Consider the following 41,120-nt stretch of genomic DNA (forward strand, 5'->3'; position numbering starts at 1 on the left):
ATTGTACTATATAGTACGTTTTTGTTAATCGAAATTAACGTTGGCACGCTTGGTTTTGTTTAGTTTTCAAAGATCATTTGTCAGTCGTTCTCTCAGAGGCGACTTTATTAATATAACATGTATCTAATAAATAAGTCAACATGTTTTTTAAAAAAATTTATCAACCCAGAAGTAATTCAATACCTCTCAGATGACCTTCACTACTATATCAACTATATAACCTATAGTCAACACTAAATTTTATTCAAAATAAAAAAAGGGAAGCAAATGCTCCCTTATTATTAGACTAAGAATATAAAATATAGAATAAAGATAACAAACAATCCGTACATAACAGGATGTATATCCTTCGCTTTACCTTTCATAATCATAGTAATCGGATAAAAGATAAAGCCAATTGCGATTCCTGTTGCTATACTGTATGCCAATGGCATTGTAATAATTGTTAAGAAAGCTGGTACAGCAATTTCAAATCGACCCCAATCAATCTTTCCTAGGGACGATACCATTAATGCTCCAACAATGATTAATGCTGGTGCAGTTACCGCAGATGTAATAACTCCTAATAGTGGAGAGAAGAATAAAGCTAGTAAAAAGAAAGCCGCTGTTACTACTGATGCAAAGCCTGATCGAGCACCTGCAGCCACCCCTGCAGAAGATTCAACATATGATGTTGTTGTAGATGTACCTAAAACAGAACCTACAACTGTTGCTGCTGAATCAGCAAATAAAGCTTTTCCCGCTCTAGGTAATTTATTATCTTTCATTAGACCAGCTTGGTTAGCTACTCCAACTAAGGTTCCCGCAGTATCAAAGAAATCTACAAATAGGAACGTTAAGATAACAACAAGCATTTGCACTGTAAAGATCTGATCAAGATTCATAAATGCCTGTCCAAAAGTTGGTGCTAAACTAGGTATTGCTCCAACAACCTTGTCTGGTACAGCAATTTGTTGTGTAAGCATTCCTATAATAGCTGTAATAAGCATACCGTAAAAGATTCCGCCTTTTACTCCACGAACCATTAAAATCACTGTTACGAAAATACCGAAAATCGCAAGTAAGGTTTGAGGATTAGTAAGATCACCTAAACCAACTAGAGTAGCATCATTGTTCACGATAATCCCTGCATTTTGAAAACCAACAAACGTTATAAATAAACCGATCCCAGCACTTACAGCAAACTTTAATTCTGCCGGAATCGAATTAATGATTCTTTCACGTAGTCCCGATAAAGTAAGAAGAATAAAAATCAACCCTGACACTAAAACACCTGATAATGCTGTTTGCCAAGGGACACCCATTGTCAGTACAACTGTAAAAGAGAAAAATGCATTTAATCCCATACCAGGCGCTAAAGCAATTGGATACTTAGCTATAAGCCCCATTAACAATGACCCCACTGCTGCCGCTATTGCAGTAGCTGTAAAAATCGCTCCTGTATCCATTCTCATTTCAGCAGGCAAATCCGGGATAGAAGTCATTGCAAGAGTATTAGGGTTTACAAATAAAATATAAGCCATTGATAAGAACGTTGTTAATCCACCAATAAATTCACGTCGATAATTTGTACCTAATTCATCAAACTGAAAAAACTTTTTCATAAATAGGTATTCCTCCTCAGTATTAGTTATAAGCAAACATGACTATTTTCCCCATTAATATCCAAAATAAAAAGCGCCCAACTGTACGTGAGCGCTTGACTAATAAAATATTAATGGCAGGTACAATAGTACCCTTGCTATTAATACCTCGTAGTCAAGCCATTTACGGTAGCTTGGTAGAAACTTTCGAGCCATATCCTCGACATTATACGACGTATTCCGACTTATTTAATTCTAAGTTTATTTTATCAGCACCTCCCTTATTCGTCAACATAAAAAAGCGAACATTATTTCAAATAATGTTCGCTTCGTTCGTATTTTACTCCCACTCAATCGTTGCAGGTGGCTTACTTGTAATATCATAAACAACACGGTTAATATGTTTGACCTCATTTACGATTCTTGTTGAAATAACCTCTAATACTTCCCATGGAATTCTAGCCCAATCAGACGTCATTCCATCAATTGAAGTTACCGCTCTAATCCCAATTGTGTAATCATAGGTTCTTGCATCACCCATTACACCAACACTGCGGATATCAGGTAAAACCGTAAAGTACTGCCAAATATCACGATCAAGTCCAGCTTTTTTAATTTCTTCACGTAAAATATAGTCTGATTCACGAACGATCTCTAATTTCTCTTCTGTAATTTCACCAAGTACACGAATACCTAACCCAGGACCTGGGAATGGCTGTCTCCAAACAATTTCATCAGGAATACCCAGTTCTGTACCTAAAGCACGAACCTCATCTTTAAATAATGTATTTAATGGTTCAATAAGTTGGAATTCCATATCCTCTGGTAAACCGCCAACATTATGGTGTGATTTAATTGTTTGAGCTGTTGCAGTTCCACTCTCGATAATATCTGTATAAAGAGTACCTTGAGCTAAAAATTCAATTCCTTCTAATTTTGCCGACTCATCGTCAAAAACATAAATGAATTCATTACCGATGATTTTACGTTTTTGCTCTGGATCTGAAACACCTTTTAATTTATCTAGGAATCGGTCCTTTGCATCAACTTTAATAACGTTCATGTTAAAGCCTTCACTAAATGTCTTCATAACACTTTCTGCTTCATTTTTACGTAATAGACCATGGTCTACAAAGATACATGTCAATTGATCACCAATTGCTTTGTGAATTAATACAGCTACAACAGAAGAATCTACACCACCGCTTAATGCACAAAGAACCTTTTTGTTACCTACTTTTTGCTTAAGCTTATCTGTTTCCATTTCAATGAAGTTCTCCATTGACCAGTTACCTTCACAGCCACAAACGTTAAAGACAAAATTCTTTAGTAGTTCATTCCCAAATTCAGAATGACGAACTTCCGGGTGGAATTGAACACCATAAAATTTACGATCTTCATTACTCATTGCTGCAAATGGACATGAAGTGCTAGTAGCATCTACATGAAAATCTTCTGGGATTTCTTGTACTAAATCACCATGGCTCATCCAAACAACTTGTTGCTCAGGCAGGTCTGCAAAAAGAGCTGGTTTACCGTGAACATCAATTGTTGCTTTTCCATATTCACGGTGATCAGCAGGAACTACTTTCCCACCAAGTTTATGTGTCATAAGCTGCATTCCGTAACAAATACCAAGAACAGGAATACCTAAGTCAAAAATTGCTTCATCACAGTCAAACGCATTTTCTCCATACACACTATTAGGACCACCAGAAAGAATAACTCCCTTTGGATTCATTTGTTTAATTTCTTCTGCTGTAAGAGTGTGTGGGTGTAACTCGCTGTATACTCCCAATTCACGGATACGTCTTGTGATTAATTGATTGTACTGACTACCGAAGTCTAAAACTACTACCATTTCATGAATGTTTGCCACCATCGTCACCTCATCGTATATTTCATGCATTTATTAGTATGCTAAAAAGACCATAGTATCCATACAAAAGGATCATAACCCAGGAAATACCACCTGTCACTTCGTCTAAATAGCAAAAAAACTAGAATCCACCTTCATCATGGACAAGATGTCCATTTATATCACAACCAAAAAAAGTGTGATCATTGAAGAAGGCAGAATTCTAGTTACTTTTCGAACTTATTCTGCCTTCATAGTCGGGAGATTTAAGGTTACCCGGTAGAGACTCTCGATCCATATTATCGAGGATATATGAAGGTCCTATTAATTTTTCTATTCTATCAATCTCTCATATGATTGGTCAAGATGATGTCCTTTTAATTAAATTTTCCCACAATTCAACAGATTTCCGCCATTCTTCTTTTGCATTATCCTGTCTGTACAACGCTTTTTCATAGTTTTTGGTTAATGCGGTCATATGAACCATTTGAAAATATTCATCAATGTATCGGGCATATTCTCTTAAGGTTTGACCTTCTTGTCTTTTAATCCCGCGTCGTGCAAATTGTTTAAGCAGAGATTCATATGCTTGGAAAAACACATCGTCATCTGTTCTATTCCTATACTTTAAGATCATTAATCTTGGCATCCATTTCATTCTTGTTCGATATACAACATAAATGGTTAAAGCAAGCACAATTAATATTCCATACAATCCCTTGCTGCCTAAACGAAAGTCCATCATGTTTAAAACGGGGTTATTCGTTGATGCTGAAGCGTCCTCTACTTCCGAATCCTCTGGTTTTTCTGGAGTTTCTTCAGGTTCTACTTCTTCCGTGACTTCCTCAGGTTCTTTTGTTTCCTCAGTCTCAGACACATCTCTATAATCATTTGTTAATGTATAAGGATTAACAAAACCCTTAGTTGGTTCAAATGGTACCCAACCAACACCATCAAAGTAAATCTCCACCCAAGAGTGAGCATGATTGTTTGTTACAACATATTCTCTTTGATTATTCTCTACCGTTGATACAAATTCACCTTCTGTATAGCCTTTAACCCACCTTGCCGGAATGTCGATAGATCTCAACAAAACAATCATCGAGGTTGAAAAATTATCACAATAACCTTTAAATGTCTCAAACAGAAACTGATCCACGTAATCTTGTTCACCTTCAGGGACAGGAACATCTTCTTTATCATAGGTATATTCTGGACTACCTAAATAGTCTTCAATTGCCTTCGCTTTATCATATTGATTATCTTCAGATTCCGTTATAGATATCGCAAGCTCTCGAACACGCTCTGGTAGTGTTTCAGGTAATTGTGTATACCTTTCAATAAATCCTTCTTGTACACTCTCAAATGTTTGTCCCTTTTTCATCTCATTTAGTGGATATAACGGGAGATCGTATGTCACATCATAGGATAGAAAATCTTCCCTTGATCCTTCATTTTCCTGAAACGGATAAATCATTTCGGTATTCCTGTTAAGATATAAAGGTAATTCCGCTTCAGTTTGAACAGATGTTAAGCCGAGAGGATAAATAACATGTAGATATCGATAATCTTGATTAATGGTGATCGTAGATTCAAGACTTCTAGTTTCTACCCTTTCATCAAACCAGCTTAACTCATCCTGTATAGTAGAAATTTCTTCCCTTGCAGCTTCTGGATCAGAAGCCAGCCAACCCTTACCTGTATAAACATCCTTGGTTTCCACTCTCCAGTAATGCCTATCAGTTGATATATGTTTAAAAACCTCGGTGTCATCACTGACAAACGACCCTCCCAGTGATTCATCATTTGGACTATATCCAATCCTTTTTGTGTCTCCTCCTCCTTCACCTTGTTGGCCAACAGCTGTTATATAAGGAACCGGATCAGGCCACTGCGGCGAGGCTTTGGGTGCTAATATGGCGAGAATCATTGAAGAAACAATAAAGGCAATAAGAGGTAAAATCCACCGTAAAGAAGCAATTCGTTTCATTTTAAGATTTTCAAGCTTCTTTAACCGATCAAAATAAAGCAATCCGAGCATAAAAAATCCAATTAATACAACTCTAACAATAGCGTAGGTAGCATCATAGGGTGTAAAAGTGTCTAATACCGTAATATAAACTAAAGTTAACACAAAGAAAAAAAGAATTTTCTTCTGATATAAAATCCAGTAATGAATTAAATACACTAAGAGCCATAATAAGATAAAGAATAGTAATGATCGAAAATTAGATGTCATTCCCATCCAATCAGCACTCGGAATGAGAGAGAAATTAAATCCAATATCCCGAATTAAATCCCTTACCCATAAAAAGTTAAAAAATACTCCTTCAAAATACAATCCATGCAGCATAAACATGATGATAAATATTTTTACAGGAAAGGTAATATACCATTTCGTATGAAAAAACGTCATCAGAAAGCTAACACCAATAAAAAACACGAAGATAAATGTATTCCCCGTATCTGTAAATACACCTAGAGGTCTAAGCCACTCCCATAACAATATAAATGCGAAGATATAATATAATAAAGCCACTGATTTCCCCTCAAAACTATCGGATGCCCTCATGAGTTGATCACCTCTTTATAGTTTTGACTTTTCACAATATGAAGTTGAATTTGTCGTTGCGCCAACCTTTCAACTAACACACTTTCCTCATTTGATAGATTTTCATGTTTACCTTTCACAAGGTATAAAATAAACATTCTTTGCTGTCCAGACAAAAATTCCAATTTTCTAGTCAAATCGAGGTTAAGATTTGAGGTTACGACAATGCTGGCAGCCTGCTTTATCTCTGTATTTAATCTATTTTCCTCTAATATAGAGGCAAAAGATGTTTGACTATCACAATCAACTATCGCTAAATGGTAGAACAAATTCCTTATATGCTGATCATCAGAATGTAAAGGAAATACTTGCGATTGTTTTCCAATTGACACGAATCCCACTCGCGCACCGCTTTTGGCAATCACTTGGACCAGAGAAGCAGCATAGGAAACAGTTGTTTCGAATAACGATGAGTCTGTTCGATCTAAGAAGATCACAACATCATGGCTTTGCATTTGTTCGAACTCTTTTGTCATAATTGAATTCCTTCTAGCTGTTGCTTTCCAATCAATCCACGCGAACTTATCACCTGGCTGGTATTCCCTAACTCCAACCGCCATTGTTGAATCCTGCCAATATTTAGTTAAGGTCGATGATGCCCCTTGTTCATATTGCTTTTGATTTGAACGATAGACAAGATCGACAGTCGAGGGATACACTAAGAAATAATTCTGCGCCTCAATTTTGACTTCTTTTTCAATTAACCCAAAAAGATCGCCTGTTCTTAATCGGATTGTTCTAAAATGATGCTCACCACGAGGTATTTCTAGGAGCTCATACCGAAATGACACCGTTTTTTTAAACCAAGGGAAAAAGAGTTTTTTAGGCTCTTCTAATCGTTTCACTCCTTTTAGTTTATCAGTTAACTCATCTTCAACAAGTAAATAAAATAAAGGGAAAGGAAAAGATCTCTTAACTGTAATTGTACCGGTCAGTCGCTGTCCGACCGAAAATTGATCTTGATTTATTCGTCTCGTAACACGGAAAGAACGGATAGGGTAAATCATTAATAAAAAGGAGTAAATAGCAAAGGGAAGAAAGCTGTAAAATAAAAACCAGCTTACAAAACCACCTTGAAACATCGCATAACTAAAAGCAGCCAATGTAAGAAATAAGAGGGAAACGACTTTCCAACCAACCTTTAAACTCTTCAAAAATCTATTCATTTACGACTCAATGCCCTTTGAACTGGTATTGAAGTTTTCGTAATGATTTCCTTCACAATGTCATCAGCTGTTTTCCCCTCAAATTTTGCTTCAGATCTCAAAATAATTCGATGAGCTAATGTGAATGGAGCTAGATATTGAATATCATCAGGGATGATATAATCCCGGCCAATTATAAACGCATATGCTTGAGCAGCCTTCATTAAAGCTATCGATGCACGTGGACTAGCACCTAAGTAAACAGATGGATGTAATCTAGATTTCGAGGTGAGATCGATAATATAATTCTTTATTGTCTCATCAACATAGACAAACTGCATTTCATTTTGCAGTTCCACTAACTCCTCCTTTGTAATCACACTATCAATTTTATGAATAGGTCTCTCTCTTTCAGCTAATGTTAAAACTTCTAATTCTTCTGCCTTCGTTGGGTATCCCATTCTAAGCTTAAATAAAAAACGGTCTAACTGTGCCTCCGGCAATGGATATGTCCCCTCATAATCTACAGGGTTTTGAGTTGCCATGACAAAAAATGGTTTAGTAAGCACTCTTGTTACACCATCAACTGTGATACTTCCTTCCTCCATCCCCTCAAGAAGTGCTGATTGAGTTTTAGGTGAAGTACGGTTAATTTCGTCTGCTAATATAATATTTCCAAAAATAGGGCCTTCTCGAAATTCAAACTTCAATTCCTTGGGGTTATAAATTGATACCCCCGTTACATCAGAAGGAAGTAAATCCGGCGTGAACTGGATTCTTTTAAATTCTGCGCCCACTGATTTTGCAAGAGCACGCACCATCATTGTCTTCCCGACACCTGGCACATCTTCTAGTAAAACATGTCCATTCGCAAGAATCGCCACAAGACTCAGCATACTAACATCTCTTTTTCCAACCATAACTTTTTCAATATTTTTAATAACTCGACCGAGTTTTGGATGCATTTCTTCAATTTGAGACATGATTTTCCTCCTACGGTGAAATTCTATCTATTTTCTATTATAGTATTCTTTAGAAACTTAACAAAATCCTTTAGCATATTTAACAATATGTTCTAATTAAATAGACTACTTTGCCTTAATTTTTATTATATGATTATCCATGCTCTGAAAACAAAGCACAAAAAAACGGCTTTCGCTTCGTATCTGAAAGGAATTAGAAGCTCTTTGAAGAAGTTTGTAAGGGTAAGCTTATAATATGAAAAGGAGAGGATGCAATGGGATTTTTAGATGGTCTTTTGGGTAATGCTTCAACCGCTACCAAAGAGGAGGTAACAAAGGAACTGGACCCCATTTTAACTGCTGGTGAGGAAATTGATGTTGCTTTTAAACTTGTTAGAGATCTAATTGTGTTTACGAATAAGCGCTTATTATTAGTAGACAAACAGGGATTAACAGGCAAGAAAGTGGAATATCACTCGATTCCTTTTAAAAGCATTTCCCATTTCAGTGTTGAAACAGCTGGACACTTCGACTTGGATGCAGAGTTAAAAATATGGATTTCAGGCGCTCAAGCTCCCGCTATCTCGAAGCAATTTAAAAAGGATAATAGTATTTACGATATTCAGAAAGTACTAGCAACTGTATGTAGTTAGATAGGTAAGATTTTTTCTTATATGATCATTTTTGCGTACAAATAGAAACGCCTCTCTATGCATAAGATACATGGAGAAGCGTTTTTATCGTGATATAATATTTTCTCATCACATATTGATATTAATATTTCTTTTCTCATTTCGTTTTTGAAAAAATTTCACGATTGCTGGATAGCATAATGAAATAATCGTTAAGAACAATAATGTGATAGAGATCGGTGATGTGAAGAAAATATCCATACTTCCATTTGAAGATAAGATTGCTTTTCGGAAATTTTGTTCCATATCGGCACCAACAATTAACGCTAACACAAGTGGAGCGATTGGAAAATCCAATACCTTAAGCATAAGCCCAAATAATCCAAAGATTAATAGCAGGAAAAAGTCAATTGCACTATAGCTCAATGTATACGTTCCAATGAATGCTAGTAACACAATAATCGGATATAAGACCTTAGCTGGCGTATCGAGTATTTTAACGAGTAGCCCTACTAATAAAATATTAATGATCACCAAGGCGATGTTTCCAATAAACATACTATTAATCAATGACCATATAGTAGTTGGATCATTTTCAAAAAGAAGCGGCCCCGGTTTAATGCCAAGCATGATCAGCGCACCAAGCATGACAGCTGTTGTACCAGATCCAGGAATACCCATTGTTAATAATGGAATCATAGCACCAACAGATGCAGCATTATTCGCTGATTCTGGAGCTGCAAGCCCTTCGACAGCACCTTTTCCAAACTCTTCCGGCTTTTTTGATATTTGCTTTTCAGTAGAATAACTAATCATTGATGCTATCGAACCACCAGCTCCAGGCAGCACACCAATAATAAACCCTAATGGCCCTGCTCTTAGGATCGGCCATTTAGATCTCTTCCATTGCTCTTTACTAAACCAAATTTTCCCTACATCTTTCTTTTCTTTTTTCATTTTATCAATTGAAAGGAAATTGTATAGAACTTCCCCAATCGCATAAACTCCAATGATGACAATTAGAAAATCAATACCCTCACTGAGGTGGGGGATACCTAATGTAAAACGATAGACACCAGTTTGTGTATCGATTCCAATAGTACTTAATAATAAGCCCAGTGACATAGCTAGAAACCCTTTTACCATTTTTCCAATCGATAGAGAAACAATAGCAGAAAGAGTAAGAAGCATTAATAGAAAATATTCCGCCGGTCCAAACTTTAAAGCAAAGTTCGCAAGCGGCTCAGCTAAGAAAATGAAGCCGATTACAGCCATAACTCCTCCAATAAATGAAGCTACTGCTGATATGGCCATCGCCTGTCCTGCTTGACCTTTTTTCGCCATAGGATACCCATCAAACGTGGCAGCAATCGCAGAACCATCACCAGGAGTATTTAGCAGGATTGAACTTCTTGACCCCCCATACATTGCTCCATAGTAGATAGCAGCCATTAAAATAATCGCACTTACCGGTTCCATTCCAAATGTAATTGGTATTAGTACAGCTACAGCTGTTGCAGGACCTAAGCCTGGCAGCATCCCGACGATCGTACCTAAGAAACCACCTATAACCACCCACATAATATTAATTGGCTCTAATGAAGTCATTAGCCCTTCTAGAAAACTGTTCATATCCATCACATCACCCCCTAAGGTAAACTAACACCTAGTAATACACTAAACGCATACCAGGACAAAAACGAAAAACATATTGTTACAAGAATGTTGGCTTTCCATTTTTGTTTTCCATTAACGACAAATAGGAGGGCACCTAAAAAAAGCACTGTCGAAAACAAAAAACCGAGTTGCTCAAAAATCAATGAATACCCTACTCCTAATAAAACCGTTAATCCAATTAGTTTTGGTGTTCGCCCCGAAAGCATTTGTTTTATTTTCTTGTTTTCTTTATCTAAAGTTTTAAGTTCCTGAAATAAGTACAAGATACTAAAAATTAACAGTAATACACTCAAACCAATCGGAAAATATAAAGGCCCGTTTGGATTCCCTAGATTCGCTTTTGGCAAATTGAAAGACCCAATTAAAAAGGAGCAGCTAAGCAAGATTAAGAAGATCGGCATAGCTAGTTTTAATATTTTCATCAAGATTCGCCCCCTTCACTTTTTTAAATGTAACGATTATAAAAGGGGGCCTTCTCTTTATATCTGCTTTTGTTTAGCACTGTAAAACTTACAGCATCCTTTCTTAAAGAGAAGGCCCTTTCATATAAGTCCATTCAACATTCTATCTATTATTTAACAAGACCTGATTCATTTACTAACTCGGTATATGATTCTTCTTGTTCAGCTATAAAACTTTTTGTATCGACACTATTTTTATAGAAATCATCCCAATCATTATTCTCAAGGACTTTTTGCCATTCTTCTGTTTTAACCAATTCACTAATTTTTTCATCCCAATACGCTATTTCTTCTTCTGTCATATTTGGCGGTCCCATAATTCCTCTCCAATGAGGAAAAACCATGTCCACACCTTGCTCTTTCCAAGTTGCTACATCATCAAGTTCTTCCACTCTTTCTTCAGAAGAAACGGCTAAAATCTTCAACTTGCCTGCTAAGTGTTGATCCTTAACTTCTGAGAGTGCAGTTGTAATAACATCCACATGGTTACCTAACAAAGCTGTTACAACATCTCCTCCGCCTTCATAGACTAAAAAGTCAAGTTCAGAAGGATCTCCACCGTATTCACTAAAGGCTTGAACGAAGGATAGGTGGTCATTGTTTCCAAGTGCAGGTCCTACCCCAATCTTAAGTGACTTTGGATCTTCTTTTAGTTTTTCCATCACTTCTGTAGCGGATGTAAATTCAGAATCTGCTGGTACCGCAATCGAGATCCATTCTGTTGCAAGTGTAGCGAGTGGTGTAAATTGTTCATGTGTTAACTCACTTTGGCCTAATAAATTATTTGTCAGTAGTAGACTAGAGTTTACAGCTAAATAATGAGCATCTTTAGACTCTAAGTATTTCCAACCAACCTCGCCGCCACCGCCCGGCTTATTTATAACATTAATATTGTTATCTACTAATTTATTATCCTTTAATCCTTGTTGAATCGACCTTGCAGTTAAGTCCCATCCACCACCTGGTGAAGCTGGAGCTACAATCTCAATATTCTTGCTCGGAAATTCCTTATTTCCTGAAGCAGAATTTGAACATGCTGTTAAAATAGCCATTAATAATAAAAGAATCCCTAATTTTTTCATCATCTCACAACACCCCTCTTAAACTTTTTCTCATTATTATCCACTAAAGCAATATTTTAGTTATAGTGATTTATCTATTCTTATCCTATCTTCTCCCTGCTTTCATGTAAACGTTTCCAAAATATTGAGTTTTAAAGAAATAAAAGTTAGTTTTGTTCATTTTGTTCACAAAAGCGCAAGTGCCCTGTTCTGCTCCGAAGCACTTTGCCTTCAATTCCAAATTGGCTTATAACCTCGGGGGCTAGGCACTGGCAGTCCTAAACACGACATCAATCTTCAAGACTGCACTTGCACGTCCTGTGCTTCGGAACTGAACATCGCTTAACCACAGTTCCTGCAATTAAAATTTCCTGTATAAAAAAATAAACGCTACTATTTTGGATAGTAGCGTCGCTCAGGCCTGCCAACAATACCATATACATGTTCAGATGTTGCTTCATTTGTTCCAACTAAATATTCTAAATACCTTCTAGCTGTTGTTCTGGAAGCCCCCATTTTTTTCCCAACCTTTTCAGATGTGATTCCATCTGTTTCGGATGCTATGATTTCTCTGACCTTTTTTAATGTTACAAAATCAATCCCTGATGGGAGCAAAGGTTTTTCCATTTCTTTATCAGCTCTACCAAACAACGTATCTAGTAGATCTTGATTCACTTCCGTAACAGTGCTAAATAGCTTCTTCTTCTTTTTATATTGCTCCATTGTGTCCTTAAATCGTTCAATTGTAATTGGCTTTACTAAATAATGTTCCACACCGTAATTCAATGCTTTATTTATAAAAGTCTTATCTGTAGCTGCAGTAATCATAATGATATCCACTTCAGGATAGTTTTCTCTAATGATTTTCAGTAGATCTGTCCCTAACTTATCAGGCATATAAACATCTAATAGGATTAAATCCACCTTTTGCTTATCCATTAATTCAAGTGTTTCCTTCGCATTACTTGCCTTTCCAACTACATTCATTTGCTCTACTTCTGCTAAGTATGCCTCATGGATTTGTGCTACACGGAAGTCATCTTCAGCAATAATGACATTTATCATGATGTTTCTCCCCTTTTTCTTTCTGAACAAAAGCCAAGCGCCTTGATTAGCCTAGGGCAAATAAGATGATTTTAGTATAGAAGGCGTTTTTGCCTTCAATTCTAAATTAGCTAGACCCTAGAGGCAGTCTAAAATCGTGACGTTAATTTCCACGACTGCATTTGCACATCCTATGCGAGCTGAGGCTAGGCGCTGGAGCTGGATGTCGTACGCTTATCCATAGTTCAAGAATTTTAAAATTCCTAAGCCTAAATAATTGTCATCCATTCTTAGGTAAAAAAACTGCAAAGACAGCCCCGCCATCTTCTGTATTTGTAATTTCTATTGAACCGCCAAGACCTTCAACCTCTTCTTTTACATTCGCCAATCCATACCCTCTATCTTTCCCTTTAAGCGAGTAACCCCTTTCAAAAATCGATTCTTCCATTCCATAAGGGATTCCTTTTCCACTATCTGAAACTTCAAAAAGAACATTATTCCCTATATCAGTTACGAAAAAGGACACTTTTTTTTGTTTGCTTTCGGATACTGCCTCAAAGGCATTATCTAATAAATTGCCTAAGATTACGATTAATGGCGAAAGTTCAATCGTATCAGGAAGGAATCCTAATGAACTCTCCTTATCGATCTGAAACTGGATTTTTTTTTCAGAGGCCTTTGCAATTTTGCCAAGTAAAATAGCCTGTACCTTTTCATCCTTTATGTTGTTAAAAAGTAGTTCTGTATGATGTTCTTGTATTTTTGTTTCCTCTTGGATTAATTGAATGGCTTCTTCCCTTTTATTAAGTTGAATCAATCCCAAAATAACATATAGCTTATTTGTAAACTCATGAGCCTGTGCCCGTAAATCCTCAGAATATTGCTTTACCTCTGAAAAAGCATCAACCATCTTTTTCATTTCTGTCTTATCTCTAAAACTAGCAACTGTTCCTACCCGTTTCCCATCCTCTAAAACTGGTTGAGTGTTCACGATGATCGTTTTATTATTGTATTGAACTTCTTTATTTGTTTCATCTGATACAGACTTCATTAACTTCAAAATTTGATCAGAAAAAATCATTTCGTTAATTTTTCTGGATTCTATCTCTCCAGGTACATCCAATATATGTTGAGCAGATTTATTCATCATTGTCACTCTGTCATCTTGATCAATTGCAACGATACCTTCCTTTACAGATTGCAGAATGGCATTTCTTTCTCTGTATAGTGAAGCAATTTCAAAAGGTTCTAAGCCAAGAGTATCCTTTCGAATATTCCGTGCAAGTAAAGTACTTCCTACAATCCCTATAAAAAGAAAAGCACTCGATGTTGCAATCATCTTTTTTACCTCTTTAGATATTTGCTCGCGAATAGTACTCATTTTAAATTCGACGATAACTGCTCCTTCAACCTTAGAAAAATCTCCGTGATCAAGAATAATTGGAGCAACACCTTTTAAAACCTCTTTCTCGCCCTCACCTGCGTGGATAACATAAGAACTTCCAAACACTAAAGCTTTATACGTTTCTCTCATCTCTGAATGCATATCCTCTTTTTGTGAATATGCCTCAGATATGATCTTCTTCGATCGATCTTCAACCAAAATACGTGAAGCATCTACTTGACCTAAAATCTTTTCAGTCAGTAAATCTAGCCTTTGCTTGTTGTGATCTGAACGAAACGCCTCCTGAACCGCTGGCATATATGATAGTGTTTGCGCCGTTTGCAGCGCAAGATCCTCAGACTGTTTTACATCCTCTTTTGTTTCATTGTAAACAAACATAGCCGTTAATGACCCAAGAACTAATAAAATAAGAATGAATACTAATCCTAATATTTTCGTTTGAAGTGAAACCTGGAAACTCCCTTTCATACCATCCTCCAATATTAGTGTTATCTAAAAATTTATAGTGGTTTAAAGATAATCCAATGTTCAGAAAATTTAATATATAGTATCTAAAAAACTAGGATATCATTTTTTATGCGTAAATGGACATCTTTAACGTTAAAATTTTTATTTTAAGATAGTATCGCTGTTAAGATGATGAACTTTTGACTATATGTTGATATAATTTAGATTAAAGACTGGATTTCTATCATAATAAGGGGCATCAATATGTTAAAAACCAAAAGACTAGATCAAATTAAAGAATATGTTTTTAAGCATAAGAATGTATCATTGGATGAGCTTGTAGAAGTATTTAATGTTTCGAAAAACACGATAAGAAGAGACGTGAAACTGTTAGTTGACCAAGGGGAATTAAAAAAAGTGTACGGAGGGGTGTCAGTTAATCATTCTACTCTTGTTTCCTTTAATGACCGAAAAGTTCGGAACCAGAGTGAAAAACAAAAAATTGCTAAACTAGCCTCTCAATATGTTGTAGATGGTGACATCCTTTTTATCGATTCAGGAACAACTACATTTGAAATGTTGGAGTATATAAAAGAAAAGAATATTACGGTTGTGACAAACAACGTCGATTTTATCGTTGAAGCTATGCCATATGACAATTTAAACGTCTACTCGACAGGTGGGATGCTTGAAAGAAATACAAATTCATTTGTAAGCTATAAAGGACTAGACATCTTTAATACTTATAATATTAACAAGGCGTTTATGGCTTCAACAGGCATTTCTATTTCTAATGGTGTGACAAACTCTTCACCTCTTGAAAGTGAAATAAAGAGGTCTGCTGTAAAAAAATGTCCACAAGTATTTTTACTAGTAGATCATCAAAAATTTGATCAATACGCATTAACAACCTATTGTGAATTAGCAGATATCGACTATCTCGTTACAGATAAAAATCCTAATGTGCAGTATCAAGAGTACTTTAAAGAAAATGACATTAAGTTAATCTATTAAATCATTTAGAATAACTAAAAAAGGTTGTTCTTCACAAAAAGAAAAGAACAACCTTTTTCATTAAATTATAATTCTCCTGTAAGAAACTGAGCCCTACCAAAACCGAAGCTCCAGTCAGCATTTCCATTTGTAACGATTGATATCATAATATCATTCGGCTCAATTCCACACTGTTGATTAAGTTCTTTAACGATTAATTCATAAAATAGCTGTTTTTGAGCTTCTGTTCGTTCTTTACTTGTTACACTTATGACAACAACATCTTTGCTGCGCTCAAAACCTAACCCTGTATCTTCAATAATCATCTCATTTGCAGGATGCTGATAAACAATTTGGTAGCGATCTCTTTCTGGTACTTGAAAAGCCTGTACCATTGCACGATGTGCGGCATCTAACAATTTTCGTAGTGATTGATCATCACGACCCTCTATTAAATCAAATCGAATTAAAGGCATAACTAGTCTCTCCTTTTTTAATAAGATGTATCGTTCTTCTTACATTTACCTTTTTTGTAGCTTCTTTATATTGTTTGAGAACCTTGATACAGGTTCGCCTTGCCGCTCGTGTTAAACTCTCTTATTTTTTCTTTAATTGTTTCTTTTACTGCTTGCTTACCCGGTGTTAAAATGGACCGAGGATCATATAGTTCGGGATTTGTACTTAATACATTACGAACTGCCTTCGTCCAAGCTTGTAAACACTCCGTATTAACATTAATCTTAGCATGACCAAGTTGGATCGCTTTTTGAATTTGGCGAGTCGGAATTCCTGATCCCCCATGTAAAACTAGCGGAACTCCTGTTAATTCAGATATTTGCTTCATTTCTTCAAATCCTAATTTCGGTTCTCCATTATATGGACCATGAACTGATCCAAGAGCTGCTGCCAAGGCATCAATATCCGTTTCCTGTACAAGTCGATAACACTCAAGAGGATCCGCATATTTGATTCCGCCAATTAAACCGTCTTCATTTCCGCCAACTGTGCCGACCTCAGCTTCTACAGAAACACCATGTGCTTTCGCATAGTCAACTACCTGTTTAGTCATGATAATATTTTCTTCAATAGGATAATGAGATCCATCAATCATAACAGATGTATACCCTGCATCAATTGCTTGTTTACAGCGCTCTACACTCATACCATGATCTAAATGTAATGCAACTGGAACTGTTATTTCTTTTTCTTTCACTAAAGAATTCACCATTGCCGCAATAATACGAAAGCCGCCTAAGTAATCAACAAGGCGATCAGATGATGCTAAGATGACAGGTGCATTTTCTTCTTGTGCTGCTTCTAATGTTGCTTCAATCCATTGAAAACTATTTATATTGTACTGCCCTACTGCATAGCCTTCCTCTTTTGCTTGTATGAGCATATCCTTCATCGAAACCAATCTCATTCGCTTCCCCTCCATTTCCTGAAATACTATACACGGATCATGGTTATTACTTATTACTCACACTTACTCATCTTCTTTTGGTAAGAAACCCAATTATAAAACGATTACAATAAATCACTTACGATAGGTGTCTCCTTACTGACAAACCATTATCTCCATGAAATCATCCGGTTTATTTTTGGTTATATCATGGTTAACTTTTGGTTAATTATTAAACCTATCATAATATTTAAATCTCGCTTAGTCAATAACTCTATAAAACTTTTTCTTTAATCAGGGAGGTTTGTCATAATATAAAACAGTTTCTTACTCCTTTTTCGTATAAAAAAAAGCCTCCGCTAGTCATAAAACTAACGGAGGACTCTGTCTTGGTTTACTTAACACGATACGAGACAGTTATCATTTCGTTAAAAAGTTTTCAGTGTAAAAAGGACGTGAATCAGGACTAAAGGCTACTCCGACTCCTAGTCTTTCAAAATCTGATTGTAAAATATTTTTCCGATGGCCAAGCGAGTTCATTAAGCCTTCATGGGCAAAGATACTGCTTATTTGACCTGTGGCAAGATTCTCTCCAGCCATTCGGTACGTAATATTGTCTTCTGTCATCCGTTCAAACGGAGATTGACCATCTTGGTTTGTATGACTAAAGTAGTTGTTATCAGCCATATCTTGGCTGTGGTCACGAGCTGTTTCTCGTACCGCTTCATCCCAGCTGAGCACAGAGAGGCCATGTGCTACTCTAGCAGCATTTGTTAGGTCAAACAGCTGATACTCAAAGCCTTCCTTTAATTCTTCACTTGGGACAGGATAGAATTTTTCCCTTTGCTGTTCTAGTTCCTCACTAATAATTTGAATGGCTGTTACTGTTTGATCTTTATGCTTATCATAAAAGATTGTTACATAATTCTGATCAATAAGAAATGTATCGTATTCCTCGTTGTTTTGAACTTTATAAGACACTAATCCCTTTTGAATGCTTGTAAGTGGTTCATCCGTCATTGTAAGAACTGCTTCTCTTGATCTTGAGAAGGAGATTCCCATTGTAGACGTTAGTAAATCCTGATTTGTATATAATCCAGCCACCTCATTTTGATCATTATACGCGACCATGACAAAGTTTTGATAATTTTCGTGGTAAGCTACCCAGTCTACTCCATATTCATTTAAGGAAGACCGTTGTGGAGCACCAAATTGCTGTTCCACCTGTTGCTGAGAATCTCCAATCTCAACATTATAAACTGAAAACGATTGTTCAGATGGAGCATTTAGCTCCGGAGGATCTATAACTTGTTGCTTTTCCGGTTCCTTTTCCGGTAAAGTTTGTATCAGTTTTTGAAACAAAAGCTGGATTTCATTGCTAACTTTAGTTACTGCAGAAACAACTTTAGGATTTTCCTTTATCTCTGTTATATCTGTACGTACTTCTTCAACTACACCTTGAACACCAACCTGTTGGTAGGTATCTCCATAAAAATACCAAAACCCGCCTGCAACCAAAAGCAAAGCGATTATATTTTGTACTCTCGGCAAAAACGACACTCCAGTCTCGAATTTCATTTTGTCATGATTTTAGCAAATACATAGAACATAAACAAATTACATTCTATGTTCAAAAAAAATTCAACGAGCTAATCAAAAGCCTTCTTTTAGATATCTTCGAGGTAAAAGCTAAACAATGACCTTACCTTGATGATAACGGACAATGATGAAAATTTGGTGAAAGGGGACATTGTAGTTATGTTAAAATAAATGAATTACTAAAGGTAGAGAATACTTTGTTATTCTCGTAGATATGCAATAAGGGTAACTTAGGAGTGTAATTTAATTATGAATAAAAAAGATATCGCACATATTCGAAAGCAATTCAAAATAGGTAATGACTTACTCAAAATTTCTGACATTTTTAATGTCTATATTATGAAGGAATCAAGTGAGATTTACCATCACCAAAGTCAACCATTTGAAATGCTTGACGAAGATCAAAAAGAGTTATTTATGAATAATTTCAAAAAATTACTTGCTGGCCAAATGGATGAGAAGCTCTTTGAATTAAAGTTTCAAAGAGATGCTGCAAATAACAGTCAGCTTATTTTACATCAAGGATTACTGAGCCATGATGTGGAGGGCTGGAAGGAGCAGATGCTTCAAATCGTAAACAAAATGCTCAAGGACAAACAATTTGAAATGGATATTGTTGTCACATTCATTCGCGGAGAATATTTAAAGCCAATGAAACGCCGAAATGAGGAAGCTGAAGAAAGTGAACGGGATACTGTTTTCTCCCACCCCTTTATTTTATGCAGTATCAATAATACACAAGAGCCAAAAAAAGAACTGCTTTTTGACTACGTGGAGAAAGAGTTCAAGTACAATTTTGTTGTAGACCCAATCATTAACCTCAATGCTCCAATGGGAGGGTTTCTATTTCCTTGTTTTACTGATAATGCAGCAGATGTCAACCACATTCTGTACTCCGCTGGTAAGGTTCATGAGCCCGATCATCAATTCATCGAGGAAGTTTTAAATGGCGAAGAAACGATGACTGCAAAAGATGACAAAATCGTCTTTGAAGAAATTATAAAAGATGTAACAGGAGATCAGCTAAATACATCAACTCTCTCCAATGTATATGAAGAGATTAACCGTATGATCGTAGAAAATGAAGAGGAAGAACAACCAAAATTGGATTCCATGGATGTTGCTAGGGTTTTAAAGATGAGTGGCCTTGAAGATGTAAATACAGAAAAGGTAGAATCAGCCTTCCAAAAAATTATAGATGATGACAAATATGAGATAAAAGCTAGCAGCGTATTGCCGAAGTTCACTTCAAAATCGATTAAAATCAATACAAAAATAGCTAACATTTCTATTAGTCCGCAAGATTTAAGATATGTCAAGCAGGTTCAATTAAGCGGGAAACGTTATCTCATGATTGAAGTGGAAGAAGATACTGTGATTGAAGGTTTTACGATGATACCGGAAGCTTTTGGTGTGAACCCGGAGGAATAATATATAGAAATATTTGTTTCCTATAAATTATTCTACTAAAAAAATACTATGGTTCTGAAACATCTTAATTTGGGAATGCTTCAGAACCTGCCCTGTCTAAAAAAAGGCTTCTCACAGTTTTTTAAAACTCATGAATAGCCTCTTTCTTTATTATCTCAATGTTAACTAAATATTAGGATTTCACTTTCACCTTACTAACGAAGCAACATTTTTACTGCCCTAGTTTAATATTCCTTTTTCCCTATTTAAATCTTTTATTTATAAGCTGAACTAAAGAATTCTTTTATATCTTTATCCTGCGGATAGGACAACCAACTATAAAAGGAAGCACATGAACCCTTCCCGCTTCCCTCTACCCAGCCTTTTTAACTGCTCGGCCAATTTCTAAGTTTCCAGATCGTTTTAATTTATTCCAACCGACTCGAGTTCCTCTTAGGGCTGCTAAAAGAGATTTCCATGCTACCAATAAAAGAAGATAACGGTAGAAAATTCTTTGTAGAAATAACGGAATGAGTGGTTTAAGACCTAGCTTTTCTAATCTGAATGCGAATAAACAAATGAGAAAATCAGCTAGCAGGTAACAAGAATAAAGTAATAAAGATTTTTCTATATTTCCAGAGACGATGCCCAAAACAAATAAAATGTCGATAAATGGTGCAAATAAAGGATATAAAAATTGAAACAGCAGCATATTCGGGAGCGCAAGGTAGCCTAATGATTTATGTTTTATTCCACAAAAGGCTTTTCTATGCTTCCAAAAGCATTGCAGTGTTCCAAAGTGCCATCTATAACGTTGCTTAAGAAAATCTCGGCTGTTTTCTGGGGCTTCAGTATAGGCATATGCATCTTCATCAATGGCAATTTTATATCCCTTGCGCAGAATTTTTAAAGACATGTCCGTATCCTCTGCCAATGTATCAGCTGTAAAATATCCAATCTCTTCAAAAACCTTTTTTCGCCAAGCTCCAATTGCACCTGGGACAACGGTCACACAATTGAGCATCGCATATGCACGTTTTTCTAAATTAAAACCTGTTACATATTCAACATGCTGCCAAATCGTTAACAAGTTTCGCATATTACCAACTTTTATATTTCCTGATACTGCGGCAATTTTTTCATCGATGAAATGACGAACAAGCAACGAGATTGCTTCAGGTGAAATTATGGTATCCGCATCAATGGCGACAATAATTTCACCGTTTGCCTTTTTGATCCCCATATTTATCGCTGAGGCTTTTCCCCCGTTTTTCTTTTTAATAAGCTGAAGCATTTCATTCGTAGCGAAGTTCTCAGTTACAATCTTTGAGGTTTGATCTTTTGACCCATCATCGACCACAATGACTTCAACATTTTCATAATCACTCTTTAAAACTGACTCAACCGTTCTTCTTATCACCTTTTCCTCATTGTAGGCAGCGATAACGACGCTAACAAGCGGATGGAATCGATTCCCTACATCTGGCAAATTCTTTCGTTTTTTATGCTTACTTGCTAAATAAAGAAGAATCGAAAGACGTAGAAGGAATATAAATAATATACTATAAAATAAAATAAACATTAAGTTGTTAAAACTTGCTACACTGAATAAAGCAACCTTCGTGCTCTGGATCAATGGATTCTCTACCTTTGTCACAGGTGGCATAATGCGCCCCTTTGTCGTATCCATCAGTTCACTAACTGTAACAAATTTATATCCTTCACTTTGTAATGTTTCAATGATTTCAGGCAGTGCTTGAATTGTTGCAGTCCTTTCACCACCACCATCATGAAGTAAAATAATATCCCCTGAAGATGCATGTTTCAGTACCGTATCAACGATTTCTCTTTTATTGTTTGTTTTCCAATCCCTAGAGTCAATATCATAATTGACCGTGATATATCCCATTTGATTGATTTCCATCATTCTTTGAAATGTGGATTTCTCATAAATATTTTGATTATCTCCATTATCTGTATACTGATATTCTCCAAAAGGAGGTCTGTACAATATAGGCGACCGTTCAGTTATTCCTTGAATGATGCGCTCAGTTGTATTTAACTCCAGTTTAAATTGCGAATTCGATACGTTATTCATATCAGAATGGGAATATGTGTGATTCCCAATTTCGTGGCCTTCTTTATAGATTTGCTCCACAATATCAGGATAAAGCATCGCATGTTTCCCAATTATAAAGAATGTCGCTTTTATTTGATACTCATTCAAAATGTCTAATATTTCTTTTGTATACTTCGGATCAGGTCCATCATCAAATGTTAAAACAATCTCTTTATCTTCCGGTTTGCTTAATCGTTCGATTTCAGACGCTTTCGGAATGGAAGTATAGCTTTCCCCTGATATGAAACCAGCATCATCAAAATCAATGCTGCGCTCCCCCGTTCGTTGGTCTGTTTTCGGACGAAGAATACTTCCTTCTCCATAACTGTAGGTAATATCACCATTTTTTACTGTAAGCAATTGATTGATATTATGGCCTTTAACCACATCCCAAATAGATGGATCCTCCGTCCCTAATCTCCATAACGCCACTCCTTGAGCTCCACTTGAGATCGTTTTTTTCCATTGATTATAGAACGTAACACTGTCTAAAAACCATAACTCATGTGATTTATTATTATCCTTATAACGAATATAAGGATTTTTACTCATATCATCCCATTGTATCTCTAAATCAGCTTTGTTAGCCAATCTCATAACTTCTTCAAAGGAAACAGCTTTTCCACCTTGCTTCTTTTCCCAATCCCAGTCATATCCATAATTCCCTAAGCTAACGATGAGCTTGTCCTTTGAAATAGTTGATATATTTTCTTCAAACCATGATGCAGAAGCAATTGGACCTGGATTGATGAAATTCTCATCATACATCATTAAAATGATTCGATCAGAATACTTTTCTAGGTTTTTATAATCAAATGCCTCATTAGCAGGTGGAACATCGATTGTTACTAAAAGGCCATCCTTATGAAAAGTACTATAAAGCTCCTTCATGAAATTTGTCAGCAGGTCTCGATCGCTTTTGTGTATGTTCTCAAAGTCTATATTAATTCCATCATAGCCATGCTTTGTAATTTGTTTATGTATATTCTTAATTAGTTTTGCCTGTGCTTCTGGCGAATTTAGCAGATTATGGATAATTTCTTGATCCCACTGACCATCAACCGCATTATTAATCAAGGGAAGTACCTTTGTATCATGCCTTTTTGCCAGTTCTCCTATATTCTTTTGAATGTCACTTTTTAACTCTAGATTCTTATCAACATGAAACCATTGCGGAATAAGTACATCGATCTGATCAATATTTTGCTTTAAGGAACGTTCACTATTGACATCCCAATTTACATAGAAAGCATAAAAATCATTGTTATTCTTCACATTACTATTTAAATATTTATTATTTGAGGTTGTATTTTCAGATAAGGAATAATCCACATTCCTTTTTTCAGATTGACTAATTGTTGAGTATTCATTTATTTCTTTTGTTTCCCATTGAGGTAAGACGGGATTAAAATAAATACTTAACCCTACTAAGAATGTTCCTAACAAAGCAAAAACAACCATAATCGAAACAATACTTAGTAAAATCCCCCACCTTTTGCTTGAGTCATTTTCAAAAACAAAACCTGCAGCTGTATGGTCAAAAGTTTTTTTAGTTTTTCTTCTCCTGTAAATAAAATCAGATATCCGTTTATACATTATAACCACCTGCTTTATTTATTTTTTTCCAAGACATTAAGGTGAAAAAGTCCTTTTCCACCTTGAAATAATATGAAAGCATCTGTTTGCCATTAAACTAAAAAAACATTCCAAATCCCAGCCATTATTTTTCGGTTAGGAAAAATTCTCCTTTGGACAGCATTGAATTTGATCAAGTTTTTACAAAAGTCATTACTTACTCAACTTCTCTGATCATCCTGTTCTTATTAACGTCTAGGAATTAATTTAAGATTTTTATATGAAAGCAAGTTAAATCTTAACAGAAGTATTTTCACCAGCATATATGCTGATTTAACGAGTTTCATAAGATACTTTCAGCTTATTAGTGCCTTTTAATTTTTTGTTTAGTCACTTTAGCATATGGTCTAATTACGTCGAATTACATAATTTCTTCACTAAATAAGAGAATACTCTCTCAAAAACAATGATCTATTTCATAAAAAAACAGCTGTAATTCGACTTTCTTTTCATCTATGTATATTTTCTTATTTTTAACGATCTTTTATTTAAAGCTTAAAAGGTAATACCTTATATCCCATTTGAACTGAGGAACAGTAAGGAATCTAGCAATCTTAACGCTACAAAAGTAATGGAATCATCCAAAAATTCCCTTTACTTCTTCGTTTACTACCATTTTTAAAAAAGGGCACAAAATTTGACAATCTTTTTGGTAAAATGAGTGTGCATTTGTGAAACTTGCACTTTAGAAAGAGGATATACAACTCAAAAAGATAAAGGGAGACTGAAAATGGAAACTAAAGTAAGCGATGATAATCGAGAGAAAAACAGGAAATTAACAACCAAAATTGTCATTTGCATCAGTTTATTACTCATTATTGGTGTAGGTATATACGGATATTCTGTATACAGTTCAGTCGAAAGTACCTTAAAACAAACACATAAGCCGTTAGAGCATGAAGTTTCAACAAATCGTGATGCAAAGATAAGTTTCAGTAAGCAAGATCCTATTTCGATTTTATTATTAGGTGTAGATGAACGTGAGAATGACCGCGGCCGTTCCGATTCAATCATTTTATTGACCGTTAATCCTAAAGATCAATCAACTAAAATGGTCAGCATCCCACGTGATACACGTACTGAGATTGCTGGTCAGGATATGGAGGACAAAATTAACCACGCTTATTCATTCGGCGGGATAGACGGGACGATTGAAACAGTTGAAAATTTCTTGGACATTCCAGTTGACTTCTATATTGAAGTTAATATGAAAAGCTTTGAAGGGATTGTAGACGCAGTAGGTGGGGTAACAGTTAACAATACACTTGATTTCACTTATGAGGGTTCACATTTTAAGAAAGGTGAGCTGCAATTAAACGGTGCAGAGGCATTAAAATATTCTCGTATGCGTGATCAAGATCCCCGAGGTGACTTTGGCCGTCAAGAACGACAACGCCAAATTATTGATGAAGTTATTAACGAAGGAGCCAGTGTTAAAACTCTTGCGAATTATGGCGAGGTATTAAAAATAATTGGTGAAAATCTACGAACTAATTTAACATTTAATGACATGAAGAGCATCCAGTCGAACTACAAAGAAGCCCGTCATAATATACAGCAAATACAAATTAATGGTCATGGAAAAGAAATTAATGGTGTTTACTACTACATCGTATCCCAATCAGAACGCACAGAAATTTCTACAATGCTAAAGCAGCATTTGAATATTGACTGATGGAAGCAGCGGGACGGTTTCACTGTTCCCTTCTTTGTTCTAAATTGAATAATAGAAGCAATAGAACCGTCCCCCGCTTATTAATTAACTGTTTTGGTACATGCCGAACTAGATTTCTTCAGAAATATGAGATGCTTAGAAAAAATAATAGGGCAAAAATAAATTGCTCTTTATTTTCTCTACTAGTTGATTTAACAAGTCTTTTATTTACTCTTATCCTCTTCAGATTTTTCCAAAGATAAGAGGAAAGTTGTTTTTTAAAATTTTTTCTACTATTTAAATAGAATCAACGTAGCATCGTTTCTGGCATATTTGCTTCTCTTAAATCGTTCAAAATACAATATAAACATAAGTACCAGTCCTAGCTTGCCTTATTAGTTCCCAGTAAAAGCCCGGAGCTCAACCCATTCCCCAGGGGTTCCAGAGGATATACACTTCCAGCCCTCTACAATGTATTTGCTTCCCTTTTCTCCTAGTTCACGAGGGTCTGTGTTAATTCTTACATCTCCTTTTGCCCATGAAACGGCGGGAACATCTCCTGCAGGACTGCTTTTCCCCCAGTCTAATTTATTTGAGCCATCGGTAGAGAATAGATATTTCGCTTGGACGTTTTTCGTTATTAATTTATTCTCTGTGAGTCGGGTAACGTGATGAAAGTCACCGTTGAAATGCTTTACATCAGTTGATTCTCCTGTTAACAATGCTTCCTGCATAATACTGTCTTTTAATGGATAGCCGCCTTCATTTTTATAAACAACTGTATGCTTAAAATTATTGGCTTCGACTCCTATGATATTAATTTTCTCTGATTCTTGTTTAAATACAAATCCGTAGGTCGTAAAGGACCCGAATGCCCCAAGAGAAACTCCGTTAAAATTTACGGCAGCAGCCTTATATATTTCAATTAAATTTGTTGGCGAATCAGTTCCTTTCCCTTCAACATGGATGCCGGTAAAATTGATATTTCGTACTGTTTGATTTTTTCCTAATCGAATCGGTGTTTTGCCGCCGAAGTAACAGCCATTAAAGACAAAACTATCTAAACCAGCCTTTGTAGAACCATCGATTTCTAATCCTACATTCATTTGATCAACTCTTCCAAACGTACAATCATTAAATGTCATGACTCCTGAATTGTATCGGTCATTCCAAATAGAGAGTCCTGTCCCACCTGTACCATATCCGCTCCTTACACCCGTCATATTAATATGTGAAGCATTCATAAGGCGAATTCCATATTGATTCTTGCCTAGGCCTGCTATTGTTACGTTTGTCATCGTTATTTGCCGAGGCAGAATTCCAGCCTCTCGATTTAAGTTTTCTCCAACATCTCCGATACGTACACCGCTATTATCACCAGTCAATCTTATTAACAGATTATGGAACTGAATTCTTAGATGCGTTCCAGATGTCACGATTGCATACTCTTTGCCTGTATACGTAATTTTTGTACTTTGATCGCTATGTCCTTCACCGTATAATACAACTCTTTCCGGCACCTTGATCGTCTTTGTAATTTTGTAATTCCCTATAGGAAGCAGGACGATTCCACCACCTGACTTGCTTACTCGATCAATCGCTTTCTGTACAGATGCCGTATCATCATGTTCTCCATTGCCTTTTGCGCCGAACTCCTTTACAGAAGTCATATTAGAATCTATTTCAATTGATTTTTGTCCATTACTTTTGACATATAAAATAAACAAGATACAGTTTTGTATTAACAGAAACAAAACCATGTAGAATAAAATAGATTTTTTAAAATTCCGCATTCGTACCTCCTGTTAGCAAGTAAAAAAATAGACAAGAATCTAAGTTCCTGTCCACTTTTCATATATGTTTCATTATTGAGTTACAGTTACCGGTATTCTCCCTTTCATACTTGGACGACCTATAGAAATATATTCGAATCCGGTTTCTTGAATATCCTCTTTTGTAAAGACATTTCGACCATCGACAAAGATTGGTTGCTTCATTCCATTTTGTACTGATTTTAGTAGCTTTAAATCTTTAAACTCTTTCCAATCAGTTAGTAAGCAAACAGCATGACTGCCTTCTGTTGCCTCTTTTGCACTAACGCACCATTCTATGTTTTCGTTAGCTTCAATTAACGACTTGAAATTCTCCATGGCAATAGGATCATAAGCTTTTATATGCGCACCAGCCTTATTCAGCTCTTCGATGATTTCTTTTGCAGGTGCATCACGTACATCGTCGGTATCTGGTTTAAATGCAAGGCCCCAAATCGCAATTGTCTGACCTGAAAGACTTCCTAGAGATTGTTTTAGTTTTTCAATGATGTTGTAACGTTGTTCATTGTTCACTTGGACAACTGATTTTAGTAATTTAAATTCATAATCTTCATTACCGGCAATCTGAATAAGTGCCTGTGTGTCTTTTGGAAAACAGGAACCGCCATAACCGATGCCTGCATTTAAAAAGGCTGAACCGATTCGCTTATCCAACCCCATTCCATTCGCAACTTTAGTTACATCTGCTCCTACTTTTTCGCAAATATTGGCAATTTCATTTATAAAGGAGATTTTAGTAGCTAAAAAGGCATTAGAAGCGTATTTAATCATTTCAGCACTGCGAATATCTGTAACGATAATTTTTTCTGTTAGAGGCTTGTGAAGCTCTATAATCACATCTTCAGCCTGTTTACTTTCAACACCGATGATAATACGGTCCGGGTTGAATGTGTCATGTACAGCTGATCCCTCTCTCAAAAACTCCGGAACAGAGACAACATCAAATGGTTGATCTGTGTTACGACTGATAATTTGTTGAATTTGTTCATTTGTTCCTACAGGTACCGTGCTCTTCGTCATCACAATTTTGTATGTATTCATTTCTGTTGCAATATCTTTTGCAACTTGTTCAATAAAACTTAAGTTCGCTTCACCACTTGGTAATGGAGGTGTTCCAACAGCAATAATAATAACGTCAGCTTCTGTTACACCTTTTGAAATCTCACTTGTAAATGTCAAGTTGCCTTTTTCTACGTTTTTTTTAATTAACTCTTTTAAGCCAGGCTCATAAATGGGAACATCCATATTATTTAACATATCGATTTTCGATTGGTCCTTATCTACACAAATCACTTTATTACCTAGATCTGAAAAACAAACACCTGAAACAAGCCCAACGTACCCCGTCCCAATAACTGCTATATTCAAGATTACCTCTCCTTTACTAAGCTTATTTTGTTTTCTATTTGATAAGGGTTGCCATCGACTTCCCAGCCTTTATAACTAATAATGCGGGCTGGTATTCCAGCAACAACTGCATGATCCGGAACATCCTTTGTTACAACTGCGTTTGCACCAACCATAACGTTATTGCCAACTTTTATCTTTCCAATAATCTTTGCACCTGGAGCAATATACACATAATTGCCGATTTCCGGGACGCCCTTCTTTTCCCCTCTTCCTGCAATTCCGATTGTTACTCCCTGACCAATGTTACAATGCTCTCCAATGATTGTTTTTTGGTGAACAACCGTTAAACCGTAATGTGGAAGATAAAGACCTCTTGAAATTTTTGTACCGAGTGGAATTTGAATACTAGTTAGTAGTGACATCACTCTATGGATAACAAAAAAGCTGAGATAACCAAGTTGTTTTATGATAGGAAATTTGCACTTATCTTTAAAATAACTTCCAATTCTAAAACTAATAAGATACCAAATAGGTTCGTTCACAATAAACATTTTTAGTTTCCCAGATAAACTGTGATAATTTCCTACTTTGGCATATCGATGAATATCTGCCTTTAAATCCTTCAGCATATGTGCACCTCTTGATTACATTGCTTCGTAAGCTCTTGGGCATATTTTGCCGGAGTTTCAGCCCCAGTTATTACATTTGGAATATTCTCTTCTAAATGATGTTTTAATCGTCCTCTGTTTTTCCAGCAGCTTTCTACTTTTTTCATTAAATCCTCTGCCGTAATATCATTAATGTCTAGTACATAATCATGTAGTTTCAACAATTCCATAATACCCTTTGTTTTATGCTCATAATTAATAGCAACAGTCGGTATATGACTTGATAGCGCAAAAATATTTGAATGCATCCTAGTTCCAATAAACATGTCCATTTTTGAATAGAAATACTTTAATTCACGAGGGTGAAAATCATAATCTATTAACTTAGCATATCTTGAATTGATACCATTGATAATTTCCTTACTAATAATTCGATCATCATTAAAAGGATTTGGTCCTAATACCTGTGGCATTAATAACACTTTCCCATTATATTTTTCTTCGATATATTTAATGGTCTCTTGAATACTATGAATATACTTCTCACGATAAAAAGCTGTATTCTCAACCTCTGGAAAATTCCAGTCTCTTGCTGTAAGGCCAATAATTGGTCCATGATGATTTTCTTTCATCTCATGAAATAGTTTGTCAACTAAATCTGACTGTTGAGCTTCCATACAAAAAGCGGAATCTGGAACAATGGTGACAGATTCGTTTTGGCAATGAATCTTTTTTAACCACTCTTCTGAAATGTTTTCGCGAATATAAATTTTATCCACTTTATCAAGCACTCTTTTTGCCAGCTTTTGCATCTGATTATTATAAAAAGGTCCAATCGATTGTGAATAAATAATAACAGGCTTTTTATAATCGAATGCTATTTTAATTTGAACAAGATGCTGCATAAGAGCTGCGCTAAATCCGTGGGATAAAAGAAACCCGCCACCGCAGCTTACAACCACATCGGCCCACTCATAATCCGAATCTATACCCTTTTGATTACTGTTTAACATTCTCATTAATTTACCTGCTGATAATAGTTTTAAGAATTTTGATGTTTTAGGATCGATTGATATATTTGCTACACATGAAGCAACTGATACATCATACGCATTCTTATCAACCTCTGGAAATCTACTCTTTATCTTAATAGAACAACCAGGGTTATTTTTTCTTAGTGAATCTATCATGGAAAGTAGAATGCCAGCATCCCCTTTATTTCTAGATGAATGTGCATTAATAATTAAGATATTCACCGTTGCCCACCGACTCCTTTTCTTTTTTTCATCAATTTGCTGTATAGATCACGAACTACTTCAACCTTTAAGATGAATAGCAGCAACGTAAATAGGGTTATATATCCCAAAAAGAAGATGCCTAAAATAAGTAATTTGATAACGACATTAGATAATTGTTGCCAGTTAAATAAATCGAAAGAACTAACTAGATAGAGTATGAAACTTGATAGAGTAAGAGCTAAAACGATTTTCATGCTGGTTTTTATTAACGTACCTGACCACATGTTGGGCAGCTTTAATGTTAACTTCTTCCCCATATGAACCGTACTAATCAGCATTGCAATACTTGAAGAAAGTCCTAAACCTGAAAGACCCATCATGTTGACAAAAATAATACTTAATCCCATGTTAATAACTAAACTGTAAATAATAATTTTAATAGGTGTTTTTGTGTCTCCAAAGGCAAAGAAATTCCTCATCATGATTTCCCTAAATGCAGTAAATAAGAGACCGATGGAATAGTAGAAAAACACACCCGCTGTTGCAATTGTTGCTTCTTTATCAAAAGCGCCTCTTTCAAAGAGTACTTCAATTATTTGATTGCTAAATAGGATAAAAAATAGAGATACCGGTCCTACTAGAAAGAGAACAGCAAGAAGGCTATCTTGGGTCAATTTCACTAATTCTTTTGTCTGTACTTTGGTTGTTAATCTTGATATACTTGGAAATGTAACGGTAATAATACCTGTTACAAAAATCCCCATTATTACTGTACGTAGTCTAAAGGAATACATTAAGGCTGAAATACTACCTTCTTGTAGGGTAGATGCCAATAGTCGGTCAACAACCGCATTTAGCTGACTAAAAAACGTACTTACTAGAATGGGAAGTAATAGCAACATAAATTCTTTTGAACGAAAATCCCAAAACTGCTTTGCAGGCTTTAATCGATAATCATAGCGTTTTAAAAAGAAATAGAGCATGACAAATTGTGTAGCAAAGCCAATAAAGGTAACATATGCAATACTTTCAATCCCGTAGTTTTTACCAAAAACAAGCAAGTAAACAATAATCAGCAAATTGCTTGGCAATACACTAAGGGCTGGCAATACATAACTATCTAAACTGTTTAACATAACTGTATACAGCTGAATCACAATCACAAAGAATGTTAAGGGAAACAAGATTTTTAACATATCAATTGACAAATGTTCAGCATGATCAGGGAGACCTGGTGCTATAAAGGCAACAAAGCTTTCCCCTTTAAAAAACACGAACAGATACAAAAATAATGTGGCAAGGAAGAAATATTGAACAACCTTATTTGTAAACTCATAGGCGTCCTCTTTCTTAACAAGATACTTAACAAATAAGGGTAAGAAGACACTACTTAAGCTTAAAGAAAATGTAATACCTAAAGTGGCCGGAGTTAACGCAACATAGTAAGCATCTGATTCAAATGTTGTACCAAAATAATAAGCAACAAACGTTTCACGCAAAAAGCCTAAAACTTTACTTACTGTTGTGATAAGAAATACAAGTGCCCCAGCCTTCATCAATTTTGCAGACATACTTAGCGAACCTTCTATCTTTAAGAATTAGTCAATTTGGTTAAATAATCACCAATCGCTCCTAAAAGTTTACTGTTATCAAATTCATATTTTTCGTATTGTTTCTCTTTCACTACTTTAATTGCAGTCTTTAAATCTTTTATATCGTAAACTGGTTCAATCAACCCTTTTTGTTCAAACAATTGAGCAATCTCGAGCTGGTGATCATCTACATGCTCGCCATACTCCTTTTGCCTAGGTACAACAATAACCTTTTTGTCTAATTTCAGGCATTTAATGATTGAGCTTGTCCCTGAGTGGGTAATAATTAATTCGCTATCCGCAATACATTGATCCATTTCTTCCGGACTAACTAAGTCAGAAGAGACAAAGTATTTTGGTTTATAATTTGAATATCCAATCTGCGCAATTATAGGTTCAGTAATGACCTTCTGCTCAACAAGATGATCTAATTCCTGGAACAAGCGATCAAATTGAAATCTTTGAGTTCCTACAGTAACAAAAATCAATAGATAACCCCCTTATATTCTGCCTTTGGGTAATATTTTTTTAATTCTTCCCATTGAATATAAAAGCGATCGGCAAACTTATAAACAATTCTACCTGTAATGGTTGGCGAATTAATCTTGGCAAAGCTTTCAATGAAAATGACCTTTGCATTTAATAGTTTCCCGAAAAAGCACACTGGAATGACCGCACCGGCACCAGTTGAGATAATAACATCAGGCTTTTCTTTTAATACAATAGATAGTGATTTTAAAATATTTGATGCAAAATCCCAGATAAAACTTAGATTCTTTCTTTCCTGCTGATTCATATAATATGTTTTAAAGTTTTTTTCTAAAGAGGCTGTACTCGTATTTTCTTCAGTTACGATAAAAAATTCATGCTCTTGTGCTAGTGGGAGCAATTGCTTTAACTGTGCTAAATGCCCCCCAGATGAACTAATTAAACAAATTTTCATGTTTATTCACCCTCTTTTTTCGGCTCAATTTTTTATATAATAGTGATAGATCCTTTAATAAAACATCAAGATCATATTTTTCAGCAATAAGACGTTGATTATTATGCCCCATCTCATAGCGAAGTTCTCTATTTACTAAAAGATCTGTTAATCTTGCGGCTAATTGAGGCACATCTCCAGGTTTGACAAGATACCCATTTTCATCGTCTTTAATAACCTCAGGAATGCCTCCAACAGGAGTACTAACAATTGGCAAACCATAATCCATTGCTTCTAAAATAGCCATCGGCAATCCTTCATTATAAGATGGTAAAACCAATAAATCAGATGTTTTTAAGAGAGATTTCTTCTGATCTCCATTAATCCACCCCAGTGTTTCCACATATTCATGAAGCTGATATGTATCTATTAACTGATTAACCTCTTCTATCTCACCATCCCCTGCTAATAAGAACTTTCCTTTAATTCCGTTTTCCTTTAATAGCTTTATAGCCTCAATAAGATCGTACGTTCCTTTCCGCTTACCTAAACGCCCCATAAACAAAGCGATTGGAGGTACGTTATTCTTCTTTTGCAGCGTAAAATTAGATTTTGTCACCCCATTATAAAGGACTTGAACTCTCCCATTTGGGACCAGACTGGAAAAATATTGGTACCATTCTTTCGACAGCACAACTAATTTATCACATTTGTTCAAAATGAACCGGCAATATTTCTTTTGCCCTTCACTTAATCCTGCATAGAAGTCCTTAAAGCTTGAGCCATGTACATGCACAATAACAGGAATAGAAAAAGTCTTTGCAACCAAAACGAATAATGATTTTCGATAAAAGCTTCCTTTATAAGACATATGGATGTGAAGTACATCAGGTCTATTTGTTAGTAGTTTTAGTAAAAAAAGAAAAAACCCGCTAACAAATATGGATACCCGCTTTAATGCACTCCCAGTAATATAAGTTGCCACCATATCCATGGTAAATTCTTTACTAATTGAAGAGTCATTAATATTTTTCATAACGGTCACGATTCCACCCTTGTCAGCTAGAGAAGAACCTACAACTAATACTTTGGTTTTCATTGGATCCACCTTCTTTCGCTTTCTTCTCTTTTTACAATGTAAAATCCCTTATCAAGACTGGATCGTTTTGCTAGAGTCAGAATGTCTTTCTTGTTTGAGAGAAAAGGCCATACCTATTATGCCAAAGATGAAAATATACCCTGGAGCACTATTAAATATTTGTTCTCCAGTAGATTCTACAATGGCTTGAATGAGGATCAGTACGGCAAATAAATAGAAAACTTTTATATTGAGATTATTTTCAGCTCTATATGCTCTTAACAAATAAATACAAAAGTAGGAAAATATAGCCAAAAGGGCCATTCCACCTAAAAAACCAATTTCACCAATAATATGAGGCCAGTAGGTATCAGTTGCCCATTTAGGATCGTCAGGCCTAAGACCGTATACTTTATCTAAGCCATATTCATAGTAAACTGGGCTATAATTGGTTCTTGCAATAAATCCTCCATACCTTCCAAAACCAACACCAAACGGAAATTCATTCATTGCAACTTGATAACCAATAAAATAAAGTGCTTTTCGTGCAGAATCTAAATAACTTGCCTCAATATAACGATCAACTGTTAAATTGACCAGTTCGATTATTTGATCTCCGATGACGTAATAACCTAGTGTCGTAAATAAAATAATCCAAAATATCCGTCCTAGCATCTTTTTATAACCGAGTTTAAAAAAAGAAAAAATATATGTTGTCATTAATGTTAAAACAACTTTAAATCTGAATGAAAGCATGGCTGCTAGAAAAAACAAAATCGTATAAATACCAAATTTGCGATCATCTTTTACCGTATAATTTGCTAAGCAATACAGCCCAACAACAGCCATGAACCACCCATATACACCGGGATGGATAAACAAAGATTGGACACTCACAATACCTGCGCGGACATCTATCATATTGTTTGTGTGTAAAAAATTTCTAAACGGCTCATAGAATACTAGATCAATTCCAGCAAATATAGCGATAATGACCGCGATTACCTTCACAATTTTAATATATCTAGTTATATCTTCTTCTGAAAAAGGAACAGACCTAAAAATAAAGAAGATGAATAACCCTTTCAACATTAAAAATAAACCTTGTAAAGTGATCGTAAATGGAACAGAGTGGATCAGCGAAGAGATCAAGCCAAGTAAAACAATCATGAAACATGCAATAAACGTAAAATCAAACGTAAATCGTTTGTTTTTAAAATTTTTATAAAGAACAATAGGTAAAAACAGGACAATAAAGAGTTCATCTAAACTACTAATCATTGTTCCAAGAACACTATTCAACTGTTCAAGAAGACCTGTTAATAAATCCTGAAAAATAATGAGAACGAGAAAGTAAGGAAGTATTTTTTTAAACCAGCTATAGTCATGAAAGTATACTAAAAATAAAACATAGATCGTTATTCCAATAATAAATATAGGGAGGTAAATATGAATGATCGCCGCTAATCCTATGATAAAAGATAAGGATATCAATAGTATGATATTTCTTGTATTACTCATGCCTAATACCATTCATTTTTTCCTCCCGAATGAATATTAATAATTAGATTCATCTTTTTCTAATTGACTTTCATTACCCATAATAATAAGAAGTACTTTCTCTCTCCATCCCATTAAGTACAACACCTAGTAACCTAGCATTTACGTTACCTAATAGCTCCTTAGACTTTTTAATCGTCTTGATCTCTGTTTCTCCGCTTCTTACAACAAGAAGGACTCCATCTACTTCACTTGCCAAAATCACACCATCTGTAACTGCGATGACAGGAGGAGCATCAAACACGATTAAGTCGTACATATCTTGAGTAGTTGTGATAAATTCCTTCATTGCACTTGATCCCAGCATTTCAGATGGATTTGGTGGGATTGGGCCACTTGAAAGAACAAATAAATTCCCTTGTTTTGTTGGCTTAATTGCCTCCTCAAGCTTTACTTGTTTTGTAAACACATTTGTAAATCCTAAGGTGTTTTCTACTTGAAACGTATAATGCACAGTAGGCTTTCTTAAATCAACATCCACTAGTAGTACTTTCTTTCCTTGTTGAGCAAAGACAGCTGCTACATTAGCAGCAGTTGTTGATTTCCCTTCACCTGCATTAGGAGAAACGACGAGCAATGTTTTTATTTCCTTATCGATTGAAGAAAATTCTATATTTGTTCGAATCGTTCGATATTGCTCTGATACATGAAACTTCGGATGCTCCATCGTAATTAAGCTACGTCTATTGGAATCCATTTTCCTGCTTTTCTTTCTTTTAAGAACCAAGTGACTCCCTCCTTACCTGTTGAGTAGGCTTTTGATCCGCTTTGAATTTAGAGATCTCGTCTTGCTTAAATAACGAAACAATTCCTATAACAGGAAGGCCCAGCTTTTCAATCTCCCGTTCCGTTTTAGCGGTATTATCCATATATTCAAATAAGAAAATCAATCCTACACTAACAATTAACCCAGCAAAAAAAGCAATAGCAGTGTTGATAAACGGTTTTGGCTTTACAGGACTATCATTCACTTGAGCTTTAGACCAAACCTTCACATGATCTGCGTTTAATTTCTCAGCAATTTCACGTTGAAAAATAGTTGAAGTTGCATCTGCGATTTTAGCCGCTAAGATTGGATCTTTATCCTCTACGATGATTTTGAAGAGTTGTGATTCTGTCTTCGTTTCAACGTTTATTTGCTTCACCAACTCATCAGATGTCGTATTTAAGTTCAATTCTTTTATAACCAAATCAAGTATGGCTGGACTTTGTATAATCTCACTATACGTATTAATCATTTTAAATGTAGCTTGAATTTCATTAAAATTAGCTTCTTCCGTTTTTTCATTATTTACAATAATCTGTGTTGAAGACTGATAGACAGGCGATAAGACAAAGAAACTTAAAACTGCACTAACTGATGCGGATAATAAGGAAACAGTGATTAATATCCAAAGATGTTTTTTTAGTGCGAAAACAATATCTTGTACGTTTATTTTATCTTCCATTCGAACCTCCATAGGTGCTACATTCCTTAATTTTCGGGGAGCAATTGATGATATTGATTGCTCCCATTAGGTTTTCAATTTAAAAATGAAAGGAGGGTAATAACCCTCCTGAAAAAGCACATATTAATTGAAGGTATATCTCAACTATTCACTCTTTTAATATGCATTTTTATCATGAAACAATATAATGACAGTTTTAAAGATTATTTTGATATCATAGAATATGCTTTGCTTTTTGATATATTTCAGATCAAGTTCAACCATTTCTTTAAACCCAATATTACTTCTTCCACTTACTTGCCATAATCCTGTACATCCCGGTACGACTAATAAGCGTTGTTTATCATAGTCATTGTATTCTGCCACTTCCCGTAATAATGGGGGCCTAGGTCCGACTAAGCTCATATCCCCTTTAAGTACATTCCATATTTGCGGAAGTTCATCAATGCTTGTCTTTCTTATAAACTTTCCTACCCGGGTAATACGAGGGTCATCCTTCATCTTAAACATCGCACCAGTTGTTTCGTTATGCTTTAGCAGGCTTTCAAGTCTTGCCTCTGCATCGGTAACCATCGAACGAAACTTATACATTTTAAATTCCTTCCCATTTTTACCAACCCTTGTTTGTGAAAAAAAAACTGGCCCTTTTGGATCCTCAATTTTTATAGCAAGACTAACAAAAAGAAATACGATACTAGTAATGAGTAAACCGATAATAGATCCAAATATATCCATTAATCGCTTCAAAGCTAAGTAAGACTTTTTTTCTTGATAATCAAGGGATGGTGAAACAGAGACATTTTGTATTTTGGCTAATTCTGGCATAGTTTGACCTTATCCCCCTCAACATTTATGAAATATTTGTTTTGCTTCCTTCAAGAATCTCTTCGATAAATGGTACTAGTTCACGTTTTAGTTCTTCATGTTGAAGAGCAAATTCAATCGTTGTTTGAATAAACCCGATTTTTTCCCCCACATCAAATCGTTTCCCCTCAAAGTCATAGGCAAATACTCGTTGAATTTCGTTTAACTTTTGAATCGCATCTGTTAATTGGATCTCTCCGCCAGCACCGGTTTCTTGTTGTTCTAAAAACGTAAAGATTTCAGGTGTTAAAATATATCTGCCCATGATTGCTAAATTTGACGGTGCTGTTCCTTGCTTCGGCTTTTCTACAAATGAATTTACTTGATAACGTCTGCCTTCGCTTGATATCGGGTCAATAATTCCGTAACGATGTGTTTGGTGATCAGGAACAGTCTGTACGCCAATAACTGATGAATATGTTTTTTCATATTGGTCGATTAATTGACGAAGTCCCGGAACGTCAGCTTGGACAATATCATCACCTAATAGTACGGCAAACGGTTCATTACCAATGAAGTTTCGTGCACACCAAACCGCATGACCAAGTCCCTTTGGCTCCTTTTGGCGAATATAGTGTATGTTAATTTTTGATGATTCTAGTACTTTATCTAGTAACTCCAATTTCCCTTTTTCCAATAAATTCTGTTCAAGTTCAAATGCATTATCAAAATGATCCTCAATGGCGCGTTTTCCTTTTCCAGTCACAATAATAAGATCTTCAATACCTGATTCAATCGCTTCTTCCACAATATATTGAATTGTTGGCTTATCAACAATTGGAAGCATTTCTTTTGGCATTGCTTTTGTAGCAGGTAAGAACCTTGTGCCTAAACCTGCAGCTGGTATGATCGCTTTTTTAACTTGTTTCATGTCTAATTACTCCTTTATTGTTATAGTTTTTAATCAATCTTCTAAATTCGTAACTGACGTCCAATAAGCAAGGAAAAGAGAAGAGAATGGATATCTTTTAAAAATCCATAGTCCTAAATAAAAATAGTTGGATATATTTACAACAACAAACCAACCACATAGAAACAGTTAGAAAAATCATTATGTAATTAAATTTAGTTGAATTATGTAAAAATCACACCAACATCTTATGTACAATATCTTGTATTTCATTGATTCAAGATTCGACAATTCCGAACCCTTAAGTACAAGGAAATAATAAAATAATAAAATTTTGGTTACAATAGGAAATTTGTGAAAGCGTAAACATAACAAGAGATGACCTTCTAGTGAGTTACTACTAGAAAAACACTCTAATATAGTAGAAAGTACTAATTTCAATGTTTTGGATTCTCTTTTAATAGGACTTTTCATTTTCCACAACCAAATGTCAATTTTGAACATGTAAATCCTTAAGCTTAAAAGGAAAATACAAACATCAAACCAGAAATGTTTAGTTAAAATCAAGCTAAAACGTTAGTACTATTTAGCGTTTCCTATTAATCAAGTAAATCTTATTTGAGTAAAACTGCTTATTTTGAAAAAATGGGGTTTTTTAAGGCTGTTTTCCTCCTTTTCATCAAAAAATATCAGATACATTTCAAACGAATCTCTATTTTTAGTTTTCAATTCCCCATAGGAGAGCTGTATGATTTTAACAGATAAAAAAGGAACCAGAGCTTCGTTACTCTGATTCCTTAAAATAGATCCTGTCATTAATAGCGTTACTTTTACATCATCATTTTTGTGTAATCTGAGTACACGAAGACAAAATCTTTTCCCTAATTCCATTTTTAATTGTTGCTACAATGATCTTTGTATATCCCTTGTTCACAGAGCTTTGACGATATTCCTCTAATCTTCCATGCTTTGTGCTCGATCATCATTCCAGATATGAAATAGCAATGTATATCAACCAGGTATCCCGCCTTAAGTCTATATTTCTCCTAGTAAAAAGTTATTATCTCTATTACTTCATCCTTGATCTTACTATCTAGTATTATAAAGTTAACAAATCTTCAATCAATATAAATTATTTTAGCTGTGGGTACTAGAACAATCAGAAGAGGAACAGATTGGTGGATTAATCTAAATGCTTTTTCCATACCGCTTCTTCTTTATTTTTAATTCTATAGAACTTTACGTGAAATAGTTTCATCCATAAGAATCATTATCATCCTCAAGTCACTGTAATTTCAAAGGTAGAAATGGTAAAATTAGACCATGAAATTTATCTCTAGGAGGTAAAAGCTTTGTTACTTTTTGTATTTATCATTATTACTTTGTTGTTTATAATAAGCTTTACTAAAATTTCAAAAAGATCTGATGCAAGAAGTAAAGATCATTATAAGGAGTTAAAAGAACGGAATAAAAACGATAAAATTTGTTAAGTAAGTCCTTATGCATACAAAAGTTAAATAGCAAAGGGTATTTTTTGCTTCATTTATTTTTCTACTATATAAGGAAAGATCTTTTCTTTTTTATAAATTTTGTAATTACATTTACCTTTTTTAAAAACATTTTCATTTATTGCTTTTCCTTATTCTTCTATTAGCTTCAGACAGGCTTGAAGTGGATCATCTTATCTTTAGGCAAGGCAAAAGAATGCCTTGTCTCCTTAATAATTACACTACATTGTTAGCTCTTCTTCCTCTTCTTCTGGTTGAAGAAGGCCTACCGCCTTAGCATATTTCAGCAAATATATCAACACTAGTGATAAGGGCATCAACCGTAAGAAGCTCAATGTCAACTAACGCGCCCATAAACCAATTACCACACCCTTATCCAAAATGCGGTCAATTACTTCAGCTAAACTATACGAGTCTACACTTTTTGAATAGCAGCCATAATATCCCTCATTCCGTAGGCTGAACCAAAGGGAACTTTATAGAATATTCTCTATACCTTATACAGGTGACGCTCCCCTTCATTCCAATGAAGATTCTTCAATTCTAAAACGTAGTAGTATATAATATGAATC

At 35.2% G+C, this 41,120-nt stretch carries 31 protein-coding genes, 1 pseudogene and 2 riboswitches; of the genes and pseudogenes, 4 read left to right on the plus strand and 28 right to left on the minus strand.

The features are described from left to right. Positions 1-281 precede the first annotated feature (281 nt). The 5 genes from AC4GZ8_RS24805 to AC4GZ8_RS24825 all read right to left on the minus strand — a co-directional run bounded on the left by AC4GZ8_RS24805 (position 282) and on the right by AC4GZ8_RS24825 (position 8,180). Positions 282-1,604, minus strand: a complete 1,323-nt coding sequence (locus AC4GZ8_RS24805; protein ID WP_491084561.1) for an NCS2 family permease — start codon at positions 1,602-1,604, stop codon at positions 282-284. Positions 1,605-1,735: 131 nt separating this feature from the next. Further along, positions 1,736-1,837: riboswitch (purine riboswitch) on the minus strand. Between the two features lie 86 nt (positions 1,838-1,923). Continuing rightward, positions 1,924-3,444, minus strand: coding sequence for a glutamine-hydrolyzing GMP synthase (gene guaA / locus AC4GZ8_RS24810; protein ID WP_491084589.1), 1,521 nt, complete (start codon positions 3,442-3,444; stop codon positions 1,924-1,926). 231 nt (positions 3,445-3,675) lie between these two features. Continuing rightward, positions 3,676-3,777, minus strand: a riboswitch (purine riboswitch). A 25-nt stretch (positions 3,778-3,802) separates the two neighbouring features. Continuing rightward, positions 3,803-5,980, minus strand: a complete 2,178-nt coding sequence (locus AC4GZ8_RS24815; RefSeq protein ID WP_491084562.1) for a transglutaminase TgpA family protein — start codon at positions 5,978-5,980, stop codon at positions 3,803-3,805. Between the two features lie 29 nt (positions 5,981-6,009). Further along, positions 6,010-7,218 (minus strand): DUF58 domain-containing protein, encoded by a 1,209-nt coding sequence (locus tag AC4GZ8_RS24820; protein WP_491084563.1) that lies wholly within the window; start codon positions 7,216-7,218, stop codon positions 6,010-6,012. Continuing rightward, positions 7,215-8,180 (minus strand): AAA family ATPase, encoded by a 966-nt coding sequence (locus tag AC4GZ8_RS24825; RefSeq protein ID WP_491084564.1) that lies wholly within the window; start codon positions 8,178-8,180, stop codon positions 7,215-7,217. The genes AC4GZ8_RS24820 and AC4GZ8_RS24825 overlap by 4 nt, the downstream gene beginning before the upstream one ends. A 254-nt stretch (positions 8,181-8,434) precedes the next feature. Between AC4GZ8_RS24825 and AC4GZ8_RS24830 the strand changes: the two genes are divergently transcribed. Beyond that, a complete protein-coding gene (locus AC4GZ8_RS24830) occupies positions 8,435-8,812 on the plus strand; it encodes a PH domain-containing protein (protein ID WP_491084565.1) in 378 nt (125 codons plus the stop codon). A 108-nt stretch (positions 8,813-8,920) separates the two neighbouring features. Here the strand turns inward: AC4GZ8_RS24830 and AC4GZ8_RS24835 are convergent, their stop codons facing one another. The 5 genes from AC4GZ8_RS24835 to AC4GZ8_RS24855 all read right to left on the minus strand — a co-directional run bounded on the left by AC4GZ8_RS24835 (position 8,921) and on the right by AC4GZ8_RS24855 (position 14,907). Further along, positions 8,921-10,423, minus strand: coding sequence for a tripartite tricarboxylate transporter permease (locus AC4GZ8_RS24835; protein ID WP_491084590.1), 1,503 nt, complete (start codon positions 10,421-10,423; stop codon positions 8,921-8,923). Between the two features lie 17 nt (positions 10,424-10,440). Beyond that, positions 10,441-10,890, minus strand: coding sequence for a tripartite tricarboxylate transporter TctB family protein (locus AC4GZ8_RS24840; RefSeq protein WP_491084566.1), 450 nt, complete (start codon positions 10,888-10,890; stop codon positions 10,441-10,443). Between the two features lie 149 nt (positions 10,891-11,039). Beyond that, positions 11,040-12,011: a tripartite tricarboxylate transporter substrate binding protein gene (locus AC4GZ8_RS24845; protein WP_491084591.1), complete on the minus strand. Its 972-nt coding sequence runs from the start codon at positions 12,009-12,011 to the stop codon at positions 11,040-11,042. Positions 12,012-12,383: 372 nt separating this feature from the next. Further along, positions 12,384-13,055, minus strand: a complete 672-nt coding sequence (locus AC4GZ8_RS24850) for a response regulator (protein WP_491084567.1) — start codon at positions 13,053-13,055, stop codon at positions 12,384-12,386. Positions 13,056-13,314: 259 nt separating this feature from the next. Next, positions 13,315-14,907, minus strand: coding sequence for a sensor histidine kinase (locus AC4GZ8_RS24855; protein ID WP_491084568.1), 1,593 nt, complete (start codon positions 14,905-14,907; stop codon positions 13,315-13,317). 243 nt (positions 14,908-15,150) lie between these two features. On the opposite strand from AC4GZ8_RS24855, the gene AC4GZ8_RS24860 reads away from it, so the two are divergent. Then, entirely contained in the window at positions 15,151-15,900 is a 750-nt protein-coding gene (locus tag AC4GZ8_RS24860) for a DeoR/GlpR family DNA-binding transcription regulator (protein WP_491084569.1), read from the plus strand. Between the two features lie 65 nt (positions 15,901-15,965). Here AC4GZ8_RS24860 and AC4GZ8_RS24865 read toward each other — a convergent pair whose 3' ends face one another. The 3 genes from AC4GZ8_RS24865 to AC4GZ8_RS24875 all read right to left on the minus strand — a co-directional run bounded on the left by AC4GZ8_RS24865 (position 15,966) and on the right by AC4GZ8_RS24875 (position 18,832). After that, complete coding sequence (locus tag AC4GZ8_RS24865) at positions 15,966-16,355, minus strand: tautomerase family protein (protein ID WP_491084570.1); 390 nt, start codon at positions 16,353-16,355, stop codon at positions 15,966-15,968. Positions 16,356-16,420: 65 nt separating this feature from the next. Continuing rightward, on the minus strand, positions 16,421-17,302 hold the full coding sequence (gene fba, locus AC4GZ8_RS24870) for a class II fructose-1,6-bisphosphate aldolase (protein ID WP_491084571.1): 882 nt from the start codon (positions 17,300-17,302) through the stop codon (positions 16,421-16,423). 399 nt (positions 17,303-17,701) lie between these two features. Then, positions 17,702-18,832 carry a CAP domain-containing protein gene (locus AC4GZ8_RS24875; protein WP_491084572.1) on the minus strand — a complete coding sequence of 377 codons (1,131 nt, stop codon included), beginning with the start codon at positions 18,830-18,832 and terminating at the stop codon, positions 17,702-17,704. Positions 18,833-19,129: 297 nt separating this feature from the next. On the opposite strand from AC4GZ8_RS24875, the gene AC4GZ8_RS24880 reads away from it, so the two are divergent. Next, a complete protein-coding gene (locus tag AC4GZ8_RS24880) occupies positions 19,130-20,311 on the plus strand; it encodes a DUF4317 domain-containing protein (RefSeq protein WP_491084573.1) in 1,182 nt (393 codons plus the stop codon). A 352-nt stretch (positions 20,312-20,663) separates the two neighbouring features. On the opposite strand, the gene AC4GZ8_RS24885 is transcribed toward AC4GZ8_RS24880, so the two are convergent. Continuing rightward, positions 20,664-24,005, minus strand: a complete 3,342-nt coding sequence (locus AC4GZ8_RS24885) for a trifunctional glycoside hydrolase family 18/polysaccharide deacetylase/glycosyltransferase family 2 protein (RefSeq protein ID WP_491084574.1) — start codon at positions 24,003-24,005, stop codon at positions 20,664-20,666. 769 nt (positions 24,006-24,774) lie between these two features. Between AC4GZ8_RS24885 and tagU the strand changes: the two genes are divergently transcribed. Continuing rightward, on the plus strand, positions 24,775-25,719 hold the full coding sequence (gene tagU, locus AC4GZ8_RS24890) for a polyisoprenyl-teichoic acid--peptidoglycan teichoic acid transferase TagU (RefSeq protein WP_491084575.1): 945 nt from the start codon (positions 24,775-24,777) through the stop codon (positions 25,717-25,719). Between the two features lie 374 nt (positions 25,720-26,093). On the opposite strand, the gene AC4GZ8_RS24895 is transcribed toward tagU, so the two are convergent. From AC4GZ8_RS24895 to gvpJ, 14 genes and pseudogenes are all read right to left on the minus strand, one after another. After that, positions 26,094-27,491: a glycosyl hydrolase family 28-related protein gene (locus tag AC4GZ8_RS24895; RefSeq protein WP_491084576.1), complete on the minus strand. Its 1,398-nt coding sequence runs from the start codon at positions 27,489-27,491 to the stop codon at positions 26,094-26,096. A 72-nt stretch (positions 27,492-27,563) separates the two neighbouring features. Beyond that, positions 27,564-28,898 (minus strand): UDP-glucose dehydrogenase family protein, encoded by a 1,335-nt coding sequence (locus AC4GZ8_RS24900; protein WP_491084577.1) that lies wholly within the window; start codon positions 28,896-28,898, stop codon positions 27,564-27,566. 2 nt (positions 28,899-28,900) lie between these two features. Then, positions 28,901-29,509 (minus strand): serine O-acetyltransferase, encoded by a 609-nt coding sequence (locus AC4GZ8_RS24905; RefSeq protein WP_491084578.1) that lies wholly within the window; start codon positions 29,507-29,509, stop codon positions 28,901-28,903. Continuing rightward, complete coding sequence (locus tag AC4GZ8_RS24910; protein WP_491084579.1) at positions 29,503-30,744, minus strand: polysaccharide pyruvyl transferase family protein; 1,242 nt, start codon at positions 30,742-30,744, stop codon at positions 29,503-29,505. Before AC4GZ8_RS24910 ends, AC4GZ8_RS24905 begins: the two co-directional genes overlap by 7 nt. Continuing rightward, positions 30,741-32,297: a murein biosynthesis integral membrane protein MurJ gene (gene murJ, locus AC4GZ8_RS24915; protein ID WP_491084580.1), complete on the minus strand. Its 1,557-nt coding sequence runs from the start codon at positions 32,295-32,297 to the stop codon at positions 30,741-30,743. The genes AC4GZ8_RS24910 and murJ overlap by 4 nt, the downstream gene beginning before the upstream one ends. Before the next feature lie 20 nt (positions 32,298-32,317). Then, complete coding sequence (gene pssE, locus AC4GZ8_RS24920; protein WP_491084581.1) at positions 32,318-32,806, minus strand: PssE/Cps14G family polysaccharide biosynthesis glycosyltransferase; 489 nt, start codon at positions 32,804-32,806, stop codon at positions 32,318-32,320. After that, on the minus strand, positions 32,803-33,261 hold the full coding sequence (gene pssD, locus AC4GZ8_RS24925) for a PssD/Cps14F family polysaccharide biosynthesis glycosyltransferase (RefSeq protein ID WP_491084582.1): 459 nt from the start codon (positions 33,259-33,261) through the stop codon (positions 32,803-32,805). Before pssD ends, pssE begins: the two co-directional genes overlap by 4 nt. After that, positions 33,242-34,339 (minus strand): glycosyltransferase family 4 protein, encoded by a 1,098-nt coding sequence (locus AC4GZ8_RS24930; protein WP_491084583.1) that lies wholly within the window; start codon positions 34,337-34,339, stop codon positions 33,242-33,244. The genes pssD and AC4GZ8_RS24930 overlap by 20 nt, the downstream gene beginning before the upstream one ends. Positions 34,340-34,390: 51 nt before the next feature. Next, a complete protein-coding gene (locus AC4GZ8_RS24935; RefSeq protein ID WP_491084584.1) occupies positions 34,391-35,851 on the minus strand; it encodes a hypothetical protein in 1,461 nt (486 codons plus the stop codon). A gap of 61 nt (positions 35,852-35,912) precedes the next feature. Continuing rightward, on the minus strand, positions 35,913-36,605 hold the full coding sequence (locus AC4GZ8_RS24940) for a CpsD/CapB family tyrosine-protein kinase (RefSeq protein ID WP_491084585.1): 693 nt from the start codon (positions 36,603-36,605) through the stop codon (positions 35,913-35,915). Then, positions 36,595-37,326 (minus strand): YveK family protein, encoded by a 732-nt coding sequence (locus AC4GZ8_RS24945; RefSeq protein WP_491084586.1) that lies wholly within the window; start codon positions 37,324-37,326, stop codon positions 36,595-36,597. Before AC4GZ8_RS24945 ends, AC4GZ8_RS24940 begins: the two co-directional genes overlap by 11 nt. Before the next feature lie 156 nt (positions 37,327-37,482). Beyond that, positions 37,483-38,151, minus strand: coding sequence for a sugar transferase (locus AC4GZ8_RS24950; protein WP_491084587.1), 669 nt, complete (start codon positions 38,149-38,151; stop codon positions 37,483-37,485). A 25-nt stretch (positions 38,152-38,176) separates the two neighbouring features. Continuing rightward, positions 38,177-39,061, minus strand: coding sequence for a UTP--glucose-1-phosphate uridylyltransferase GalU (gene galU, locus AC4GZ8_RS24955; RefSeq protein WP_491084588.1), 885 nt, complete (start codon positions 39,059-39,061; stop codon positions 38,177-38,179). 1,708 nt (positions 39,062-40,769) lie between these two features. Beyond that, positions 40,770-40,973 (minus strand): annotated as a pseudogene (gvpJ, locus tag AC4GZ8_RS24960) (gas vesicle protein GvpJ); the annotation flags it as partial. Between the last annotated feature and the right edge of the window lie 147 nt (positions 40,974-41,120).

Source organism: Metabacillus sp. RB-C-LZQ-3-1 (assembly GCF_058315175.1).

Bases quoted from the DNA above. Each gene is read 5' to 3' on its own strand.
- AC4GZ8_RS24805 (WP_491084561.1), bottom strand. From the start codon at position 1,604: ATGAAAAAGTTTTTTCAGTTTGATGAATTAGGTACAAATTATCGACGT.
- guaA (WP_491084589.1), bottom strand. From the start codon at position 3,444: ATGGTAGTAGTTTTAGACTTCGGTAGTCAGTACAATCAATTAATCACA.
- AC4GZ8_RS24820 (WP_491084563.1), bottom strand. From the start codon at position 7,218: ATGAATAGATTTTTGAAGAGTTTAAAGGTTGGTTGGAAAGTCGTTTCC.
- AC4GZ8_RS24825 (WP_491084564.1), bottom strand. From the start codon at position 8,180: ATGTCTCAAATTGAAGAAATGCATCCAAAACTCGGTCGAGTTATTAAA.
- AC4GZ8_RS24830 (WP_491084565.1), top strand. From the start codon at position 8,435: ATGGGATTTTTAGATGGTCTTTTGGGTAATGCTTCAACCGCTACCAAA.
- AC4GZ8_RS24835 (WP_491084590.1), bottom strand. From the start codon at position 10,423: ATGAACAGTTTTCTAGAAGGGCTAATGACTTCATTAGAGCCAATTAAT.
- AC4GZ8_RS24840 (WP_491084566.1), bottom strand. From the start codon at position 10,890: ATGAAAATATTAAAACTAGCTATGCCGATCTTCTTAATCTTGCTTAGC.
- AC4GZ8_RS24845 (WP_491084591.1), bottom strand. From the start codon at position 12,011: ATGAAAAAATTAGGGATTCTTTTATTATTAATGGCTATTTTAACAGCA.
- AC4GZ8_RS24850 (WP_491084567.1), bottom strand. From the start codon at position 13,055: ATGATAAATGTCATTATTGCTGAAGATGACTTCCGTGTAGCACAAATC.
- AC4GZ8_RS24855 (WP_491084568.1), bottom strand. From the start codon at position 14,907: ATGAAAGGGAGTTTCCAGGTTTCACTTCAAACGAAAATATTAGGATTA.
- AC4GZ8_RS24860 (WP_491084569.1), top strand. From the start codon at position 15,151: ATGTTAAAAACCAAAAGACTAGATCAAATTAAAGAATATGTTTTTAAG.
- AC4GZ8_RS24865 (WP_491084570.1), bottom strand. From the start codon at position 16,355: ATGCCTTTAATTCGATTTGATTTAATAGAGGGTCGTGATGATCAATCA.
- fba (WP_491084571.1), bottom strand. From the start codon at position 17,302: ATGAGATTGGTTTCGATGAAGGATATGCTCATACAAGCAAAAGAGGAA.
- AC4GZ8_RS24880 (WP_491084573.1), top strand. From the start codon at position 19,130: ATGAATAAAAAAGATATCGCACATATTCGAAAGCAATTCAAAATAGGT.
- AC4GZ8_RS24885 (WP_491084574.1), bottom strand. From the start codon at position 24,005: ATGTATAAACGGATATCTGATTTTATTTACAGGAGAAGAAAAACTAAA.
- tagU (WP_491084575.1), top strand. From the start codon at position 24,775: ATGGAAACTAAAGTAAGCGATGATAATCGAGAGAAAAACAGGAAATTA.
- AC4GZ8_RS24895 (WP_491084576.1), bottom strand. From the start codon at position 27,491: ATGCGGAATTTTAAAAAATCTATTTTATTCTACATGGTTTTGTTTCTG.
- AC4GZ8_RS24905 (WP_491084578.1), bottom strand. From the start codon at position 29,509: ATGCTGAAGGATTTAAAGGCAGATATTCATCGATATGCCAAAGTAGGA.
- murJ (WP_491084580.1), bottom strand. From the start codon at position 32,297: ATGTCTGCAAAATTGATGAAGGCTGGGGCACTTGTATTTCTTATCACA.
- pssD (WP_491084582.1), bottom strand. From the start codon at position 33,261: ATGAAAATTTGTTTAATTAGTTCATCTGGGGGGCATTTAGCACAGTTA.
- AC4GZ8_RS24930 (WP_491084583.1), bottom strand. From the start codon at position 34,339: ATGAAAACCAAAGTATTAGTTGTAGGTTCTTCTCTAGCTGACAAGGGT.
- AC4GZ8_RS24935 (WP_491084584.1), bottom strand. From the start codon at position 35,851: ATGGTATTAGGCATGAGTAATACAAGAAATATCATACTATTGATATCC.
- AC4GZ8_RS24945 (WP_491084586.1), bottom strand. From the start codon at position 37,326: ATGGAAGATAAAATAAACGTACAAGATATTGTTTTCGCACTAAAAAAA.
- AC4GZ8_RS24950 (WP_491084587.1), bottom strand. From the start codon at position 38,151: ATGCCAGAATTAGCCAAAATACAAAATGTCTCTGTTTCACCATCCCTT.
- galU (WP_491084588.1), bottom strand. From the start codon at position 39,061: ATGAAACAAGTTAAAAAAGCGATCATACCAGCTGCAGGTTTAGGCACA.